The sequence below is a fragment of the Candidatus Dependentiae bacterium genome (assembly GCA_040878395.1).
Taxonomy (GTDB): Bacteria; Babelota; Babeliae; order Babelales; family Vermiphilaceae; genus JAKBEL01.
Genome location: JBBDMI010000010.1, coordinates 1 through 57,671, shown reverse-complemented (window position 1 = coordinate 57,671; position 57,671 = coordinate 1). Strand labels below are relative to the sequence as shown.

Annotated in this window: 48 protein-coding genes (1 of these 48 running past the window's edge); 21 read left to right on the top strand and 27 right to left on the bottom strand. The window is 37.1% G+C overall.

The genetic code is table 11. From position 1 onward, the window contains the following. Together WD055_04275 and WD055_04270 are read left to right on the top strand one after the other, a co-directional pair. A protein-coding gene (locus tag WD055_04275; GenBank protein ID MEX0849422.1) for a hypothetical protein crosses the window boundary here: on the top strand, positions 1–89 show its final stretch. It extends 754 nt beyond the left edge of the window; only the last 89 of its 843 coding nucleotides appear in the window; its start codon lies off the left edge, out of view; its stop codon occupies positions 87–89. A 26-nt stretch (positions 90–115) separates the two neighbouring features. Then, entirely contained in the window at positions 116–586 is a 471-nt protein-coding gene (locus WD055_04270) for a hypothetical protein (protein ID MEX0849421.1), read from the top strand. Positions 587–647: 61 nt separating this feature from the next. On the opposite strand, the gene alr is transcribed toward WD055_04270, so the two are convergent. Next, the gene (gene alr / locus WD055_04265; protein MEX0849420.1) at positions 648–1,838 is read right to left on the bottom strand and encodes an alanine racemase; all 1,191 of its coding nucleotides are present in this window, start codon (positions 1,836–1,838) and stop codon (positions 648–650) included. Between the two features lie 334 nt (positions 1,839–2,172). After that, a complete protein-coding gene (locus tag WD055_04260; GenBank protein ID MEX0849419.1) occupies positions 2,173–2,739 on the bottom strand; it encodes a hypothetical protein in 567 nt (188 codons plus the stop codon). A gap of 167 nt (positions 2,740–2,906) precedes the next feature. Here WD055_04260 and WD055_04255 point away from each other — a divergent pair, with 167 nt between their 5' ends. The 6 genes from WD055_04255 to ftsZ all read left to right on the top strand — a co-directional run bounded on the left by WD055_04255 (position 2,907) and on the right by ftsZ (position 7,596). Continuing rightward, the gene (locus WD055_04255; GenBank protein MEX0849418.1) at positions 2,907–3,641 is read left to right on the top strand and encodes an RNA methyltransferase; all 735 of its coding nucleotides are present in this window, start codon (positions 2,907–2,909) and stop codon (positions 3,639–3,641) included. Between the two features lie 80 nt (positions 3,642–3,721). Continuing rightward, on the top strand, positions 3,722–4,012 hold the full coding sequence (locus WD055_04250; GenBank protein MEX0849417.1) for a hypothetical protein: 291 nt from the start codon (positions 3,722–3,724) through the stop codon (positions 4,010–4,012). 5 nt (positions 4,013–4,017) lie between these two features. Continuing rightward, positions 4,018–4,194: a hypothetical protein gene (locus WD055_04245; protein ID MEX0849416.1), complete on the top strand. Its 177-nt coding sequence runs from the start codon at positions 4,018–4,020 to the stop codon at positions 4,192–4,194. A gap of 182 nt (positions 4,195–4,376) precedes the next feature. Next, complete coding sequence (locus tag WD055_04240; GenBank protein ID MEX0849415.1) at positions 4,377–5,120, top strand: hypothetical protein; 744 nt, start codon at positions 4,377–4,379, stop codon at positions 5,118–5,120. 11 nt (positions 5,121–5,131) lie between these two features. Then, complete coding sequence (gene ftsA / locus WD055_04235) at positions 5,132–6,361, top strand: cell division protein FtsA (protein MEX0849414.1); 1,230 nt, start codon at positions 5,132–5,134, stop codon at positions 6,359–6,361. A gap of 17 nt (positions 6,362–6,378) precedes the next feature. Continuing rightward, positions 6,379–7,596: a cell division protein FtsZ gene (gene ftsZ / locus WD055_04230; GenBank protein ID MEX0849413.1), complete on the top strand. Its 1,218-nt coding sequence runs from the start codon at positions 6,379–6,381 to the stop codon at positions 7,594–7,596. Between the two features lie 43 nt (positions 7,597–7,639). On the opposite strand, the gene WD055_04225 is transcribed toward ftsZ, so the two are convergent. Beyond that, positions 7,640–8,368 (bottom strand): hypothetical protein, encoded by a 729-nt coding sequence (locus tag WD055_04225; protein MEX0849412.1) that lies wholly within the window; start codon positions 8,366–8,368, stop codon positions 7,640–7,642. A gap of 119 nt (positions 8,369–8,487) precedes the next feature. Here WD055_04225 and WD055_04220 point away from each other — a divergent pair, with 119 nt between their 5' ends. The 3 genes from WD055_04220 to secA all read left to right on the top strand — a co-directional run bounded on the left by WD055_04220 (position 8,488) and on the right by secA (position 13,103). Beyond that, positions 8,488–9,594 carry a hypothetical protein gene (locus tag WD055_04220; GenBank protein MEX0849411.1) on the top strand — a complete coding sequence of 369 codons (1,107 nt, stop codon included), beginning with the start codon at positions 8,488–8,490 and terminating at the stop codon, positions 9,592–9,594. 111 nt (positions 9,595–9,705) lie between these two features. Next, the gene (locus WD055_04215) at positions 9,706–10,425 is read left to right on the top strand and encodes a polyphenol oxidase family protein (GenBank protein ID MEX0849410.1); all 720 of its coding nucleotides are present in this window, start codon (positions 9,706–9,708) and stop codon (positions 10,423–10,425) included. Positions 10,426–10,577: 152 nt separating this feature from the next. Continuing rightward, entirely contained in the window at positions 10,578–13,103 is a 2,526-nt protein-coding gene (secA, locus tag WD055_04210; protein ID MEX0849409.1) for a preprotein translocase subunit SecA, read from the top strand. Between the two features lie 736 nt (positions 13,104–13,839). On the opposite strand, the gene WD055_04205 is transcribed toward secA, so the two are convergent. After that, a complete protein-coding gene (locus WD055_04205) occupies positions 13,840–14,523 on the bottom strand; it encodes a hypothetical protein (GenBank protein MEX0849408.1) in 684 nt (227 codons plus the stop codon). 288 nt (positions 14,524–14,811) lie between these two features. On the opposite strand from WD055_04205, the gene WD055_04200 reads away from it, so the two are divergent. Continuing rightward, on the top strand, positions 14,812–17,373 hold the full coding sequence (locus WD055_04200; GenBank protein MEX0849407.1) for a hypothetical protein: 2,562 nt from the start codon (positions 14,812–14,814) through the stop codon (positions 17,371–17,373). Here the strand turns inward: WD055_04200 and galE are convergent. The 3 genes from galE to WD055_04185 form a co-directional block, all read right to left on the bottom strand. Further along, complete coding sequence (galE, locus tag WD055_04195; GenBank protein ID MEX0849406.1) at positions 17,370–18,377, bottom strand: UDP-glucose 4-epimerase GalE; 1,008 nt, start codon at positions 18,375–18,377, stop codon at positions 17,370–17,372. The two genes, WD055_04200 and galE, sit on opposite strands and share 4 nt — an antisense overlap. A gap of 85 nt (positions 18,378–18,462) precedes the next feature. Continuing rightward, a complete protein-coding gene (locus WD055_04190; GenBank protein ID MEX0849405.1) occupies positions 18,463–19,071 on the bottom strand; it encodes a hypothetical protein in 609 nt (202 codons plus the stop codon). A 130-nt stretch (positions 19,072–19,201) separates the two neighbouring features. Then, on the bottom strand, positions 19,202–20,848 hold the full coding sequence (locus WD055_04185) for a hypothetical protein (GenBank protein ID MEX0849404.1): 1,647 nt from the start codon (positions 20,846–20,848) through the stop codon (positions 19,202–19,204). Between the two features lie 130 nt (positions 20,849–20,978). Here WD055_04185 and hisS point away from each other — a divergent pair, with 130 nt between their 5' ends. Further along, on the top strand, positions 20,979–22,232 hold the full coding sequence (gene hisS, locus WD055_04180; GenBank protein MEX0849403.1) for a histidine--tRNA ligase: 1,254 nt from the start codon (positions 20,979–20,981) through the stop codon (positions 22,230–22,232). Between the two features lie 172 nt (positions 22,233–22,404). Then, entirely contained in the window at positions 22,405–22,596 is a 192-nt protein-coding gene (locus tag WD055_04175; protein MEX0849402.1) for a DUF5674 family protein, read from the top strand. A 22-nt stretch (positions 22,597–22,618) separates the two neighbouring features. Here WD055_04175 and WD055_04170 read toward each other — a convergent pair whose 3' ends face one another. Beyond that, positions 22,619–23,293 (bottom strand): phosphatidate cytidylyltransferase, encoded by a 675-nt coding sequence (locus WD055_04170; protein MEX0849401.1) that lies wholly within the window; start codon positions 23,291–23,293, stop codon positions 22,619–22,621. A 96-nt stretch (positions 23,294–23,389) separates the two neighbouring features. Here WD055_04170 and WD055_04165 point away from each other — a divergent pair, with 96 nt between their 5' ends. Further along, the gene (locus WD055_04165; GenBank protein MEX0849400.1) at positions 23,390–24,331 is read left to right on the top strand and encodes a hypothetical protein; all 942 of its coding nucleotides are present in this window, start codon (positions 23,390–23,392) and stop codon (positions 24,329–24,331) included. Between the two features lie 485 nt (positions 24,332–24,816). Here the strand turns inward: WD055_04165 and WD055_04160 are convergent, their stop codons facing one another. Beyond that, entirely contained in the window at positions 24,817–25,071 is a 255-nt protein-coding gene (locus tag WD055_04160; protein MEX0849399.1) for a hypothetical protein, read from the bottom strand. Further along, positions 25,072–26,499, bottom strand: coding sequence for a F0F1 ATP synthase subunit beta (atpD, locus tag WD055_04155; GenBank protein ID MEX0849398.1), 1,428 nt, complete (start codon positions 26,497–26,499; stop codon positions 25,072–25,074). It lies immediately after the preceding gene. A gap of 190 nt (positions 26,500–26,689) precedes the next feature. Between atpD and WD055_04150 the strand changes: the two genes are divergently transcribed. From WD055_04150 to WD055_04140, 3 genes are all read left to right on the top strand, one after another. Next, positions 26,690–27,535 carry an ankyrin repeat domain-containing protein gene (locus WD055_04150; GenBank protein MEX0849397.1) on the top strand — a complete coding sequence of 282 codons (846 nt, stop codon included), beginning with the start codon at positions 26,690–26,692 and terminating at the stop codon, positions 27,533–27,535. Beyond that, positions 27,519–28,259: an ankyrin repeat domain-containing protein gene (locus WD055_04145; GenBank protein MEX0849396.1), complete on the top strand. Its 741-nt coding sequence runs from the start codon at positions 27,519–27,521 to the stop codon at positions 28,257–28,259. The genes WD055_04150 and WD055_04145 overlap by 17 nt, the downstream gene beginning before the upstream one ends. Before the next feature lie 171 nt (positions 28,260–28,430). Continuing rightward, the gene (locus WD055_04140) at positions 28,431–30,065 is read left to right on the top strand and encodes a hypothetical protein (GenBank protein MEX0849395.1); all 1,635 of its coding nucleotides are present in this window, start codon (positions 28,431–28,433) and stop codon (positions 30,063–30,065) included. Between the two features lie 56 nt (positions 30,066–30,121). Here the strand turns inward: WD055_04140 and WD055_04135 are convergent, their stop codons facing one another. Further along, the gene (locus WD055_04135; GenBank protein ID MEX0849394.1) at positions 30,122–31,231 is read right to left on the bottom strand and encodes a carbohydrate kinase family protein; all 1,110 of its coding nucleotides are present in this window, start codon (positions 31,229–31,231) and stop codon (positions 30,122–30,124) included. After that, positions 31,228–33,588 carry an endopeptidase La gene (gene lon, locus WD055_04130; protein MEX0849393.1) on the bottom strand — a complete coding sequence of 787 codons (2,361 nt, stop codon included), beginning with the start codon at positions 33,586–33,588 and terminating at the stop codon, positions 31,228–31,230. Before lon ends, WD055_04135 begins: the two co-directional genes overlap by 4 nt. Before the next feature lie 250 nt (positions 33,589–33,838). On the opposite strand from lon, the gene WD055_04125 reads away from it, so the two are divergent. Next, complete coding sequence (locus WD055_04125) at positions 33,839–34,519, top strand: ABC transporter ATP-binding protein (protein MEX0849392.1); 681 nt, start codon at positions 33,839–33,841, stop codon at positions 34,517–34,519. Between the two features lie 696 nt (positions 34,520–35,215). On the opposite strand, the gene WD055_04120 is transcribed toward WD055_04125, so the two are convergent. After that, on the bottom strand, positions 35,216–35,551 hold the full coding sequence (locus WD055_04120; protein MEX0849391.1) for an RNA-binding protein: 336 nt from the start codon (positions 35,549–35,551) through the stop codon (positions 35,216–35,218). 461 nt (positions 35,552–36,012) lie between these two features. On the opposite strand from WD055_04120, the gene murJ reads away from it, so the two are divergent. Then, the gene (gene murJ / locus WD055_04115) at positions 36,013–37,581 is read left to right on the top strand and encodes a murein biosynthesis integral membrane protein MurJ (GenBank protein MEX0849390.1); all 1,569 of its coding nucleotides are present in this window, start codon (positions 36,013–36,015) and stop codon (positions 37,579–37,581) included. Between the two features lie 9 nt (positions 37,582–37,590). After that, positions 37,591–38,013 (top strand): NUDIX domain-containing protein, encoded by a 423-nt coding sequence (locus WD055_04110; protein MEX0849389.1) that lies wholly within the window; start codon positions 37,591–37,593, stop codon positions 38,011–38,013. Between the two features lie 160 nt (positions 38,014–38,173). On the opposite strand, the gene WD055_04105 is transcribed toward WD055_04110, so the two are convergent. The 14 genes from WD055_04105 to WD055_04040 all read right to left on the bottom strand — a co-directional run bounded on the left by WD055_04105 (position 38,174) and on the right by WD055_04040 (position 57,392). Further along, complete coding sequence (locus WD055_04105) at positions 38,174–39,577, bottom strand: right-handed parallel beta-helix repeat-containing protein (protein MEX0849388.1); 1,404 nt, start codon at positions 39,575–39,577, stop codon at positions 38,174–38,176. Between the two features lie 94 nt (positions 39,578–39,671). Next, entirely contained in the window at positions 39,672–39,854 is a 183-nt protein-coding gene (locus tag WD055_04100; protein ID MEX0849387.1) for a hypothetical protein, read from the bottom strand. Positions 39,855–39,973: 119 nt separating this feature from the next. Next, the gene (locus WD055_04095; protein MEX0849386.1) at positions 39,974–41,398 is read right to left on the bottom strand and encodes a right-handed parallel beta-helix repeat-containing protein; all 1,425 of its coding nucleotides are present in this window, start codon (positions 41,396–41,398) and stop codon (positions 39,974–39,976) included. A 48-nt stretch (positions 41,399–41,446) separates the two neighbouring features. Next, the gene (locus tag WD055_04090) at positions 41,447–42,847 is read right to left on the bottom strand and encodes a right-handed parallel beta-helix repeat-containing protein (GenBank protein MEX0849385.1); all 1,401 of its coding nucleotides are present in this window, start codon (positions 42,845–42,847) and stop codon (positions 41,447–41,449) included. Positions 42,848–42,911: 64 nt separating this feature from the next. Next, a complete protein-coding gene (locus WD055_04085; GenBank protein ID MEX0849384.1) occupies positions 42,912–44,270 on the bottom strand; it encodes a right-handed parallel beta-helix repeat-containing protein in 1,359 nt (452 codons plus the stop codon). Between the two features lie 178 nt (positions 44,271–44,448). Then, on the bottom strand, positions 44,449–47,055 hold the full coding sequence (gene alaS / locus WD055_04080; protein ID MEX0849383.1) for an alanine--tRNA ligase: 2,607 nt from the start codon (positions 47,053–47,055) through the stop codon (positions 44,449–44,451). A gap of 338 nt (positions 47,056–47,393) precedes the next feature. After that, positions 47,394–49,031 (bottom strand): right-handed parallel beta-helix repeat-containing protein, encoded by a 1,638-nt coding sequence (locus tag WD055_04075; protein ID MEX0849382.1) that lies wholly within the window; start codon positions 49,029–49,031, stop codon positions 47,394–47,396. 51 nt (positions 49,032–49,082) lie between these two features. Next, positions 49,083–50,732 (bottom strand): right-handed parallel beta-helix repeat-containing protein, encoded by a 1,650-nt coding sequence (locus WD055_04070; GenBank protein ID MEX0849381.1) that lies wholly within the window; start codon positions 50,730–50,732, stop codon positions 49,083–49,085. Between the two features lie 57 nt (positions 50,733–50,789). Further along, positions 50,790–52,385: a hypothetical protein gene (locus tag WD055_04065; protein ID MEX0849380.1), complete on the bottom strand. Its 1,596-nt coding sequence runs from the start codon at positions 52,383–52,385 to the stop codon at positions 50,790–50,792. A gap of 24 nt (positions 52,386–52,409) precedes the next feature. Then, a complete protein-coding gene (locus WD055_04060; GenBank protein MEX0849379.1) occupies positions 52,410–54,101 on the bottom strand; it encodes a right-handed parallel beta-helix repeat-containing protein in 1,692 nt (563 codons plus the stop codon). Between the two features lie 208 nt (positions 54,102–54,309). Beyond that, positions 54,310–54,705, bottom strand: a complete 396-nt coding sequence (locus WD055_04055) for a hypothetical protein (protein MEX0849378.1) — start codon at positions 54,703–54,705, stop codon at positions 54,310–54,312. A gap of 115 nt (positions 54,706–54,820) precedes the next feature. After that, positions 54,821–55,237, bottom strand: coding sequence for a hypothetical protein (locus WD055_04050; GenBank protein ID MEX0849377.1), 417 nt, complete (start codon positions 55,235–55,237; stop codon positions 54,821–54,823). An 88-nt stretch (positions 55,238–55,325) separates the two neighbouring features. Next, entirely contained in the window at positions 55,326–55,823 is a 498-nt protein-coding gene (locus WD055_04045) for an HIT domain-containing protein (GenBank protein ID MEX0849376.1), read from the bottom strand. Positions 55,824–55,934: 111 nt separating this feature from the next. Beyond that, positions 55,935–57,392 carry a hypothetical protein gene (locus WD055_04040; GenBank protein MEX0849375.1) on the bottom strand — a complete coding sequence of 486 codons (1,458 nt, stop codon included), beginning with the start codon at positions 57,390–57,392 and terminating at the stop codon, positions 55,935–55,937. Positions 57,393–57,671 lie beyond the last annotated feature (279 nt).

Sequence of the window (57,671 nt, the reverse complement as noted above, 5' to 3'; positions counted from 1 at the left end):
CTGAAGAGATAAGGAAAAAAGGTTGGGCAGCACATAGTTGGCTTCTTTTTAATAATGAGCAATATTGTAAAGAGCATGTGAAAAACTGACTATTTAAGTGAGTGTTACGAGAATTATGCATAGATTATTATTGATTTTTTGTTTGATGCCGGGTGTTGCATTATCTGCAGCTGATACTCTGCAAATGGTCAAGGTAATTCCGTGGGCCTATAAAAGTAAAAAAAATAATAAGCCTTTTTTTTTACTGCGTGTACAAACTGAAGGTGAAAGACAAATATTGCATCCATTTAATATACGCGTTGAAGATAAAAAAAAACCACAAGAAGTGGTGACGGATATTTTTGATGTTAAAAAAAACATAGCTCCATTTTTAGTTGATGGGGCAGTTTTGTTTTTACCCAGAGTTTCTTATACAGTTTATATGCGTAAAAAGTTAGTGAGTATTAATGATACGTGGATGAATGCTAAAAGGTTGTATGAGATGATCAATAAGGGTAAAAAAGCTTTTTCCCGGGATCATGTTCTATATCTTTTGAGTGATGATTTATTTGATCAATTAAAACGGTTTCAGTTGTATTTTGAATAGTTCGTGCTTCGACAAGCTTACATTTTCGCAAAGCTTCACCGTATACGGCAGTACAGGTTCCTCAACTTCGGTGAGCGCATTCGTGTATTCCAGCCGATGTTGAAATTATGGCTGACACGCAGGATGAATCAATTATGCGTGGAATGTGCGCACTCAAGCGGGTTGTGATTTCACGTGGATTGAAACTTTCCATTTGTTTAGCCAAATCATAGGCGGTAATTCCTTGATGATTTCCCATTAATATAACTTCAGTTCCTATTTTTGCTGATGGAATATCAGTAATATCAACAGTGATAACATTCATTGCTGTTCGACCAATAACCGGTGCATATCTATTTTCAATTAAAACATTGCCAACGTTTGACAGTCTTCGATGATAACCATCTGCATAGCCAATAGGTAAAAATGCTAGACGAGTTTTTCGAGCTGTTTTGTAGGTAAGGCCATAGCCAACTAATTTATCTTTTTCGATAGTGCGCGTGCTGCAAATGTGTGTTTTCCACGTTAGAATTTGCTTTAATGTGAGTTGATATTTTTTATATGCGTCATCTTTAACTACTTCTGATGGCCATAGGCCATACATGCCTGCTCCAATGCGCATAAAGTTGGTATACCCATTGCTTTGTTTGATGGTAGCTGAAGTTGCATGTGAATGTATGTATGGAATTTCTATTTGGTTCTTTTTTAACTGTTTAATTAAGTTTGCAAAGTGTGCAACCTGTATGTCGGTATATTGCTGATCAATATTTTCAGCGTTGGCAAAGTGAGTAAAAATACCGTTTAATGCAATGTGAGAATTGTGCTGAAACATTTGTATTATCGGTAATATTTCATTTGGTAGAAATCCAAAGCGAGATAAACCTGTATCAACTTTTAGATGAATACGTGCAATAGCTTTATGTTTTTGTGCTGCCTTGATTATCAGTTCAAGACTATGTGTATCGTAAACCACTAAATCAATTTGCTGTGCAATTGCCAGATAAGGATCTTGATCAATAGAGCACATAACTAAAATATTTTTTTTTGATCCTAATGTACGGATGTGTAAAGCCTCAGAAAGTGATGCAGTGCAATACCAGTCGATTAAAGGATGATTTTTAGTAAGTTCGATAATCTGATCAATGCCATGACCATATGCGTTTCCTTTGACCACAAATGCAAGATGCGCATTGCCAATGATACGTTTATATTCGGTAATATTATGTTCCAGTGAGTTGGCGTCAATTTCGAGCCATGAATTTTGCTTTTGCATGTTGTATTGCCTTATTTCTTATTTTTCAAAATAACTGATAGTATATCATGGACAAAATCAAGAGGCGATTTGAAAAAAAAAGTTGTCAAATCCGAAATGCAAACTCGGATTTGTAAGGTTTCAGAAGCGATGCAATGACAATCGATTAAAGGATTACCGTTAGTGAGTTTGAGGCTATGGTTATAAGCGTTTTTATTGACCACAAATATAAGATGGCAATTGCAAGTATGTTTGTACTAGGCAATGTTATGTTTAAGTAATGAGGCATTAGTTTCAAGTTATGAATTTCAAAAGGACTGCTTAATAAACAGTCCTTTTGAATTAGACGTGGTTATTATTTTTTTTGAATGGAAATTGGTATTTGTGTGCCTTCTTTATTGGAAAGTTGCACAAGTAGTTCTTTTGAGCTCTCGTTGTAAGTGATCTCGATTGAGTTTAAATCTATTTCATGTTCAAGAGGGATTGTTTGATTACTAGAGCTATAAAAAGCTTTAGAGAAGGATTGGTCGTCTTTTTCTTCATCACGATGTTCTTCAGCGCTGGTTTCCACTAAAAGTATGCTTCGTGCATAACGACTTTTTGATTGTGTGATGCGAGCTTTAAAGTCGGCATGATCGATAGTGATTACATTATCATTAATATGAGCATTAATGTCGCCGGATTCAATGCCGCTAAATGTTAAAGATACACCATTTTTCTTATTTTGGCTCGTTAATTGCGGCATTCGGCCAGATAAAGAGGGTTTATTTTTTGTAAAAGCTTGATCCATTGCTTTTTGCATGTGAATAAAACCTTCTTCCATTTCTCTCATAGCTTCTTGCATCCAATGTATAGAGCCAAAAGGTTGTATTGATAGAGGTGACAAAAGATAAATCAAGGGAAGATAAAAGCGTTTTTGCATGATAACTCCTTTAATTTAAAATATGTTATATATATTAAAACAATGAGCTATATATATAAATATCATAATATATTTTTTTTCAAAGTATTGTGAAAATAAATATAAAAACAGCTTTTAATATTTAAAAGCTGTTTTTATATTTATTAAAAAAGGGTATAATAGGTACTATGCAGAAAAATAAAAAAATAAAAACAAAAATCATGCAGGGTGAACCCGTTTATGGTGTTCATTCAATTGTTGAACTTTTAAAGGCAAAAAAGCGTAAGCTGCTTACATTATATACAACAGATCCAAAGCCGAAATCGTTTGTTCAGATAGAAGCGCTTTTGCCAAAGTATCCGGTTACTATTAAATATGTTTCACGCGAAACACTTACTAAATTAGCTGGTACGCCTGATCACCAATCAGTGCTTGGTCTAGCTGCACCATTTGGCTATCGAAAAGTTCCATTCGACCCACAAAAACAACCATTTTTATTGATGCTTGATGGGATTCAAGATGTACGCAATTTGGGTGCTATTTTACGTTCTGCATATTGTACCGGTGTCGATGGAGTAGTGATTACGCAAAAAAAATCTGCGCCATTACAAGCAGCTACAATTAAATCATCTGCAGGATTGGCAGAGCATTTGCAAATTTATTTGGCCCCTTCGGCACAAGCGGCAGCACAAGAACTTAAAGAGGCTGGATATAATCTTTATATTACTAATTTTAAAGGTGAAAATGCTGCTCAAATTACTTATAAAAAACCATTATGTTTGGTTATTGGCAGCGAAGGCAAGGGTGTGAGTCCTTCAATTTTCAAATATGGTACTCAAGTAACCATTCCACAACGTTCTGTTGATATTTCATATAATGCATCGGTAGCAGCCGGTATTATGTTGTTTCTTGCTTCTCAGTAGTAGTAACAAAACAGTATTCTATTACACTTTTAACATTTTTTATGCAGGATTAAAGAGAATGTTAAAGGGAGCTTATTGTCATGATACTATTTCTTTTTATGCTTTTATTTTTTAACACATCACTTTTTACTGCCGATTATAAGTTAACAAATCCTGTTTTACTAAAATATGTTTATGACGTATGGGAGCCTGAAGGTTTTACTTTAGGTCTCTATTTTGAAGGTAGATCCTATAAAGATGACAGGTTGATAGGGATTGCATTGTATGGATTGTTAAAGCCGGAATCTATAGCTATGTGTGACTATGATAGTTATATTATTAATATAGTTCCTCGAGCGGGAACATTACAAACTCGTTTTTTGATGCTCTAAGTGGCGTGCTAAAATATTTAATGCAGCTTGAGCAAAAGGAAGGTGCAGTTGAAGTGCAGATGGAAAATCATGTTGATCAACAACTGTATGATTATTGTGAATTTATTCCTTATGTTTTAGTAGGGTGTAATAGAAAAAAAAGATACTTATATACAAAAAACATAGAAAGGAGAGAAAGATGAGACGTCTCGTTCACAAATATAGGTGGTTTTTTATTGTGATTATTTTGATGATTGCATTCGGTTTAACTTTTTGGTGTGTTTCTTGTTGGGTGCATTAAACATAAATTAATTTTCTATACTCTTGACCTTTTATAGGCAAAACTTGTAATAACAATATAAGGGACTTATAAAAGGGGTGAGCAATGAAGCTCAAATTAGGGTATATAAAAAAAGCGCTCTATGTATGTAGTACGCTTGTTTTTCTTGTGAGTATACATATAGTATCAATTTATGTTTTTGCAGTGCATCGTTTTTCTGTTGCATATGATGTGCATTTGTCAAAAAAAGCACAAGATGAGATTAGTGCTTATATTCAATCTACACAGATGTATGTTGATGAAAAGCCATCAAAGATTGCGCAACTATTGCAAGAGGCATTTCCATTTATTAGTCATGTTGCATGTTGGTATAAACCCAGTTTTGTGCATATAGAAGTTGAAGCGCATTATCCTTGTTTACAACTGACTCATGAACAAATTCAATCACACGTGATAACAGCTCAGCAGGTAGTGACTCATAATAATTATTGTGTGTTGGCTGATTATTTTGAACCGTATTGCTATGAAGGAATGCCAAAATTATACATAGCTTTGGATAATCAAGATAATCGCTTACCTGCAGATGTATTTGCTTATCTGACTTCAATAGAACCTTCATTGATTAAAAAAAGTTCTATTATTTGGCGACATCGACATGAAATTGCATTTGATTTATATCAGCAACCTGCGCGTTTATTGTGCAATTATGATAACAACATAACACAGTCTTTACTTGATTCTTGTGATAGCATTGCACAAGAACTTATCAATAAAACGATTTATGCAAAAGGATTTTGTGCTGATGTGCGTTTTGAAGACCGTATAATTATTTCGAAATTAAAAAGTTAGGGGACGCAAGCATGGCAAAAGTATTAAAAGAACGTTTAATGACCTCTATCGATATTGGGACAACAAAAATCTGTGTATTGGTTGCGCAGCAAACAAGTAAAGATAATGTTGAAGTTTTAGGTATGGGTAAAGCGCCTTCAGAAGGTTTGCAAAAAGGTGTGGTTGTTAATGTTGCAAAAACAGTCCAATCAATTAAGCAAGCAATTAAAGAGGCTGAATTGGTGTCAGGTGTTTCTGTTGAATCTGCTTACATTGGCATATCCGGCGCACATATCCGTTCATTAAATTCACACGGAGTGGTGCCGATTAAAAAAGGTTCAGTTCGTGCTTCAGATGTTGAACATGCATTGGCCGCTGCACAAGCAATTCCGGTGCCGGAAGGATATCAAGTGCTGCATGTGTTGCCACAATATTTTATTATTGATGGGCAAGAACGATTACAAGATCCGATCGGTATGCATGGCATTCGGTTAGAGGTGCAAGCGCATATTATTTTAGGGGCAATTGCATCGGTACAAAACTTAGTCAGTTGTTGTGAAGCTGCCGGTGTTCAAGTTAGAGATATTATTTTAGAGCCATTAGCTTCAGCGCAATCAGTATTGAGTGAAGATGAGCGGCAACTTGGCGTTGCACTATTGGATATTGGTGGAGGCACGGCAGATTTGGCGATTTATCAACATGGGACGATTGTTCATACTATGGTATTGCCAATTGCGGGCAATCATTTTACCAGCGATATTGCTATTGGTTTGCGTACTTCAATAAAAGATGCAGAGCGAGTAAAAGTTGAACACGGCACGGTAAATTTACACGAAGATGATAAAGATATTCATGTTGAATTGGCCCAGGGTGGAAATTCGACAACTATTTCAAAAAATATACTCGGTATGATATTGCATGCACGAGCACAAGAGATGCTGCATTTTGTACGACAAGAAATTGATGATAAACATCTAAAGACATATTGTACATCCGGTTTAGTTATAACAGGTGGGGGTTCCCTGTTAAATGGCATTGATACTGTTGCAAAAACCATTTTTAATATGCCGGTGCGCATTGGAAATTTACATGTTTCTTATGCATTGCCGGGTACGTTAGAAACGCCGATTTATGCAACCGGTTATGGTTTATTGCTTCATGCATTAAAAATGAAACATTCGCCATTTAATTCTGATGTAGATGGTCCATTTGTTAAACGCGTAGCTACGCGCATGAAATCGTGGGTAATCGATTTCTTTTAAACTGGGGAGAATAGGGAATGATAGATTTGGTAAAGCAAGAGCATGAATCTCGTGCTGCTTCAATTAAAGTAATTGGTGTAGGGGGAGGTGGAGGTAATACTATTAATAGTATTATAGAGTCAGGTTATGAAGGGATAGAATTCGTTGCGGCAAACACTGACGCACAAGCTTTGAATTTATCAAAAGCTTCTGCGTGTTTGCAAATTGGTATTAAATCAACCAAAGGTTTGGGTACCGGTGCAAATCCTGAATTAGGCAAGCGTTCAGCCGAAGAGGATATGGATAAAATTCTTGAGGCAGTTGGTGATGCTGATATTGTTTTCTTAACTGCAGGTCTAGGCGGTGGCACCGGTTCTGGCGCATTGCCGGTTATTGCACATGCATTGCGTGAAAAAGGTACATTGTGTATTGCCGTGGTAACAAAACCATTTATGTTTGAGGGTAAGCGGCGAGCAAAAGTTGCCGAAGGAGCGCTTGAAGAACTTAAAAAACAGGTTGATACATTAATCGTAATCCCCAATCAAAAATTGTTATCGATCGTTGATAAACATGTTTCTATGATTGATGCATTTTCAATGATTAATGATGTACTTGGTCAATCGGTAAAAGGTATTTCTGATATTATTACTAAACCGGGGCATATCAATGTTGATTTTGCCGATGTGCGTGCCATTATGAAAGATGGTGGCCTTGCTATTATGGGTACCGGTAAAGCCGGCGGTGAAAATCGTGCTCAAGAAGCAGCATTGAATGCGGTGTCATCTCCATTACTTGAAAATATGGATATTGAAGGAGCGCATGGCTTGTTGCTCAATATTACCGGTGGCCCTTCACTTGGTTTGCATGAGATTTCTCAAGCAGCAGAGGTTATTTATGACCAAGCAGAAGAGGATGCAAATATTATTATCGGTTCTGTAATTGATGAATCTATGGATGAAGAGGTTTCAGTTACTGTTATTGCAACCGGTTTTCATGAGCGTAAAAACGTGGAACAAGCAAAAAAAATAGAAGAACAAATATTTGCCTCAGTTGAACCAAAACCAACAGCGCATGTAAAATGTGATTTGTCTCCTGAACAAAAAGCAACGGAGTGGCAAGCAAAGGAATCCAGTTCTGACCAAGCACCGGTTCAAGATCAAAAAAATGAGATAAGGCAGGAAACTTCATTGCTTGATATTAATGCTTTGGATATTCCTGCATTTATGCGTCAACAACAAAAAGAAAAAGAAGAGTAGAAATAAAAAGGGGCCGTATTGGCCCCTTTTGAAATTGATTGGATTATTGGTCAGATTTTGTACGTATTGCATCAATTATTTCTTTTAATTTTGGATTATCTGCAGCTAATTCATCTAACTGTTTTTTGCCCGCAGCTATAAGTGCTTGCTTTCGTTCTAAATTTTCTAATAATTCTTTTCTTTGTCTATCGAATTGCTTAGCAAGATATAGTTTTGCACATTCTATTGCTTTTTGCTTGTCTAATACTATTTTGTGCTCTCTGAGTGTTTTTTGAAAAACGCTATAAGCAGCGCAATCTTTTTTGAATTCAGATTCGTCAAATATCATGTTTTCATACTTGACTGTTAGTCCATATATAAATGCCGCTGCCTCTGTTGTTAGCAGGAGCTTTAGTTTTTCGGGGTTTTCTTTGGGATTTTGATGTTGCATAACTCTTGAGCCATGTTCTATAAATGATCTCAAAGAAATGCTTATATATAATTTTGCAACCAGTTCAACTTCTTCCTCTTTTTTACAAGATAAAAGAAACTTCGGTAAATTTTTAATTACATGTGTGTTGCCTTTTATGATTTCTTCCGACCATACTTCAATTTCTTTTTGATTTGATAGAAATAAAGATGCCTCATCGGGTTCAAATATTTCTTGAAAAAGGTTTGTTAATACTTCATTTTGTGTTGGAGCTTTTTCAAGAGCTTTATCCGGATCTGCACACTGGACAATAAAACAAGTCATTAATAATAGAGAGAGAGAAAACATTTTTGTGTTAATCACGTTAAACCTTTACTAGTTAAACTATTTATTTATTAATAATAATACCCTTTTTGTTTAGACGTGTAAATTATGTAATACTTAACAGTTCTATATGAAACTTTTTATTCAAAAGGCTTGTTGTGAAAGACAAAAAATATTACTCGCTATTATGTGTAGCATTAATTATAAGTTCAACTTGTGATGCACATAGGCATCGTGATTTTGCATCGAAGCATGTATATAAAGATGATATGCAAAATGCATTTTGGGGTGCATTGACTGTTGTCGGTGCCGTTACAGGGATCTATGCATTTGGGCGATGGTGCGGTCTGTGGGGAGCCCCTTCAAATGAAGTTTTAATTGAGCGATGTCGAAATGATTTATCCAAGATTGACGGTTATCAGTCTCTCATTCGTTTGGCTCATCGTATGCAAAAACAACATGGTAATATGGCGTATTATTTTGATGAAGAATTGCTTTATGAGCTTGCGATAGCAAAAGGAAGATCTCGCACAATTAACAGTTTAATTAAAGATATAAAGCTCACTATTACCGATTTAAAATCTAATCGCAGTGCGATTGAAAAACGTATGCTTGATCTTTCTCATAGTGAACAATGGCATGAAGTTAAGTATGTGTACAATCGTATGGATCATTTGGTCCGAAAGAGTAAAGAGGTCCTGTTTGAACTGGAATCTTTTTATGCATTGTTAGCTGAACATCGAAGTTATTTTCAGCTGTTTGAAGTTGAAGATTCTTTGGCGCGTGATTATCGTAGAGAATTTGAGCTATTACAGCGATATGCAAATGATCAATATGCGCTGGCAAAAGCGATGCGTTCATCTATTTTGAGTAAGCATTCAGGCGCTTTTGCATTAATCAGTTTTGTGAAGAAATTAAAGCAAGCTATTTATTCACTTGAGCAAGCGCTTGAACGTTCGGCATATAATTATGCAACGCGTATTTCTTATGCACGCAGTTTATTGGGTAGCTTGTATTACATACAAGAGATGGTTATTTCTGATAAAGAGTACATACGTTCACTCGCTGAGTATGAACGCGCGCAACGAGAGAAAGAACGTTTGCGTTTAGAGCGTGAACGTGTGCAAACCGAGCAACGCATTGCTGCTGCAAAAGAGCGTGAAGCATATGCAAAGGAGCGCGAAGCTCGTGCAAGAGAAAGACAAAATAGGTTAAAAGAACAAGAGATGTATGAGTACCGCATGCAAAGGCAATTGCACTGGTAAATTATCCATTTGCAACTTAAAAAATGAGCGCTATACTACTCAAATGTACCCCCTCACAATTGAGGGGGTTTTTTACTCATTAATATTGATCTAAAGGAGATTGACGATAATATGCTATTGCATAGTAACCCATTATTTGCTATTTATTTTGGTAGTGCTGAAGATGATCTTGAACCTGATCAGTATTTACATTATCCACCAGGTATACGTCTCCTTTCTATAGAGCCATACAAAAAATTAAAAAAAATGATGCAGCTAGAGCGTTTAAATTTTTTGCATCAAATACACTCAAATAAAGGAATTGTTGTTGCACAAGATAAAATTGAGCCGTTCAAAGTTGACGGTGATTTTTTAGTTACGCAAGAAAAAAAATATGGTATCGGTGTTATGACTGCCGATTGTTTGCCCATTATTTTTTATGATAATTTCCATCATGTAGTCGCAATTGTGCATGCAGGCTGGAAAAGTTCTGTCATGCAAATAGCGCCAAAGATGGTACAAAAAATGCAAGAACTTTATGGCACAAAAGTTGAGCATTTGCGTATTTTCTTTGGTCCTTCAGCAAAAAAATGCTGTTATCGTATAGGTGAAGATTTCTTAGTTCACCTTGAACCATTTGGCTTTGCAGATCAAGTTGTATACACAGATGATGATGGTTTACGTTTTGATTTGTCATTGTTTAATCGATTACAATTAGAGGGTGTAGGAGTGCCAAAAGAGGCTTTTAAGATGGAATATAATTTTTGCACTATTTGTGATACGCGCTATTGTTCTTATCGTCGTGATGGTAAAAATGCATGTCGTCAAATGACTGTTGTTGTATTAAAGTAAAAAAAGGTTGAAGTTGGTGGATTGATACCAGTTATGCTATACTTTGTTTGGCTTGAGTCTTTGAGTGATTTTATTTACTTTTAGTTTAAATATTCCATAGACTCTTGTGTATAATTTGAATTTTTTATAAAGATCTTTTTGGGGATTTTTCAATGATTGGAAAAATATTAGCTACTATTATGGGGACCAATAATGCGCGTCAATTGCGTAAATTGCAACCTATCGTGAAACAAATTAACAGTTTAGAACCTGAAGTCAGCGCATTAAGCGATGAACAGTTGGCTGCAAAAACCAATGAGTTTCGTAAGCGCTTTCAAAACAGTGAAACATTAGATCAATTATTGCCGGAAGCATTTGCTGTCGTGCGTGAAGCATCAAAACGTGTTTTGGGTCAACGTCATTACGATGTTCAACTTTTGGGTGGCATTGTTTTGCATCAAGGTAAAATCGCTGAAATGAAAACCGGTGAGGGTAAAACATTAACTGCAACATTGCCATTGTATTTGAATGCATTGAGTGGCAAAGGTGCTCATTTGGTTACTGTTAACGATTATTTAGCAACACGTGATGCAGATTGGATGAGGCCTGTTTATGAGTTTCTTGGTTTAACTGTTGCATCTTTACAAAATCAGATGGGAGATGTTGAGCGTAAAAAAGCATATGAATCAGACATTTTATATGCAACCAATAATGAATTAGGTTTTGACTACTTACGCGATAATATGAAATTTAGATTATCTGATTATGTTCAGCGTGAGCTAAATTATGCAATTGTTGATGAAGTTGATTCTATTTTAATTGATGAAGCGCGAACTCCCTTGATTATTTCCGGTTCTTCCGATGAGGTTGGACAACTTTATCAAGCAGCAGACACTGCAGTGCGTCGTCTAAAACGAGATGAAGATTATGAGGTTGACGAAAAAGAACGCAATGTGCAATTGGGTGAGTCCGGTGTTGATAAAATTGAAAAACTTTTTAAGATTGAAAATCTTTATGCGATTGAAAATTTGGGTCTGTTACATCATATAAATCAAGCGTTAAAAGCGAATGTGCTTTTCAAACGTGATGTTGAATATGTAGTAAAAGATGGTGAAGTATTAATTGTTGATGAATTTACCGGACGTATTTTACCCGGCAGACGTTATAGCGACGGTTTGCATCAAGCAATTGAGGCAAAAGAGGGCGTGACGATTGAAAAAGAAACACAAACTCTTGCATCTATTACATTGCAAAATTATTTTAGATTATACAATAAGTTAGCTGGTATGACCGGTACTGCGGTTACCGAATCAGAAGAATTTTATAAGATTTATAAACTTGATGTTCTTGCTATTCCAACCAATAAACCGTTAGTGCGTAAAGATGAAAATGATCTGATTTTCCTGAATAAAGATGCAAAAGCAAACATGATTGTGCAAGATATTCAAGAACGCTATAAAAAAGGTCAACCGGTATTGATCGGTACCGTGGCAATTGAAACATCCGAAGAATTAAGTAAAGCTCTCAAAAAACACAATGTTCCGCATGAAGTATTGAATGCAAAGCAACATTTGCGTGAAGCTGAAATTGTAGCACATGCGGGTGAACCGGGACGTATTACTATTGCAACCAATATGGCAGGGCGTGGTACTGATATCAAGTTAACCCCTGAGTCATTAGAGGCTGGCGGTCTTTATATTTTGGGTACTGAACGTCATGAAAGTCGTCGTATTGATAATCAATTGCGTGGACGTGCCGGACGTCAAGGTGATGTAGGTGAATCTCGTTTTTATATTTCATTGGAAGATGATTTAATTCGTCGTTTTGCCGGTGATACACTCAAAACAAATATGGAACGTTTTGGAATGGATGCAGATGAAGTTATCGAATCTAAATTTGTTTCCAGAACTATTGAAAATGCACAAGAAAAAGTTGAAAAACAAAACTTTGAAGTGCGTAAGCATTTACTTGAATATGATGATGTCCTCAATCAACAACGTACGGTTATTTATGATTACCGACGTGATATTTTAGATGGTGATGAACATGTTTATGAATTAGTTCGTGACATGATCACTAAAACAGTCCAAGATGTGGTTGAGCGCTTTGCTCCTAAACGGAACATGTCAAAAGATCAAGTTGAACAAGTGTTTATATTCTTGAGCAGATTGACGGGGCTGAAAACGGAAGATTTCTTTGGTGCTGGTATTGATCAAAGTAATAGTGATATTGCCAAAAAAGATATTATCAATTTCTTGCTTGAAAAATATGCGTTATTCCGAACACAACAAAACAGTGAAATGATTCAAGAGGCAGAAAAATGGTTAATGCTTGAAACTATTGATAAAGCATGGAAACAACATATGTATAATCTTGATCACCTCAAAGAGGGAATAGGGTTACGTGGTTGGGGCCAAAAAAATCCGCTTATTGAATATAAACGTGAAGCATTTGCGATGTTTAAAGACATGATGGAACATGTTCGATTTGATATTGTGCATCATATTTTTCATCTTAATCTTGAACGTTTCAATCAAGTTGAACTTGAACGTAAACGTGAGCGTGAACTTGAACAACTTAATATGGTCGGCGGTGATGATTCTGCACAACCAACTCAACGTATTGTTGAAAAGGTTGGACGCAATGAACCGTGCTCATGTGGTTCGGGGAGAAAATATAAAAAATGTTGCGGTAAATAAGGGGCTTATGCCCCTTTGACCCCTATTTGTTGTTTCATGATTTTATTTTTTCTCTTTTTTTAGATTTACTTTATTTTTTTATTACTTTCTTTTTGCATAGTAAACTTTGGCCCAAAGGTATCCTTGCCGATACCTCTGGACTCCAGGCACCAAGGCTATGCCTTTGGAATCCCTCATCGCGTATAAAATCGGCTGCCATTTGCTTCTTTTGATTGTAAATTATGCGATAACGAAGTGAGTTTCTTGATTTGCATTATCATTCAGCAACGGTATGTAAGGGCAAATGTGGCCTACAGGCCACCGCTCTCTCTAAGAGCTTGTGCCTGCATATACGCTAAAGGTACAACAAATTTACATTTTATGAATCCTTTAGCGGTTACGTGAAGCCAAAGATCGATTTTGTTCATCAAAGCTCAAAGAGCGAGGATGAATAAAATCGAGTGTGGGCTGAAAGTCAATTTGAGCTGCGCGAAAATGACGGCTTTAGCCGCGACGAATGGATTCTTAAGGCGAAGCCTAAGTGCCCGGATTCTTAAGGGGTTGGCCCGTCTTCGTTAAAACTACGCCGGGCACGGCAAAAACCTTCGAGGACTTCATCCTGAGTGCTCAACGTAGTTGAGTGTATCGAAGGGCCTTAAGGACGAATGTGATCTTGAAAATAAAAAAACTAAATAGACGCGCCAAAAGCTAAAGATGTAAATTTAGGGCGATCCGCCGAGGATGAGTAAAATATAATTTACTCCACCGCAGGCACCTTACATGACTCACATGATACGCCATCTTCGACTTCACCTTTTAATGAAGCATCATCATCATTTTCAGTCTGAACAGCTTCAGGGTGCAATTTTCGCTTATATTCAGATTCTTTTCTTAATTGTCGGCTCATTGTTTCTTGTATTTTTTGTGTTAAATCATCAATAAGGTTCAAAATGACCTGGTATTGATTTGTAATAGTAGTTAGGGCCTTAGTGTTAGTACTTTCGGCTTCGATTTCATGAGGTTCTTTTTTTAGGGTAAATTTATATACCGGTTTATAATCACCTGGTAAATCACGATTAAGCAGATCTGTCATGAGTAGATATTTATTTTCCGGTCCGCGTGGGCCGCAACGGGTTTGTTTGACAACTAATAATGCATGCCATCTTGTGTCAGGTAGGAATTGTTTATAGATAACGAAAGTTGGGACATAGTGACCGCCAAATGAAACTTCTTCGCCAGGTGTAATCGTATGTGCTTTTGTTTCATCTTCAAGATATTCTTCCGGGCAGAATATCATACTTTTTACATCTTTATTTTCGTTTTTAATTTCGACTATTTTATAAGTATTTTCAGTGTTATTGCTTATGGTATTCAAACATGCATGCATAATGTTACTTATTGCAAGTAAGCAAGCGAGACTAAGTGATATTCTTTTCTTCATAGTTTTCCCTAATTTTTAAAAATTGAACTTTTATCTTAATTTTATAATACTTGATTTAAAACTCAGTTTGCAATAAAAAATTTAGATATTATGATTTTTTATTATAAAGTATCTTGTTTATTAATTTGTTTTTTTATTATAAAAACCTTTTTCCTGTCCGCAAATATTCATTTTATTGGCTTTGAATCAGATCCACATCTATTGACAGGTTGAAATAAATTGTGCGTATAATGGTATTGAATACGTTAGAAGTAAAACAGCTGGCCATTTATTAGGGATACTAGGGAAATGAAAAATTTAGGTATAAGAATCAATTTATTTGTGTATTGCTTATTGTTTTTGAGCAATAGCGTTAGCTTTGCAGCCTTTACTCGAGCTTCTCGTTTGGCAGGTCCTGCAGCGCGTGCTGTCCGCTCAGTTACTCGTCCAACATTGCCATTACCGGGGGCTCAACCGGCGCGCATAAGGTACCCACAAACATTAAGAGTTCCATCAGTGCAACCACCTCTTTCAGGTCAATCAATACCTGGTAGATTACCAACTTCAGTCCCAACACAACGAATATCAATTTTACCTACACAATCAACGGTTACACCGTCTGTACCTCCTGTGCGTGTATCAAGAGTTGCTGCTCCAAAAAGAGAGATGCCCAAATTGACCTCTCAACAAAGATTGCAAAATGAACTTGCGCAAAAAGAGGCTGAATTAGCGCAAGCGAGAGAAGCTATGCGACTTCGGACAGAAGGAACAGCAACTCAGCGGATTTGGCAGGGTTTAAAAAATGCATTTGCTGAAAGTGCTTATGAACAGGTTAGACGCCTTGAGGCTGAAGTTAGTCGATTAAAACAAGAATTGACTCCATTTGTTAAGCAACAGGCAGAGATTCAGGCAGCGCAGAGAGCGCAGTATCTTCGCCAGTTGCCTGAGCAAATAAGACAAGAATTGCAAAAGTTGCTTGAATTAGCAAAAGATGAAATGAAGTTAGAAGAAATATTGTATGAAAATGCGCCAAAATCGCAATTGAATAATGCCTTACAAAAAGTATATGCAAATTTTCAACAGGCATTTCAGGGTTTATACAATCGATATAAAACAGATGATCCTATAACAAAAAGCATGTTTGTTGAAGTATGGAAAAAAATAAAAGGGCCTGATCAGGCAAAGATTTTGGGTGAAATTGCACAAGGTCGGCGTCAAATTACTGATGCAGTAAAGTCTGAGGTTAAAAAAGCGGCTGAGTTACCATCAAAGCAAGTTCCATCGCAAATGGTGCCCCGTTCACCATATGTTGTTGCACCGCGCCCGGCACAAACCGGTTTGCCGCGTTTTATTCCGCGTGGTCCCCGTGAACAAATTCAGCAACAAACATTCAGAGCATTAGAGCGTGCGCAAGTGCCAAAATCTGCACGCCCGGCAGAAAGAGCACGATTATATCAAAATATTGCTCGTAACTTAATTGAACAAGCACAAACGGGGGCTATACCTCGCTCGGTGACGCAACAATTTGTGCGTCAGCAGCAACCAAGACTTTTATTGCCTGCAAGAGCGGGTCAAGTTGTGCAACCAAGACCGTTGCCACCTCAACTTCCTCAAGTAATGCCAAAAAAAATAGTTGCGATGCCTGCGCGTAGAGTGACTGCAGCAATTGAGTTGCCACAGTCGCAATTAGTACAACAAACGCCGAGAATGGTAGATGTTTTTTCAGTTGGGACTCCGACTGATCAACTGTTTGTTGATGAGATTATGCAAGGGAAACAAGAACCTTTTATGTTGGTTCAATCTGTTCCGGCGCAGCTACAACAACCGGCACAAGTTTCTATTCAGACTAAAAACCGACAAGGTTTGATTGATACATTGATTATCGATCCGGCACAAGTTGCGCCTGAGATTCGTGAGTTTATTAAACCATTATTGCAAGATGAGCCGATTCAGATGGCATTTTATAGCCCAAAAAAATCTATCTTGCAATTTCTTGAATCGTCAGATGGAAATCCATTGCAACAGTTATCTAATGCATTGAATGATAGGCAAACGGTAGGGGTCACATTAAAGTCGCAACCCATTGCAGAACCTGCCGGAATTGAAACAGTTGTGCAACGGCCAATGATTACATTACCTGAAATTTCAGAGCAAATTCCGACGCCAATGCGAACAGCCGGTATTTTACCTGTTGGCATTGCTCGCCCACAAAGGGTTGCGCCTATAGCACCACAAAGAGTTGAGCGTAGCGTTTGGCAACCACCAACTTCTATAGCAGAGGTGATACCATCTACTGGTATTGCTCGCCCACAAAAAGTTATGCCTATAGTACCACAAAGAGTGCAACGAGATCGTTGGACATTGCCGGCTGCAGCAAGACAGACAGCGCAACAACGTGGTATTGCAACAACTACGATAGCTTCGGATGTTGCACAACCGCCGATACAAAAAGAGCCGGTTGCGTTGTCAAAAGAAGCTGCTCAAGGAGGAAAACCTATTGTGCCGCCAAAGCCTATAGCACCAATGCAAGAAGTTCCTTTGTCTCCAAAAGTTACGCAACCAGTGGAGCAAAAAATTGAGCCACTGGCAAAGCCGGTTAATCCATTGATTGCTTTATTGCAACAAGTCAGACAAATGTTAGCGCAAAATCGTGAGATTCCAACCGCAATAATTGGCATTTTAGAGCTGGATTTAAAAGGTTTGGCTCGTATGTTACGTGCTTACAATGATCAGTTGCGAATCATCTCTAATGTAATTCCAAAAATGGAACAAAATGGTCGTGAGCAAAGTTTATACACAAGTAATCAAACACTCGAGCGCATTAAGGCTGATATACTTCAAACAATTGATGCTATACTTAGTCGCCTTTAAACATGTGTTTGCAATATCTGTTTACGATGGTTTTGGTGTGTCATGTATTCATTTGCTGAATGCAGGATGTACTTAATATCTGAGTAATGAGGATACCAGTTTAAAATACGTTTTGCTTTGAGTGCATTTGCAACTAAAATTGCCGGATCGCCTGCTCTTCGTTTGTCGTATACGATATGTAGAGAGGTTTTGAATGTTTTTTGTGCTATATCAAGCAGTTCTTTAATAGAAACTCCTCGTCCGGTTCCTAAGTTAAAATAATCAGATGGATTGTTATGCATAAGATGTTCAAGAGCTAAAGAGTGAGCATGTGCAATATCTTTAACATGTAAAAAATCGCGAATGCATGTTCCGTCAGGTGTTTCATAATCGGTACCGAATATTTTGAATGGTGTGCGCTGTTTGAGTGCTTGCAAAAGTAGTGGGATTATATGTGTTTCAGGTTCATGTTGTTCACCCAAATTGTGATCAGGATCACCGCCTGCTGCATTAAAGTAGCGCAAACTTACATATTGCATATTATATGCTTGATTATAATCTTGTAATATTTGTTCCACCATATATTTGCTTGCACCATAGGGTGTTATAGGATTTTTTGTATGTTGTTCATCTATGGGCGTATATTGGGGATTGCCATATAATGCGCAACTTGAGGAGAAAATAAACTGTTTTATATTGTGTTCGAGCATAATTTGTAATAATTTGCAGGTCTTAATAACATTGTTTTCATAGTAATGACGGGGGTCTTTGATTGATGCATTAACTTCAATATATGCCGCAAAATGCATAACAGCTTGTACGTTGTACTGAGAAAAAATATGACGTAATGTAGCTTCATTTGCAAAATCATCATGAATACATGTAGCCCATCCAAAGGAAGCAGATTGTTTGTATATCAATGTGTCTATAATAATGACATGAAATCCTTGTTGTGCCATTAACCATGCCGTGTGTGACCCTATATAACCTGCACCCCCAGTGATAAGAATAGCTTTTTGCCGCATATAACTTCCTTACAATACAATTTTTTGTATAACATACCATTCCAATATGTATTACGCAAAAAATCTGTATGTGGCAAAAATAATGTTATCTTTGAATGAGTTGTTCCAGTTGTTCTTTGATTGCTTGTAGTTGATCAAACTGTGTTCCTACACTATCGATTGTTGCGCTCGCGCTTTCTGTATCATTAAGCCCTAAATAAACTTGTACTTGTCCGATATCACTATTTAATTTGTTGGTTGCATCAATTACTTGCAATGCTAAACGAATAACCTCATTTGATGCAGACTGTGCTTCGCTTACAGATGCATGCTGTTGTCTTAGTTGATTATTTTGTTGTTGTAATTGCTGAATTTGATTTCGCAACTGTTCGTTTTGTTGTTGCAGAGTAATTACACGAGGATGTACGGGAACCGCTCTTGTTGGTGGAGCAGATCTGCTTGGTTGTGGTGCTGTAGGGCGTAGACGTAATGATTCTAGTTGTTGGATTCTTAATCTTTTACCCATACCACGAAATCCACCGGTGTTGAGTTCATTTAATATTTCATCTGCACGTTGCTCATTGTAGTTACCAGGATTGCTGGGATTATAAATCCCAATTTGGTTAAATTCTGTTCTTAGTTGATTTGCTCTGCCGGGAGAGATCGCCTCTATGTGAGCATAAAATAGTATAAGAAATAGTATTATTTTTTTCATAACAACCTCCAATATGATCCATTTTTTTAAGTTCTAGACTTATTTTAGCAAAAAGGTTTGGTAATTCTCAATGAAAAAGAGCCGGGAACAGTCCCGACTCTTTTTTGATATACGAAAAATATGAGGTTCGTTAGAAAATCAAGGCAACTTTTGCCCATGCGCCCCATCGGTCAAGTCCTGTGTTGTCAGCGCTAAATTCATAACTGCCACCAAGACCAATTAATGTGCGTACTTCACAAATATCTATGCTATAACCAACTGCGCCATAAAAACGATTACTTAGCATACAAGGAGCTTCAGCTGATGAGAAATCAATATCATCTTCAGTAATGATGTTTTCCGCATAGTTTGCGATTGTTTGATCATTTTCGCCGTTGAAGTTATTGCCAATGGTTTGTACGCTGTTAGTGTCGCCACAACCGGTTAATGCTTTAAGTGCCGGGCCATCAATAGGTGTATAGGTCCCATCAGCTTGACGTTCGGTTTTAATGCCAACCAGTTCTTCCCAAGGGCATGCAAGTTTTACGCATTCGCCGTCACGTGTGAAGAAGTTATAACCACCTTCTAAAGTCCAATCTTTTAGATCAAGTGCAAATGCAGTGTTATATGTACGTTGGAAACGTGGGCGCACTTTAACTTCTTGTGTGAAGACATTGATACCTGGCGTGCCCAATAAAAGTCCGGCTTGTTGGTCAGCAGGATCAGCACTTGCGCATAAGTCAGCAGCTTCTTGTGCTTGTGCTTCGTTTGTATACACTTGCATGTAGCGGCTCCAAGGTTTACATTTCAGGTCGAATGAACGACATTGTCTGTTTTCAAAGAAGTAACGGCTATCAATTGCAAGTTCATACCATAAAGTGCGATCTTTACATTCATCTTTCCAAATTTGAATACCAAAACTACTTCCAAAATGGAATGCAGTATTGTGATTCCAGCCGATGATCGGTTCAAAAACTTTACGTCCATTGACTTTGTTGCCTGTTGGAACTAACACGCCGGCATATGAATGCATATGTGCTTGTTCGCGGCCCCAGCCATAACCCAATTGAATATCAAGTTCACTCACACCGACTTTAGTTGTATCACAATCATCATCGATGCGTCCTGCATTCCATGAGCATTGTTTAAATGCTTGGGCAACATTTGCAGGAGTATCAGGAGTAAGCGGACCACCGCCATTGTTGACAACTCGTTCTTGTAGGTTCATGGTATTTTTTACGTAGTAGACCGGTAAGGTGAGATCAAGAAAGAAACCTTTGTTTCTGTCTTCACATCCAAAGTGAGTGCGGTAGTTCAAACCTAAGCCGGCAAAAGTTTGCTCAGGACTTAAACAAAAGACAGATTCAAATGTTTCGTCAGCTTGTGTGTAGATTCCTAAGTTTGCAGCAATAATGTCAGGATTGCTTGCAGCATCAGATGAAACGGTTAGTACTCGTTTGCATGATGGACCAAAGTATTGTGCTAAACGATCAGATTTAAGGGTTTTGCCGCCAAATGGAACAGCTTGGAACATACTGCCATTATTAACATGCATTTCTTGCATTTCTTTGCGAACTAATGCAAGTTTCGCTGGTGATGCAGCCTCAAAAAATGGACGAACAGATAAAAAAGATTTTGCTGTAACTTGGCATTCACATGAATCGGCACTGCTACAGTCAAAACATTTATGTGCATCCTCGCATGACAGTTTTCCATCACTTGGAGTGCTACATTTTGCATCAATAAATGGTGCCGAACTTAGCATGCTGATGCACAGCAGGTATAAAAATTTCTTCATAAAAAAACTCCTTTTTGGGTTACTACTATAGGTATGTTTTTATCAGGTTTGCAAACTAAGTCAATTAATTTGAAATATGGTATACTTTTTGATAACTGCAAATTGATACTCATAAACTTAAGGTTTGTATATGATTCAACGTATAAAGGGCACACAAGATTGGCTTGATTTAAAATTGTTTAATTTTGTGCTCGATCAAATAAAAAAACATCTCACTTTTTATAATTTTACTGAAATTAAAACACCAATTTTGGAGCCAACAGAACTGTTTAAACGTTCGCTTGGTGTTGCAACTGATGTTGTCAGTAAAGAAATGTTTATCATTAAAACAGAAAAAAATGATGATGTAATGTGTCTTCGTCCTGAAGCAACAGCATCGACCGTGCGCGCGTTTATTGAAAATAGTGTCGTTGATGTGCCATGGAAAGTGTTTTCTTGGGGGTCAATGTTCCGTTATGAGCGGCCACAAAAAGGACGTTATCGTGAGTTTCATCAGATTAATATTGAAAATATTGGCGCATCTTCAATTGGTAACGATGCAGAACTGATAAAAATGCTTGATCGGTTTTTTCATGAAAAATTGAAATTGGAAAATTATGCATTGATGGTGAATTTTTTAGGTTCGTTCCAAGATCGTGCAAATTATAAAAACATTTTAAAAACATTTCTTGAATCAGATGCATGTGCTGGAATTTGCGAGACCTGTAAAGAGCGCAAAGATGCAAATACCTTGCGTGTATTTGATTGTAAAAATCCTGAGTGTCAAAAGTTGTATGAAAATGCTCCAAAGATGGTCGATCATTTATCAGTCGAAAGTCAAAAAGAATGGCAAGAGTTACAGCAACAGCTAGAATTACTTTCAGTCTCATTTATTATCAATCCAAAATTGGTACGTGGCTTGGATTATTACAACAAAACAGTATTTGAATTTTCAAGTAACGATCTTGGTGCTCAAAACACTTTTTGTGCCGGTGGTAGATATGATGCATTGGTTAAAGAACTTGGTGCAAAACAAGATCAACCTGCACTTGGTGCTGCAATTGGCATTGAGCGTTTATTGTTATTGTTAGAGCCAAATCAAGATAGATTGCCTATTGCCCAATCGTCAAAATTAACCGTAATTATACCGGTTGCAGAAGAACAAAGAATGCTTGCAATGTTAATTGCTGATGAATTGCATGCGCAAGAGTTGTGTGCTCAGGTTATGCTTGATGGCGGGAAAGTTAAAAAAATGATGCAAAAAGCGAATAAAATGGGTGCAACTTATGCGGTCATTGTCGGTGAAGATGAGCAGCATAATCATGAGGTTACGCTTAAAAATATGACAAGTGGCGCTGAGGATAGGGTAAAACAGGTTGATTTAGTTAATATATTGAAAGGATGAGGGTATTATATGATTGTTGAAGAACTGAAAACAATGTCAAAAAAATGTTTGAAGATTTAGTGAAAGCTGTTGTTGGTATTGAAAAACAGGTAATGGTTGTGGATGCTGATATGCATGCAGATCAGGAGTTTTTTTACCTGAAAACGAATCTAAACAAGAACATTTATGGGGCATTAATTTATTTCCAGATCATTATGGAACTGACGAGTTTATTGTATTCGATTCTATGATTAATTTAAGACCATCTGCTGGCAATAGAAGTAGAAATGTTGAAGATCCTGTAATACAAGAAAAAATAAAAAAAATTGTAGCAAATCTAAAGCCCGTTTACGGATTTTTTAGGTTAGGAAATAAGATTGGGTAAATACCGATTGGGTGATTGTTTGTTAACAGGTGATACTTGGAAAATAAGCCAATAACCAATCGCGAAAAAGATAAAAGAAAAATACGGTAAACATGATGCCGTCAAAGCGGTCTAAAAAACCACCATGTCCCGGTAAAATAGATCCTGAATTTTTTACATGTGCGCGTCGTTTGAGCCATGATTCAAATAGATCACCAATAAGTGAAGTTAAGCATACAATAAAGGTGAAAAGCATGATAAACCATAATGGTTTTGCATCACCAAGTTCCCACAACGCTAGCCATAAGCCTCCGCATGCAAAAAGATAGCCGCCGAAAAAACCTTCCCATGTTTTTCCCGGACTGATCATGCTTGCAATGTGACGTTTGCCAAATAGATTTCCAATTAAGTATGAGCCGGTGTCATGTGCTGATACTAAAATGAATAAAATAAAGAGTAGTGGACGATAGCATGAATGATTCATCCATAAAATTAATAAAAAGGGTAGTATAGGATAAAAAGGCATCACGAACCAAAACAGTGCTGTTTTTGGATCAAATAATCGAGTCCATTCAAATGCAATGATTTGTGCGAGTATTGCTATGATAACAATTGAGAAGCACCAAGGAGGTAGATAAATAAATGAAATCCAAAACAGTGCACCGAGTATAATGCCCGTAATAGTTCTCTTTGCGAGATTTTTGAATTTGTTGTGCATCTGAAATTCCTTGTTTTTTTGTGTATCTTCTTTAGTATAACCACAGTGTTTGTTGTTTACTATACTGTTTTTTTAAAATAACCAAAAGTGATAAAAATGCATCAATTATTAAGATTAGTTTCGTTTTTGATCTGTGTCCAAACTATATTTTGTGTAGATTCATTGTTGTTAACTCAAGATGGTAGAATTTCAAAACCGCTACAAATATTAATGCGGCAAACCGGTTTGGGTGTATGTGAACAGCTGGAGAGTTCCGTTCTTTTAACGCAAAAGCATTGGTTACGAAAACCGGGAGTTGAACGTGAAGCGTTAATTGATACTGCTGAAATGCATAAAAAAAGAAAGCAGTTGTTAAAATGTGTTGAATCGCTTGGAATGATAAAAGAAATTACACCACAAAAAATCGCCTACACGCATATGCTTATTATGGGAAATTATAATAAAGATGAAATGCGTACACGTTTATTATATGCAAAGCAATTATCCGAAGTCGGTCTTGGTGCAACTTATATTTCTATTTTGGCGGGATCACAGCTCATTGAAGATCATACGCAGTTGAATGGCATTAAAGTAAAGAAAACTGAACTGCAGATGATTGGCGATCTTTTACATGAACTGGAATTGGATACATTGTGGCAGATGCCATCCGGTTTTAGAGAAGTATTAAAAAAAGAATTTGTCGGTAGATTATATGATTTTAATTCAAACGTTTCATTTATTTCTGTACCACCAAAAATAGATTGTTTGGGTTCAATACAACGTCCAACCACACAAGATACATTACGTATGTGGTTGTATTTTAGTCCTAAACCGGGTAATTGTTTACTTGTTTCAAATCAACCGTTTGTGCGTTATCAAACTGCAGTTGCACGTGCAGTCTGTGCGCAAGGATTATGCCATGATTATGGTTATCGTTTTGAAGGTGCCGGGCCGGAAGCTAAAGCTTTACCTGTATGTGCTTATCTTGATACTATTGCACGGCAGTTGCATAATGAAAAAATAATGTATGAACGTGTAAAGAGACAAGCGAGGTTGTAAGTTTTTTAATTCTTTTTTATTTATTTCGAGATCGTTAGTTTTTCTTTTTTTTTAAATTATTTGTTGTCCTCGCCGGACAGGCCCAAAGGTTGTTTTGCCACAACCTCTGGACTCCAGGCACGAAGGCTTTGCCTTTCGAAACCTTTCGTCGCGGATAAAAACGTTCTCATTCACTACGTTCATTCTCACTGTCGGCCCGCGCTTTCGCAAAAGCTCAATCTTAGGCTTCCATATCCGCTAAAGGATATATTGAACATGCTTGATATCCAAAATGGATGATTGCCTTGTTTTTTTTAAGTTACTTTATATCAATACTGTGAACATTTTTAATGTTTTTGAATTTTACTTTATAATACTTTTTAAATAATGCACATCATTGACCAAGACTTTATTAAATGTAATAAAAAAAAGGACGACAAGTCATTTTAAAAAAGTAAAACTAACGATCTTGAAATAAAAAACAAAAAAAGGATTTAAAAAGGAATCTATTCCTTTTTTGCCACTTCCTGTATAACAACAGTAGCTGTTTCACGAGTTATTTCGGCAATACCTTTGGGCACAAAAACAGACTCTTGTTTGCCATTTTTTAAACGAAAAACTATTTCATCATTTTGTTTAAGTATAAGCAATGTTGGAGCATGTCCTTTTTGAATTACAAAATTACCAACGTCAGTATTAAGTTCAAGCCATGCAATCTCATAAGACATAGTGCGTAATGGAGTTATGACTTCAAGATTCATTTATTGAACCTCAGCTTTGAGTCTATCCGCTTTTTCTTTTGCTTCTTTTAAATCTCCAACCATATAAAATGCTTGCTCAGGCCAGTCATCACATTTGCCATCAATAATCTTTGCAAAATCATCTATTGCAACTTCAACCGGAACATATCGTCCGGGCAGACCACTTGCAAATTCAGCAACAAATAATGGTTGTGTTAAAAACTTCTGAATTTTTTTTGCGCGATTAACAATTAATTTATCTTCCGGTGATAATTCTTCCATACCCAGGATAGCAATGATATCTTGGAGCTCTTTGTATCGCTGTAAGATCTCTTGAATGTTGCGTGCAACGCGATAATGTTTTTCTCCAACAATGTCAGGTTGCAGTCCTTTAGAGCTTGATTGTAATGGGTCAATTGCAGGATACAGGCCAAGTTCTACCAACTTACGAGATAAAACCGTGCTTGCATCTAAATGTGCAAAAACAGCTGCAGGGGCCGGGTCGGTAATGTCATCAGCAGGAACATATACCGCTTGGATTGATGTTATTGAACCGTTTATTGTGTTGGTAATACGTTCTTGAAATTCACCCATTTCGGTCGCTAATGTTGGTTGATAACCAACAGCGGATGGTAAACGGCCAAGCAGGGTGGAAACTTCTGCGCCGGCTTGTACAAATCTAAAGATGTTGTCGATGAATAAAAGTACATCTTTTTTTTCTTTATCACGAAAATATTCAGCCATGGTCAAACCGGTTAATCCAACGCGTAAACGTGCGCCGGGCAGTTCACCCATTTGGCCAAAGACTAATGCTGTTTTGTCCAGTACGCCGGTCCGCTTCATTTCCAACCACAGTTCGTTCCCTTCACGGGTTCGTTCACCAATCCCGGTGAATACTGAAACGCCACCATGTTCAGTTGCAATGTTACGAATGAACTCTTGCACTAAAATTGTTTTTCCCACACCGGCGCCACCAAAAAGACCAATTTTGAAACCTTTAACATAGGGCACCATGATATCAATAACTTTAATGCCGGTTTCTTGCACTTGATCAGAGATTTTTTGCTCTATAAGTGCGGGAGTCTCGCGATAGATAGACCATTTTTTATCGGTTTTCAGTGGTGGTTTGTCATCAATTGTTTTGCCTAGAACATTAAAAATACGCCCCAGTACTTGATTGCCGACCGGAACTTCGATTGGGTGTCCGGTGTCGATAACTTCCATTCCACGAGAGATGTTATGAATATTTTCAATTGCAATGCAACGGACGATGCCGTCACCTAATTGTTGTTCAACTTCAATGCTGGCTTGACGATTATGTTTTGGGAAATTTATAATGAGCTCATTGTGAATGTTTGGCGTATGTTCGTGATCGAATTGTACATCAATGATAGTTCCACTTACACGCAAAACAGTACCTTGATGAGTTTGGGATTTTGAATTTGACATTTTGATACTCTTGATCAAGGGATTTAAGTTTTATTATTTATACTTTTAATCTTAAAAAAATACCGGTTGTTTGTAAACAGTAACATCTGTCTGTACTATATTTTATATATTTTAAAATTGCCTTTATCTTAAGTTTATGAAAAAATAGATGATATGTCTGTTTTATCTTTATAGAGTCTAGGAATCTGCAATGAAAAAATATTTTATAGCAAGTTTACTCCCAATTTTTAGTTTATATAGTGTCGATGGTCCGGTGCGTAAAAAAAGAGCTCCTGCATATGAGCGCAAACAACAAAAAAGGGTGAGAGACCAACAAGAACAACAAAGGAAGAATCAGCTTGCGCTTATGAAATATACGCATACTGATATTAATAAAAATATGCCGCTGATTAGAGGACTTTTTGAGTTTGGAAATAATACTGATCCAAATATTGGGATGTTAAATGAAAAACAAAGGAAAGAGTTTGGCGGTTCCCCTTTGCATAATGCAGCTCGCGCAGGAAATCTTGAAGTTGTACAATTATTACTTGGTAAAGGCGCGATTGTAATACAAGCATTACCAACAAAGCGGAACAAAAAAAACAACAACTATGAATATAATACGCCATTGCATGAAGCTGTCAGAGGTCATCAAAAAGACGGTGATTATCTTGCTGTAATCAAGGCTTTACGTGATGCCGGTGCAAATGTTAATTGTGGTGGAGTACGTAACAAATACATTCCCTTGACCCCTTTAATGGTTTGTGTTTTGCAAATAAAACCAAGTATGGAAGTTTTAGAAGAACTGCTTTCATTTGAAAGTATTGATCTTAATAGACAGTCAAAGGATAAAGGGCAAACAGCATTGCATATTGCAGTGGTAAAAGATTACACTAAAATTATTCACCGATTGATCGATGAGGGAGCTGACTCAACTGTTCAAGATAAATTCCACAGAACAGCTAAAGATTTGATTGAAAAAAGAAAATTAGATATACAAAATAAAACATCAAAAAAAAGAGATAAAGATAGGAAAAAACGTGGAAAAAAGGTTTAATAACTTTATTCATATTTTAATAGCATTGTTTTCAACTTGTTTACATGCAGCAGATGAATGCTTGATAAAGGCAGATAAAGAGCTGCACTTACTCGCACGGTGCAGGGAGGCAAAATCAACATTGTTGCCCCCTGAGATTGAAGCATTACTTAAAGAGGGTGTTGATCCAAATATGCCCAATGCGCGTGTATGCAGAAAGAAATTTTTAGGTAGTCCATTGTGTGAAGCTGCATATTTTGGTAATGCGAAGTTGGCTAATTTGCTTTTGCAATACGCAGCTCGTCCTAATTTAATATTCAAGACCGAAAAACACTGGAAAACTCCTATACATTTAGCCGCACGTGCACGATGTAAAAATGGGCGATATGGCCAGGTTGTGCATGCTTTATTAGCTTGCAAAGCGAATTTGAATGCGGGAGGGACAAGGAGGCTGAGGTATACTCCTTTACAATTAGCCTTAATGCAAAAGCAGATGCATAAAAAGCATAGAAAAACTATAATTGATCTACTGTCTTCCGGGTCGGCTGAGTTGAATAAAGCTGTAGGACGGAATAAAACTACAGCATTGCATATTGCCGTTAGATTAAATGATGTTCAATCAGTTAAGCTGTTACTTGCAAAAGAAGCTGATCGCGAGATTAAAAATGCAGCAGGCAAAACGGCAGAGGATTTAGCTATAGATTCGAACAATATTCATCTCGCTACCGCAGTGGTTTTTAGTTAATTGTTGGCTGTCTTTTAAGCTATAAACAGAAAAACTCTTCTATTCGCATTCCGGGTAAATTTCAATCTGAAATACATATTTGACAATATGTAATAAATAAGTATATTATTAGAGATATAAGATATGCTATAAAAAGTTATGATTGATATCCATTGTATGGAGGAAATGGGGATGAATTTCAAAAAAATACAAAAAATTACGTTATTTGTCGTTTTGATAGGTGTTTCAATGCCGGCTCAAGCTTTTTGGGGGCAAGAAACTCTCTCAAGATGGACAGCTAATGTGATTTCATATGTACAAGATCTGTATGGTCAGCCGGCTGACCATAAAACAGCTTTAACGGTGGGTGGTACTACTGCCGCTGTAATAGCAGCTGTTTTAGCTTATAATTATTGGCCAAAGAAAGATGAAGAGTCTGCTGTTCCTGCTATAATAGCACGAAGGGCATCAGTTACTTCGCCAGCGATTCAACCGGCTTTATTAGATGAACCGGTAAGCGATTCCGATTCGGAAACAGAAGAGGAGAGCTTTCAAGATACTGGTGTAGGTGCATTCACTCCCAAAGAAGAAGAATTCTTGCAAGGACAAGTTGATGAAATTCCTGCAGCAGCTCAACCGGGTACGCGTAGAGTTTCTGCTCAAATACCTGTACCGGCGGCAGCTGAAGTTAAAGTTGAAGATGTTCAAGAAGCTATAAACATTGATGCTTTAAAAGCACAAGTTGCTCAATATAGCTTTACTCAGGAGCAACAAGAATCTGTTGTGGTTGGTGCATATGTACAATATGTATTAACTCATCAAGCAGAATGGCAATCGGTTGTTGAACGTTTAAATCAGTCTCCAAACAGAAAAATATTTGTTCGTGATTTAATTTGGTATTGGGACGCTCTAGCGCGTATGCGTAATCAGAGATTTACTGAAGGTACATACCAAATTTTTGATCCATCGGGTAACGTATTTGATTTTATTAAAAATACGCCGGGAGCGTATTCACGTATTTCATCACATTTTACAGCATATTCAACATATAATAAAATGAAAAAAGAGCATTATGGTCTGAATATTGATGGGCTTCCGAATGGAATGACGACATTACTTTTTGGTACATTAACTTCAGATAAACAGCGTTTCTTTGTAAAACCGGAAAGTCATGGCATTGAAGATGTAACTCAGGCAGCTGCACATGGTGTGAGTTTTGCTCAAGCACAAGCGCGTAAATTTGCAGATGTTCGTTTACCGCAGGGTCTGAGATCTACAGCAGAATATTATGTTGGCGGTTATGATGATCAATCTAATTGGCGCAAAGAACGTATTCCAAGTGTAATTACACAGAAGTTTAATGCATTAGTTAAAAGATACGTATGTGATGACCTTGCCAAGCAGGAAGATTTAATTAAGCAAGGAGCTGCTTTTGGTATTTCACGTATAGCGCAACTTATACATGATAATACTCTGTTTTTTGATCAGGCTGATAAAGATGTCACAGCGTTGCAAAGTATGCTTTATGGTTATGATAATTTAACGTTACGTTTTGGTCGTGAAATTATTATAGATACCTCAGATAATGCTGAAAAACGTGCACAAATTAATAATCGCATTGCAGAATTGTTGCAACAAAAACGAGCTCAAGATACAAATTCACTAAGATGGTTGTTTGCTCGTGGCTCTGAAGCTGATTTGAACAATGCTTTGAGTCATTCATGGTTTAGTAACTTAAAAGATGCTTCAGCATTTAAAAATCTTTTTGATAATGTGCAAGATGCTCAACAAGTATTTAAGTATCTTTATGAGCATAAGTTGCTATAACATATATACAGATATACAGAATTTGGAAAAAAGTCGGTTTTTATAGCCGACTTTTTTTATACATTTAAATCAAATTCTTGAAAAGAATCTTTGTCGACATGTTCAAAGCGTTTTTCCAGTTCATGATTGGTAAGCAGCCCGCTTTTTGCATCCAAATGGCTGATTACTGATGATGCATTGATAATGCCATAAAGCATGGCCTCTTTAATGTTTGCACCTTCAATATATTTGGCAACAAAGCATGAACCGAATGCATCACCTGCACCAAGTGTGTTGACGATTTTTGTTGGCAAGCTCGGATGAAATATAATGCCATCTTGTGTTGCAACATATACTCCTTCGGCGCCATTGGTTACCACCACAATTTTTGGCCCGCGAGAAAGAACTTGTTCAAAAAAAAGGCGAATATCAAAGTAGACCGTTTGATATGAAATTGGTGCTTGTAAGAGTTCAGGTAACGTTTCATCACGTTGAGTGACTTTTGTATTTAATATTTTTTGATGTAACTCGATGTCTTGTTCAATCATTGAAAGCATAAAACTACATGCCTCATCACTATTTAAGATAAAAATATCAATGTTAGGCAATGATTCATACATTGTTTGTGTGCCTGAAGTTAATTGACTTGTGCCCGGATTTGTAGCAACCAAACCGCTATGCATTTTTGCCAAGCGTGTAATTGGTAATAACATATGAGCCGAATCGCCTGAAAGTGATGTGATATAGACATTGCCAAATTGTTTAATTACTTGTGGGATTTCACTTTCATGCAGATGTGCATTTGCACCTCTATAAGATAAGACGGTACGGTCACCACTTTTTGATGGGAATATAAACGAATGTCCGGTTATATATTCATCAGACTGTTTGATGTATTGTGTATTGATACCTATATCTGCGAGACGTTGCATAATGAATTCAGAAGGTTTATCATCACCAACTTTAAAAAATGTAGTGACATCAAAATCTAATTTCTTAAATGAAACAGCGCTATTGGTTGCACCGCCACCGGTGTGAAAGTGCAATGTGTTGGCATCTATTTTAGATCCTTCCTCAAACAAGAGGAAGGATCTTTGTTCATAAGATGTTGCAAAGTTAAGTTCTGAGGTGTGCTTGGTTTGTATAAATATATCAGTCGTTGCACCGCCAATAGTTATTATTTTCATGCAGCTCGTGGAACCTTCTCATTTATATTCAACAATACGGTGCTTAATACTTCATTTGCATGGCGGACCCAAATAACGTCAATGTCTTGTGCAATATCTTCGATACCGACAAGGTCATTTTTGTTTTGATAGGGTAAAATAACACGTGAAACTTTATTGCGCTTTGCAGCCAATATTTTTTCTTTCACGCCGCCAATTGGCATGATGTCACCACACAAATTCAGCTCGCCGGTCATTGCACAATTAGCGTCAATGAATCGGTTAGTGAGTACGGATAAAATTGAAGTGAGCATAGTAATGCCTGCAGAAGGGCCATCTTTTGGCACTGCACCGGCAGGGACATGAATATGTAAATCGTAATCGGTAAATATCTTTTTATCGATATCGAATTCACTAGCATGCACACGTGCATAGGTCATAGCCGCTTGTGCTGATTCTTTCATCACATTGCCTAGCTGACCGGTTAACATCAATTTACCTTTTCCCGGCATCAATACAGCTTCAATTTTGAGCATTTCTCCGCCATACATTGTCCATGCAAGTCCATTGGTGATACCAACTTGATTTACACGACAAATGTCGTCATCAAGGAATATACGTGGCCCCAAGTAGGTATCTACGTTTGTACAATCGACTAATGGTATAGTTTTGTTTTCAACAAACGAACGAGTCAGTTTTGAACATAATTTACGTATGGTACGCTCTAATTGACGAACGCCGGATTCACGGGTGTAGTTTTGTGTAATATGCTCGATAATCTTGTCATCCAGTTTTATATCTTTATCTGCAAGTCCTGTATCTTCAATTGCTTTTCGAACTAAATGACGTTGTGCAATGTTTACTTTTTCGGGCAAGGTGTATCCGGAAAGTTCAATAATTTCCATACGATCACGTAAAGGAGCGGAAATGGTATCGATTGAGTTTGCGGTTGCGATAAACATAATGTTTGATAAATCAAATGGAATGCCTAGATAGTTATCATAAAATGTTTTATTTTGTTGTGGATCAAGCACTTCAAGCATAGCTGCTGAAGGATCTCCGCGAAAATCTGCACCAATTTTATCAAGTTCATCAATTATTATAACCGGATTCATCGATTTTGATTTACGTAATGCTTGTATAAAGCGTCCCGGCATTGCACCAACATAGGTGCGCCTGTGCCCACGAATTTCAGCTTCATCACGAACGCCACCTAATGAAATCCGCATGTAATTTTTATTTAAACTGCGTGCAATTGATTTGCCAAGCGATGTTTTGCCGGTACCGGGAGGACCAACAAAGCATAAAATAGGTGCATAGCCATCTTTCTTTAAGTTACGTATCGATATGAAGTCTAATATTCTATCTTTGATTTCTTTTAGTCCAAAGTGATCCTCATCCAGCACTTTTTTTGCATGTTCAAGATCTAAATTGTCCTCGGTACATGTGTTCCATGGTAATGCAAAAATCCATTCCAAATAGGTGCGAATAACTGCTGCTTCCATCGAATCGGGTGCTGTGCGTTCAAGTCGATTAACTTGACGTTTTACTTCAGATTTAACCTCTTCAGATGCTTTTAGCTGTGCCAATTTCATGTGCATTGCATCTATTTCTTCAGCATCATCTTCGCCGAGCTCTTCTTTTATTGCACGAAGTTGTTCACGCAGATAAAACTCTTTCTGTGATTTATTCATAGATTCGCGTGCGTTATTGCGTACACGTTCTTGAATTTCTGCTGCTTCAAGTTCATTTTCCAGTTGCAGATAAATGCCTTCTAGAAAGTTAGACAACTGTTCTTGTTCAAGCAAATGTTGCGCATCTTCAACTTTTAAGTTGAGATGAGATAATACAAAGTCAGCAATTTTTTCCGGGTCATTCATTTTTGATAGAATGATATGAAAATCCGGACTGAATCCTTGACCGGTAGAGGCCATTTTTTCGGTGAGCATTTTTATGTTTTTAACATGTGCGTCGATAATATGATCACTATCATGAACCATTGAGACCGATTCTACTTGTGCATGCAGGCCATCATCTTCGGTCATTAAATCTTGTGCTTGCGCTTTGCAAATACCTTGTACCAGTATTTTTATGCCACCCTCAGGAAGTTTTATGAGTCGCATTATTGATGCAATGGTGCCAGTTTGATAAAGGTCATCGGTGCCGATGGCCGCTTGATTATCAACCTGTTTTTTTGAAGCTAACAAGAATACCATTTTGGATTCATTCATTGTTTGATTAATGCCTTTGATGATTTTTTCATCAAGGACTAATAGTGGAACAATCATTTGAGGAAATACAACAACATCCATTGTTGGAATTACTGGGAGTATTTCCGGAATTGTTTCACGTATTTTCTGGTTTAAGACTGTTTTCATCACACTCCCCCTATTTTCAATTAGCGCCCTGTTGTTTTTCAGGTGCTTAGCCATAGTGGCTTTTTTTATCCCTATAAAAAAGTTTAGGCAGGAATAGTTTTTAAAAACAATAATTCCCGTTAAAGTAATAAAAAACGCCTTTGTGCAGCAGGAGTATTCATAGTATAATTAAAAAAATGAAATCGATTTTTAATTTTCACTTTGTAAATTAACAGAAAAGCTATTTACAAACATAGCCATTGAGGCATATATGAATAATATGTTATTGCGAGCAGACGATATAAAAAAAATATTCAGAACGCATCAGGGAACATTAGATGTACTTTGTGGAGTGAATTATACATTTCGATCGGGGCATTCCTATGCAATTACGGGTGCTTCAGGTACGGGGAAATCTACTCTGTTGCATATTCTAGCCGGTTTAACTGAACCAACACAGGGTACAATTTTTATTAATGAACAAAATATTGCGTTATTTGATGTTTTTGCGCGTGAACAGTTTTTAAATTCTACGATAGGACTGTTGTTTCAGATGCCTTATTTGATAAAAGAGCTTACGGTGCTTGAGAATGTGATGACAAAAGGATTAATTGCAGGCCAAGAGGTTGAGCAATGTAAAAAAGAAGCATTGCTGTTACTGGAAAAAATGGGATTGCCGGATAAAGCATACGAAAAACCACCGGTTTTATCCGGAGGTCAGCAGCAACGTGTCGCATTAGCGCGTGCATTATTTGCAAAACCTTCTTTTTTATTGGCGGATGAACCTACCGGTAATTTGGATACCAAAACGGGTCGGGTGATTATGGATTTATTATTAGAGAGTCAAAAAGCATGGGGTATGGGTATTATTATTAGTACACATGACCAATCTGTTGCACAGCGTGTGGAGCAGCAATTAAAGCTTGAGAGTGGCGAATTAAAAAAGGTATAGGAAAGAATATTATAAAGTACAATTTAAAAACAAATGGTTGTGCCATGCTTATTTTGCATATATTTAATTGTAAACCGATCATTTTCTAAATGAACAAACTTTTTTAGCTCGGTTTTTGTCGAGATTATACCCGTTACCACTGGATCCCCTTCAGGGATGACAAAATAGGTAAATTGCTTTTGTGTTTTGCACCTGGATTATTACATTATATTTAAGAATTAAACCTCTTGTAGAAACTATAATTGCACTTTTAATTTGCTAAAAATGCCTCCCTTGTCGTCCTTCCAGCAGTCGCTAACCGTACTTCGCATAAAGCTTCGTAGGTCTGTCCTCTGACTTGTGCGCAGAAGCTTCAGCGAAGGAGTAAGTTTCAACGTAAGATGGAAGCTAAGGCGGGCAGGCTGCGAATGCCTATGCATTACCCACATTTTATCCTTTAAAAAACATGTTTTTTTGTTGACATCTAACATAGTATCTTCGCAAGCGACGGCTGGGAATGACAGGGGGGGTGAGAAACTTTGTTATTTTGTGTGATAATTATTTTGAAAGTAATTTTTTCTAAAACAAGGCGGTTAGTTAAAAAATTATTTCTCTATTCACGATAAAAAAATTAGATAGCGAAAAAGGGAATCACAAAATGTGATTCCCTTTTTTGTTTTTCAGAGTGTGGTGTAGTTTTTTTTTAGTTAAAAACTACTAAAATCTGCGGCCACCATCGTTGTTGCCGTATCCGCCACGGCTTCCACCGAAGCCACCACGGTTTCCGCCACCTGTGCGAGGACGATCTTCGCGTGGACGAGCTTCGTTTACACGTAAGCTTTTACCGTTAAAATCAGAATCGTTCAAAGTTGAAATTGCTTGATCTGCATCGCTGTCGCTAGCCATTTGAACAAAAGCGAAACCGCGTGAACGGCCAGTTTCTCTGTCCATGATAATGCGAGCTGATTGAACTTCGCCATATTGAGCAAAAAGTTCTTCTAATTGGTCTTGAGTTGTAGCAAATGGAAGGTTTCCAACATAAATATTTTTCATAATTAATTAAATCTCAAAAAAAGGTTAACTTATAATATACGTACTTTAAAAAAACACACTATCTATTTACAATCACACATCCTCAAACATATAAATTTCACTTATTTATCTACAAAAATTTTATCTTCTAGGGTCTTTCTAGCAACGAAACAAAGAGTTTAGGATTGTGAATTGCGTATTGTAACAGAAAGCCATTTATAAGCTATAAAAATTGCGAAAATATCAAACCATAAAACCAGTATAGGCTAATAAGGCATGATTTGCAAGCAGAAGTGTTCTTTTTGGAAGGAAACGAATAAAAAAACTTGAATGTATAACATTTTCTATGTGAAGAGATGGTTTTATATGCCTAAAAAACAGTCAGCGGTTTACTTGAGCTTTTCCCTTTTTTTTAATTTTAGGTATGCTACAAAGGCTAAAATATGGTCTTAACTGCATATTAATCTCTTGTGAGGCTTGCCATGAAAAATGCACTTTCAAAACAATCTATTATAAAAAAAACAATTCAAGTCGGTGGTTCTACCCTGGGCAGTAGGTTTTTGGGGATAATACGTGAAGTGTTAATGGTGCGCTATTTGGGCGCAGGAGCAGGAGCAGATGCTTTTATCACGGCTTGGAAGATTCCTAATTCATTGCGTAAAATATTTGCTGAAGGGGCGCTTTCTGCCGCATTTATCCCAACTTTGGTTAAATTGGTCAAAGATGGAAAAAAAGAAGATGCAAATGGCCTTATGTCGATGGCATTCTTAGTGTTTGAAGGTATTGTTTTAGCATTGTGTGCATTGATAATTGTAAAAGCACCTTTAGTGGTTTGGTTTATGGCGCCGGGATTTTCATCTGAACAAATTGCTAGTACGGTGCCTTATTTGCGTATTTTGATGCCATTTATATTTTTTATTTCCAGTAGTGCGTTATTGGCTGGGGCATTGCAGGCGGTGAATCATTTTTTTGTGCCGGCTTTTTCTCCTATTTTATTAAATATTGTTTTTATCAGTTCATTGATCATTTGTTTGTCGAATCAGTTTCCGGTTGAATATCTCTGCTTTTTTATTTTATGCGGCGGATTACTACAGTTTTTATGGCATGTGGTCACTTTTTTAAAATTGCATTTTTCATTTGGGGCCATTACAGAAAGTGTTAAATCTATCTTTGGGGGTGTTTTCCTAAAGTTTTGTAATTGTCTTGTGAGCATGAGTGTTATGGAGGTGAGTTTGATCATTGATACACAGTTTGCATCTTTGTTGCCTGCAGGTTCGGTTGCGATGCTTTATTATGCAAATCGATTCATGGGGATTCCTCTGGGTGTGTTTGTGACCGCATTTTCTACCATTTTATTGCCTCATTTTTCTCGCGTGGTTACCTATGCGCCAAAACGATTAAGTTTTTATTTATTGGAAGCTGCAAAGTTGATTTTTTGGGTAACAGTACCGGTGACTTTTTTGATGATATTTTTTGCAGAAGATATTTTTGCTACTATATTTTTGTCTGACAAGTTTCCTATCGAGAAGGTGCAACAGGCGAGTATTGTGTTGATAGCATTTATTAGTGGTCTTTTTTTCTTCTCATTGAATCGTATTTTATTGAATCTCTATTATGCCCTGCATAATACGCGTGTGCCTGCAGTAGTTTCAGTTATTGCGACATTAGTTAATGTTGGGCTAAACTTTCTCTTTATTCATACACTCAAAGCGCCGGGTCTTGCATTGGCTACTGTTGTTTCTGCTATGATACAAACAGGGCTTTATGCATTATATTTATATAAATATATGCATTTCACCTTTTATTGTGCAGAATTCGCGAAATTTATAGGGCGATATAGTATGCAGTTATTGATTACGGGTTCATTGTTTTTAATAACATATTATACATTGCATAAGGCTATATTAATCATGTTGCCATCTTCTGTTGCATATTTCTTTTTGCACAAAATCGGTTTTTGGTTGTGGGTTGGTCCACTATGTCTTGTGGCATTTGCTGCATTATATAGTTTTAGGAAGTTTTTTAGGGTTAGGGTCTATTTTTTGGATTAAGGATAGGTAATGATAAGGCAATTTTCTGCAGGACTTGTATTATATTATGATTGTGATGGGAAACCGGAAAATCGTGAGTTTTTACTTTTACATTATGCAACAGGACATTGGGATTTTGCCAAAGGTAAAATTGAAAAAGGGGAAACAAAGCATCAAGCGGCATTGCGTGAACTTGATGAAGAAACGGGATTAACGGCCGATGTTTTTCCCGGTTTTGAAGAACAGTTTTCTTATTGGTTTCGTGATCAAGATGGTCAATTAATCAATAAAACGGTTTACTTTTTTGTTGCATGTACCAATCAAAAAGATGTTGCTCTTTCACATGAGCATATCGGATTTGATTGGTTGCCATATGAAGCAGCACTGGAACGATTAACCTATAAAAATGCACAAGATATGCTTAGAAAAGTAAAGATGTTTTTAGAGGAATAGGATGATAAAAGCCTAACGCTTTTTATTTCGCGATCTTATATAAAAAATGTGTTAAATTTTCATTATAAACAATCCCGTTTATTTACATTTTTGACAAAAAAAATAGGCTCCCGTATACGAGAGCCTATGGTATCTTTAAAAAATATTGAATTTATAAAGGTTAAGTTCTTACACTCATATTTTTCCATGAAGTTGGTGCCGGAGATGGAAATGCTCCCGATTGGTCGAACTCATCAAAATTGAATGTGGTATTTCCGCTTAGTGTAACGTAATTATCTGCAAATGCATTTGCTAGTGCGTAATTACCTAGCACTGAATTAGGTCCAGCGGTTGATGCTTCTAAGAGGTTTACGCTCGTAGACAATACCATACAATTAGCAAAAACATAACAATTTTGTGTCGTCCCATCCAAAAAGATATTTTGCGACGTATTCTCACTTAAGTAATTTTCTATCACTTTGATACGGTCACTATCGCCTATTTCTATGCCTTCACTATTATTTTGCCCAATAAAGCAGTTGGTAATTAGAACATCATCGGCTGCATCTATGACGCGAATGCCTCCAGTCCCATTATCTACAACAGTACAACTATCGATTCTTGTACTTGCGCTTGGTCCGTCGACAATAAGGCCTGCAAAGTTATTGTTATTTACTATGCAGTTGAATAGAGATACGTTGTTTGACTCGTTTAAGCGGATACCGGCGGCTGAGCTGTCGCTAACATTACAATTATTCATTTGCATATCGGTAACATTAAATGTTCGCAGACCGATATTGCCAGCATTGAGAATATTAACAGTGTCAATATTCACACCAACAATGCCACTTCTGAGCTCAATACCTGGCGAGCTACCATTATCTAAGCAATTCATATGAGTGATGCTTATGCCATTTGATGTACTGTTTACATCAATTAATTCTGCAGTAAAATTTCTGATGGTACCTCCAGTGATTTGAACATTGGTGTGACCGGCTGCAATTTCAACACCAACCGTAGTTCCCATACTGTTTGTTTGTCTGATAGTACGCCCATTCAAATCAAGGGTAATGTTATCCCCATCGATTGTAATAGCAGCAGTTCCCGTTCCGCTCGGAGCATAATTAATATGTTCGGCCAAGAAATAAGTACCGGGATCAGTTATGGTTAATCCTGTGGTGCCGACATCGGAGTTACGAATCGCAATACCAAATGCACCTTCAATATTAAAAATACTCGTATCAAGTACATCGGTTTTGCTTTGCACAGTGTCAATTTTTTCATTTAATGCATCAAGTGAGGTAAAGACACCAGAAAAATCCGATAGTACAGTATCGGCTTCACTAATAGCGACGTCAAGTTGACTTTCAATGGTGGATGCTTTTAATTGTGCTTCATTTAAAGAAGTAAAAATACCGGAAAAATCAACTGAAAATTCACTCAATTTACTTTCTGTTATCACCTCGATAGATTGTGTACTTGCAACAATATTCCAGAGCGGTGTACCAGGTTTTGGCCTTGAAGTTGCATTAAGAAAATTCATACATATGAATGATGCTAAAAATAGTATATTACTTTTTTTCATTTGAAGATCCTTTTTTTTATACTCTTTTTCTAAACTGGCAAAAATTTAAATAAAATTCAATAAAAAGAATTAAGAAGTTAAACTCTTGAAAAAGCTATGTTCTCACATTCATATTTTTCCATGAAGTTGGTACTGGAGATGGAAACGTTCCTACCTGATCAAATTCATCTAGATTAAAATTGGTACTTCCACTTAGTGTAATATAATTATCTGCAAATGCATTAGCCAAAGTATAATTACCCAGCACTGAATTAGGTCCAGCGGTGTTTTCCCACATTCTTGGTCCTGTGGGTGTGATGTTAGATGCAACCGAGGCCACGTAGAATAAACTTAGCAGGAGACTTAGTTTTATGCGTTGCATTAAAAGCCTTTTTTTAAATACTATGATAATACGTTCTAAGTTATCATGTTAATATTGTTCCAAAAAGTTGGTTCGGTTGCTGGAAATGATCCGCTTTGATTAACGGTGGCTTGATTAAAAAAACTGCCTCCACCGATGGAAACATAATTTTTATCAGTAGAAGTTGCTAATGCATAGTTACCAAAAACACCATTTTGAGAACTACCAGATTCTTCGCGCAGGTTAACACTTGAAGTGAGCACCAACGAATTTTGGCCGATATAACAATTTTGTGTACCGGTTGATTCTGTTGCCAAACGAATATTATCACGTCCATTGTTTTCGCAACAGTTGTTGGTGATAGAGATACGCAGTGCATCTTCAAGGTGTATACCATCCAGCGTGTTGCCTTTGCTAAATACACCACTGATAAGTGAATTGGAAATATGGGAAAATAAAATGCCATACCCATCATTATCCCAAGTGGTGCATTCAAAAAGCGTAATATTTTCCGATGTTGTACTGCTTGAAAATTCTAAGCCATTATCAGTATTATTACTTGCGATACAGTTATGCAAGGTAATCTCCGAGCAGTCGGTGAATAACATACCATTTCCAATGCCGTTACCATTATCACTACACACGCAATTTCGCAACACCATACTTGAAGATGCATTTGTTAAAATACCGTGTTCATTACAATTGGTAACGATAACATTGGTAAAGAAAATATCGGTACCTGTGCTTACTACTTCAATACCTGATTCATTTGCAACATCGTTGATAAGCATATTGTCTACTACTACGTCGGCAGAAAGTTCATTAATTAAAATTGCTTGTGCATCAGTATTTGTGATTACCCCATTGCTTATTTGAACATTGGTATGTGTACCTAGCAGTTCTACTCCAACAGTGCCACTTGTGCCATCAGTTGAGAGTGTTTTTAATTTAAAATCGATGAATGTGTTATCAGCATCAATGGTTATTGCTGCCAGATCGGTAGAACTTGGATTAAATACAATATCTTCAGCTAAGTAGTATTCCCCACCTTCGGTGATGGTGAATCCTGAAGTGCCCACCAGTTCATTGGTAATAGGAAAACCAAATGCTTCCTGTATGACCTCAATTAGTGAGAGTGATGCATCCAGCTCTGAACTTATGGTGCATGCAAGAAGAAGAACTTCTTCAATTGCTGTGTAGGTACCATCAAAATCAAAGGTAAAATTTTCAAGTTCACTTTGAATAACATCAATTTGTGATGACATCGAACATTCTTTTTTGATAATGTCATCAATTATAGTAAAAGTTTCAGAAAAATCTTCAAAATCCAGTGCGCATACTTTACTTTCAATAGTGCAGGCTAAAACTTCGACATTTGCTGCAATATCCCAAGCACGGTCTCCTGGAGATGCGGGAGAAACTGCTAAAGCTAATCCGTAAAAAAACAGTGTACCACTTAATAATAAATGTTTTTGCTTCATAATAATCAATCCTTAAAACTGAGTCGGTAGTATTAAAAAAATAAAAAATTATGGCGATGCATCAATATTGCGCCAAAATGCCGGTTGCGTTGAAAATGCAGAAGAGGTGGTTACTGCGGTGCTATTTATGACGGAGCCGCCCGCAGTAGTATAATTAGCGCCAGTTGAACTAAATGCATAGTTGCCCAAGTAACTATTATCTGCACCTGCATTAGTTTCATCAATATTGTCAGCACCATTTTCAATCAATGTATTGCGAAAAATGAATTTATTATCGTTATTTCCTGTGATTCTTATGCCATTTCTTCCATTGCCGATGCATAAGTTTTTCGTAATAACTTGATCGGAGCTGTTAGATAGTATGCCATCATCTCCATTTCCATTCGCCACTGAATGCAGTATAACTGCACGGGGACAGGCACTAACATCAAAACCTGTAATGTCGTTTGTGAGTGCTTGGCAGTTTAAATATACATTGCTCGGATTATTACCGGGGCCACTACGGGCAAAGCCACTCCCCTTGTTGGCTATCGCTATGCAATCTGTTATAAGTATATGCTGAGCACCGTCATCAACTTGTAAGCCTCCTCCTGTTGTCCCTCGGCAGTTGCTAAAACTACTATCCATAACTATTCCATTATCCCTTGTAGTTAGATCCAAGCCTTCATCTTGGCAGGTATCACAAATAATATTGTCAACGATAAGATTAGTGCCGGCTAGGCACTCAATGCCATCGGCTGAATTACCCGATGCTCCTGGGCCAATACCGGCGTTCAGTATCGTCAGATTACGTAGAATAAGGTTTGAAACATCACCACTATTCGTGAGAATGCCGCCGCCAAGCATATTGCGTATGGTGCCATTTGTGATAACAATATTTCTATGCGGGCTCTGTACTACAATCCCTATAGCGCCTAGTTGCGTATTGCCTTGCGTGATGGTGAACCCACCTAGATCAAAGAACACTTCATCTGCGTCGATATCGATCACGGGAATATCTGATGCGGGGCTAAAGGTGATGTTTTCCGCCAAAAAGTATCTGCCGGGTGTTGTGATTGAAAAACCGGTGGTACCAACATTCTCTTGAGTGATTGCGGTTCCAATACAATCATCTAAACTATCAATTGAACTTTCAATTGGGGCAATGAGGCTTTGTGTTATTTCCAACTTTGATAACATCGCTGTTGTAAAGATGAATGGATCGAATGTCGCGATAGAAATTTCATCAAGTTTAGAAACATCTTGGGTGACTCGATTGTCAATCTCTTGCAAGGCGGTAAATACGCCGGTAAAATCTAATGTAATGGTATCAAATTTGCTATCTGTTGTGATGGCGATATCTTCAGTTTGAGCAAGAATGTTCCAAATGCGTTCGCCGGATGTCGGCGTGGTGGCAATCATGGTTAAGCCAACAAGACTAAGCATTAAACTTATTTTCGTGTACTTCATTTTTATCATCCCGATTATCCGGCCTAAGTTTCTATAAGGCCGGAAGTGAAATTATTTTTTCTAACTAAAATCTCATATCGATATTTTGCCACTTGGTGGGTTGCGAAGAAGAGCTAATGCCTTGATTTATAGTAACCCTATTTATAGTTGAAGTGGTTGAAATATAATTGCTTGAAGACGAGTTGCCGAGTGCCCAATTTGATAAAAACGTATTCGGGCCCCCAGCAGACTCGTTAATATTGGTATTGCTGTTGCCTAACGCAATATTTTCAAACACATAACAGTTGGTTACCTCATTAAGTCTAATTCCTTCTGATAAGGATACGCTGCCACTGCAAATGTTGCCTATCAGTTTTATTTGCGTGCCATTTGTGAGCAAATGAATGCCTTGAGTATCATTGTCAATGCAAAAGTTTTCTCTAAGCAGTCCATTGCTGCAAGTAGTTAGCCTTATACCTTCGAGGGAGTTAGCTGAGCACATGCAATTGAATATTTCAAATGTGTCGCAGTTGCTGAATTCTATTCCCCGGCCAAGATTATTGCTCATGTTACATTTTTGTATGGTAATACGAGATGAGCTTGAGCAAGCAATACCTGCTGCCGTACCAGAAGCTGCTCGATCACCAAATAAACATTTTTGGATGAGAATATTATCTGATGAGGAAATATTTACTTGATTCGTAATACACCTGGCTGCTAGACAACTTCTAATGGTAACATTTGAGCAGGTGTCAATATTAAAACCATTTGATGAACTGTTATCTATCCAAATATTTTCAAAGGTTACAGATGATGCGGTGTCAACATCAATGCTGTTTCCGGTGGTATCAACAACAAAGCCATTTTTAACGGTTATATTAGAAAATCCAGAATTTATGCCTATTGCAATTGCCGCATTTCTGATGGCAAAGCCATTAAAATTAAGTTCAACATCATCTGATGCGATGGTTATTGCAACAGCTGCTGAGGTATCAATCTCTTCGCATAAAATATATTTGCCTGGTAATCCAATGGTTGTGCCGGTCAGGCCGACATCTGCATCGGTGATAACCTGGCCAATTGCATCGTTGGCATCAATCACATTATCAGCGGCCGACTGTATTTCAGACTCAAGCAAACACACGTTAGAGAGTGCCTGTTCAAAGTCGGTACGTACTTCATTTATACTATCAACTAATGAATCGAGCGTATCAACGTTGCTATCATTAACGCTTGTTTTTTGATTAAGTTCTTCAATTACTGTAAAAACGGTGTTCAGATCTGTATCGGCTAATACACATACTTTACTTTCGATAGTGTTGAAAATAATTTCATTTTCTGCTGCAATATCCCACATGCGCTTGCCCGGTTGGGGCGATGTTGCAGATATATAGATAGGTAACAAGCACAGTGCACCTGTTATTAATTTAGTTTGTTTCATCATTTTTACTCTCTCTTTTTTTTTAGCTTTTTTTACACTGTGGCAAAATTTAAAAAAAATTTCAACAAAAATAGAGAGAACGTGTTGATATTAAAAAAAAGTTATATTTCGTTGCTCATTTCTCGTTTAAGTAGGAAAAAATGTCTTTTAAATTAAGATTTAAATGCATCTGCCCAAGTTTTTAATTATTATCTATAATCCATTGTATGATATTTTTCTTTAAGTTTGCATCAAATGTGGCGCCTCCACCTTGCAAGATATTCTTGCTTCCGCCACCACGCAAGTTGGCATTTTTTTTGAGCCATGTACTGAATTTCTTAATATCAAGGTGATCAGCAAGTTCATCGCTCATCGTTGCAACAAAAGTTACTCGATCAGTGCCTTCACTGCCAAAAAAATAAAATCCGGATTTTTTGTTTGCCAATTGCAGCATGCTTTCTTTGAGTGTATCTATTGGCATATCTTTGAAGATAGTAAATAAGAATGGTACATTATTGATCATTTCTATTTGATCAATGAGCGATGACATTTGTGTTTGCAATAATTGTTGTTGTGTTTTTTTCAGCTCTTTTTGCAACTCTTTGTGTTGTGTATTCAGTTTTTCAACGGTTTGCAATACTTGTTCATGTTTAACTTTAAACAGTTGGCTTAAGTTTTTGACCGTATTGAATGTTTCTTGATATAAATTTATTGCTTTCGGTCCGGTTATTGCAAAAATGCGTCTATGGCCGGCTGCAAGTGCTATCTCTTGGGTAATCTTAAAGGTGCCAATGTCACCGGTGCGAGGCACATGGGTTCCGCCGCACAGTTCAACTGAAAAATCAGGAACATTAACGACACGTACATTTTCAGGATTATATTTATCACCAAAGAATGCTAATGCGCCCATTTTAATTGCATCACGATAGGTCATTTGTGTAATATCAACAGGAATATTTGCTCTAATTTTTTCATTGACTATATCTTCAACTTTTTTAATTTGAGCTTCAGTTAATGTGGTATGGTAGGTAAAATCAAATCGTAAATAGTCAGGATGAACCAATGAACCGGATTGTTTAATTTGATTGCCAAAAAGTTGCATAAGCGCTGCTTGCAATAAGTGCGTTGCAGTATGGTTTTTCATTGCATCGATGCGTTTTTTTTCATGCACGGTTGAAATAACTGCATCACCAACTTTGATATCAACTGGCGTTTCAATTTCAGCTGCAATACCTTTTTTGATATACCGCACTGATTTAATAGGTATTTTTTTATCACCAATAGTGAGCCAGCCATTGTCAGGAACTTGGCCTCCACCGACAATAAAGAAGGGGGATTTTTTGGCAATAACAAACGCCGTGTTTCCTGCAGCAACATGTTCAACCGATTCAAAATCATGGACAAGAGCAATTATGTTGGATGTTGTTTCAAGTTCATTATAACCGGTAAATTCAGATGAAATATGTTCATCTAAATTTTTAATATGCGCAAAAGGATCAGTTGTTTTTTTGCCTGATTGTGCTTTTTGTTGTGCCATGTGAGTTGCAAATTCTTCCATGTCGACCGTAAAATCATGCTCGTTTGCAATCAGTTCGGTTAGCTCGGTAGGAAACCCATAGGTGTCATACATTTTGAATGCTTGCTCGCCTGAAATCAGTTTGCTGTCTTGATGTTCATCCATATACTTTTGCAAGATTTGTTTGCCGCGTACCAAGTTTGTTGCAAATTTATCTATTTCGCTTTTCAAAACTTCTTTGATCAGTTTTTGTTTGGTTTTTAATGTGGGATATACCTCACCAAGTTCTTGAATCACAATTGTGCTTAAGTTTGGAAATAGTTGTTGATCATCAGATAATTTTTGTGCAAATAATGCTGCACGGCGAATAATTTTACGTAACACATAACCGCGACCATCATTGGATGGTGCACAGCCATCGGCAATCAATAACGATGAACTTCTAATGTGATCTGCTAAAACTTGAAATGCTGCTTTTAGCTCACCCGTTTGTTTGGTGTAATCAATGCCGGTAACTTTAGATATGTGATTGATAATTGGCATGAAAATATCGGTTTCATAGACTGAATCTTTGCCTTGCAGGACTGCGGCGACTCGCTCTAATCCCATACCGGTATCAACGCCGGTTTGCGTTAAGTTTTTATCAGTGCCATTTGGTTGGCGATCATATTGCATAAAGACCAAATTCCAAAGTTCTAGAAATCTATCGCAATCACATCCAGGGGCACAATCAGCATTGCCGCAGCCATTTTCAGGACCACGATCAATATAAATTTCAGTACAAGGGCCACATGGACCGGTATCGCCCATTTGCCAAAAATTATCTGCAGCACCAAGGCGATGAATATGCTTTGGATCGACACCCATTTCATCTTTCCAGATATTATAAGCATCATCATCAGTCTCAAACACTGAAACATGAAGTTTTTCAATAGGTAGATCTAATTCTTTGGTTAAAAATTCCCAGGCGTATCTGATCGCATCTTTTTTGAAGTAATCACCAAATGAAAAATTCCCCATCATTTCAAAGAAGGTTAAATGCCGTTTAGTGAATCCAACATTATCAAGATCATTGTGCTTGCCACCTGCTCGTACACACTTTTGAATAGTAACTGCTTTATTGTAACTCCGTTTTTCTTTGCCCAAAAAGAGGTCTTTAAACTGATTCATTCCTGCATTGGCAAAAAGGAGTGTTGGATCTTGCGCGGGAATTAAAGATGAACTTGAAACCTGTTCATGACCATGTTTTTTAAAAAAATCGAAAAATTTGTGGCGGAGTTCTTTCGTTTTCATTGGTAAAACCTTTTGCAAGAGGCATGTTATATCTTGTCATCCTCGCGCAGGCGGGGATCCAGGCAAAGATAATTTACAGTTATTATTCAATAGGCGCGTCGTGCATAACTTATTTCTGAGTATGATTCATTGCCAAAGCATAAAACAGTGGCCTGGATCCCCGCCTGCGCGAGGATGACAAAATGTAAAAATTCAATTAGTTGTCTTATATACACTTTCTAATGTCTGCGCATTCTCTATATCATTCAAAAGATACTGTTTATTTATATTTTTGGCAAAAAAAACAGGCTCTCATATTCGAGAGCCTGTGGCGTGTGATTAACTGTTTGAGTTGTTGTTTAAATGGTCATACTGATATTATTCCATCGTGTTGGCAATATTGTGCTCGTTGTTGTAAAATCAACTCCCTGTACTTGATTTGAAAAGGTGGTCGTGCTTGTGTTGTTGAGTGTTCGATTGCCGGCTGTTGTGGTATTGAGCGTGAAGTTACCAAGTAATGAAACATTTCCCGTACCGGTTTGATTAATATTTGTGCTATTAAAAAGGCATATATTATCTTTAACGAGTTCGCTTGATGGGCTATTTGCACTTGAGGTGAGATTAATTCCTGCTGAACTGTTTGCCGAACTGATATTGTTTTGTAGGGTTTTTGTTATGCCGGCAGCAGCTCGCGACAGATTAAATCCGTTAGGACTGTTTAGTTTTGAAATGCAATTTACAATATTGGAGCTTTGTCTGATAGAAAAGCCATCGCTAGAAGAGCAATTGGTTGCTTTACAGTTTTGTGCACTGGAGGCGTTGACGTTCCTGAAAAAGAATCCTCGACCACTGTTTTTTGCTATACAGTTTTCAAGCCGTAATGCGGTTGCAAAAGCTGTCCCAATAGTAGCTGTTATAAAACAGTTGCGAGCAATCATTTCTTGGCCCACGGTGTCATTGTTTGTGTTGATACCGCTAAAGTTTGCTTTAATAATAACATTTTCAAATAAAAATGCGTTGGAGAGACTTCCTAAACGGATTGTATCAACGCCTCCGGTATTGATTATGTGTAGGTCTCTAATAATGACATTAGCAAATGCTGAAGGGTTAAAGAAGTCGATTATGATGTCATCCTCACTGTATTTTATACGTCCATTTTGAATTATGAGGCCCTCTACACCTCCTGAGCTGGAAGAAAAAATTCTGCCGGTTAAAGTGAAACCATTTAGGTCTAAAACAACATTACGTACACCGGAAGTATCAAATTCTATATTGCCCGAAAGATCTTCTGTTGCATAATAAAATCCGGATGAGGAAATACTAAGGGGTAAGTCAGCATCTGATATTGGAATTCCTATGATATTAGCTGCTGCATCAATTACACTTAAGCTATCATTGATACTTTGTACTTTTTCTTCAATGGCATCGATAAGAGTAAAGGTTCCGCTTAAGTCTCCACTGATATCGATATCAATGTTTTCAAGCTGATTATTAATTGTTTCAACTTTGCTGTTAATCGTGCATGCTTTTTGTTGTGATGCTTCTATTGCAGTAAATATGCCGGAAAAATCTAATGCAACGGTAATGTCTGCATTATCAATGTTTGATTCAGCATTTTCCAGTGAGGTACAGATCTGTTTTGCTTTTAGGTTTAAAGCTGCTAAAATGGTCCATGTTTCATCAAAATCTTGAGCTAAATCATCAAGTTTTTTGTCAATTGCCCCGGTAGTTGCTCCGGCATCAATGACTAATGTGTCGAAAACATCAACTAAGCTATCTACGGTGCACACTTCTTTTTGTAATGCATCTAATGCGGTAAATACACCTGAAAAATCAACTTCATTGACAGAAATTGTTTCAAGTTTACTTTCAATAGTCACAAACTGTGGACCTATGCTTGCTGTGATATCCCATAGTCGAGTCCCGGCAGGAGATGCAAGCATGGTGATTGAATAAGTTATAAAAAATAGTGTAAGAAAATAGGCTTTTTGTTTCATAGAAATTATCCTTTTATTAACAGTGTTCGGATTCATATTTGACCGTTTCTATTAGGTCATACTAATATTATTCCATCGAGATGGCGTGGTTCCGGCAAAAGCAACTCCTTGTGTTTCGCTTGAAAATGAACTGTCGCTTGTTGTTGCTAGAGTGCGATTTTTTTCATCGGTTGTATTGAGTGTGAAATTACTGAGCATTGAGTTTCCGCCTGATCCTGCAATTTCTTCTATATTTATATTGTCGTTGAATAGTAAGTAATTACCTTCTATCAAGCAGCGTCTTGTGCCACCGGTAAGGGTCAATCCATTGTTACGATTTCGGGAACTGATATTTTCAATAAGTTCAATGCGTTCACAGTTATCTAAATGTATGCCGTTTGTTCCATTCTCTTTTGCAACACATTGTGAAAATACTGAGTTTTGAACGTTCGTGCATAGAAAGCCATGTTGACCATTTGCAAATGCTTTACACTCTTTGAGTGTGTAATTACTGTTGCCTGACATGCTGATACCATCATCATTATTGTTATTTGTGATGCAGTTTGTAAAGCATACTTGTGCATCAGTGATACGTATGCCGCTGCCGGTTCCACCTTGACCATTTTCATTGCACATACATTCGGCAATGAGCATTTCAGTACAGCCGGATGCGATGCTGATGCCATCAGTTTGGCATTCACCGATTAATGTTTCTTGAATGGTAATTTCTTTGCAATTGCTTGCGATATCAATACCATTAGCTGTTGCTGATGCTATAATAATTACATCAGAAATAAGTAAGTCACTGCATCCATTATTAATACTTATGCCTGCATCTTGTACATCTCGAATGGTTCCGTTGCGTATTTGAATATTTGAAAGATTTGTTATGACTTCAACGCCATGAGTACCAACGGCTGAGTTACCTTGATCGATAGTGTGTCCATTCAAGTCAAGATTTACATTATTGCTTGCGATGGTAATTGCTGCAGTATTGGTGCTATCCGGATTGTATGTTATATGATCAATTAAAATATAATTGCCCGGTGCGTCAATTGAAAAGCCGGATGTGGTTATATCGCTCTCTTTAATTTCAATTGGGAAGCAATTAGGTGTATCAATTATGCTGTGGATGGTTAATGCTTTTTCGTTAATTGCATCGATGATGGTAAATGTTCCGCTCAAATCGATTTGAATGGATAGATTTTCAAGTTTACTATTTATGGTATCAACAGCGCTATCAGCAGAGCATGATTCTTGTAGTACTGCATTCAGTGCTGTAAATAGTTCTGTGAAATCTACAGATATTTCAGCATCTATAGTGTTGAGCTTGCTTTCGACTGTAATTAAGATATCTTCCAAAGATTCTGATTTCGTCTCAATTGCTGCCAGAATGGTCCATGTTTGATCAAAATCATTTGCTAGATCATCAAGGCGCATATCAATGAGTCCGACGCCAGGTCCTGCAACATCAATGGCAGAATCAAGAATGTCAGTTAAGGTGAGTGCAACGCATGCTTTTGATTCTACTGCATTGAGTAATGTTATAGTTTTTGAGTAATCAATTTCTTGGTTGCTTATTGCTTCAAGTTTGGTTTGTGTGGTGTTGATAATATTTCCAGATTGTGCTGCTAAATCCCAAAGCCGTGTTCCGGGAGGGGCAGCTTCTATTGAAAAACATACTGTAAGTATCAAAAGAAAAATATGTGGAGTTAGTTTCATTATTCATATCCAAAGTTAAATTTTTTTTAACATTTCATCACTAAATAAGTCTTTGAGTTAATGTGATGCTGCCAAGTTATTCCAATATTCCGGTGCAGGAGAAGGGAAGGATCCTCCTTCGCTGAATGACACAGCATTGGCATCACCTGATCCACCTGCAACATAAGCTCCAAAGTTGTAGTTACCTAATGTTGCATCTTGTGGAAGATCAATGAGCGACCCTTTCATGTTGTTAAATGCAATGAAGCAGTCTGTCATGGAGAAATCAATATGACCAACCATATTGTTAGATGTTATTTCATGTTTTCCTGATGTGCCTCCTGATGCCTGCATTGATTGCGTGTCCCCGCGCAAATCATTGTGCCATATGGTGCAATTAGTTGAAGTACTTGATAGCGTTACTGTGTCATCAAAGAGATCTGATGCACAGTTTTCCACTACAATGTTTGATCCTTCAATTAATTTCTGAGCATTGAAATTATAAAAGAAAATCTGTTTGCTGTCAGCAGGAATGAAAGCTGATGAAGGAATGCCTGAAATTATTGAGTTGACATTCCTTATTATTTGTTGGTTTGATCCGCCAATATTTGCTAAGGATTCAGCGCAACGAAAAAAAGAATTATCTTTATAAATGGCATTAGTCAGATCTGTACTCTCAAATCCTACAGTGAGCCTTTGAAAGAATAAGTTTTTAAAAATGCAATAGGTACAGTTTGATCCGATACTAATAGCTGTAGTTGGGGGATTGAAAGCTGAATTGCTAAGAGTCCCACTAGTAATTACGACATTTGATGCATTATCTTCAATATTTATTGCTGTTGTAGAACTCGCCGTAGAGTCGAATCGTACTATCAACTTATTGTTCAGATCAAGATAGACGTCACTGGAAGAGATGGTTATTTTTGGAGATGACGCTGGTTCATATGTTAGGTCCTCTATAAGATAGTAGCGTCCGGGAGAGCTGATAGTTATTTGTGTTAATGAACTGCCATTGGATAATGGGGTGCCTAAGGTTGTTTCATAATTTTCCAATGTGTCGGCATCAGAGCATTGCAGATCAAGGATTGATTGCAGCGCTGTGAAGGTACCGGTTATATCACTGACTATTTGATTGTCTATGTTGTTAACTAAATTTTGTGTGATATCAACTTTTGAGTCAACAGTGCACAGTTTGTTTTCAATTGCATCAAGAAGGGTAAATGTATCGGTGAAATCTACACTGGATTCGGCTTGTATTTCAATGTTTTCAATAGCACTTGCCAATGCTAAACTGTTGCATACTTGTTGAGTAATCGTTGCCAGGATTGTCCAGGTTGATTGAAAATCTTGGCCGAGTTGATTGACCTCTTGATTGATTACATCAAGACCTGAGTTGAGCTGTTCAGCTTTTGGAATTACCCCCATTAATTCAGGGGGCAAAAGTGAAACCTTACTTTGCACTTCATCGATAGTTGTAAACAGTTCGGTGAAATCGGCTGTAATATCTAATGTGCTTATAGTGTCCAAAATACTGCAGACGGTCACATCGGTTAATTGCGTTTGATTCATGATGTCCCACACTCGTGTACCGGGTGTTGTATTAACTAATGCATGCAGGCCAATCGGCATACATATGAGGCTCAAAAGAATCAGCTTCATTTTTATTCTTTTCATGTAGCTCCTTTTTTTTATTTTTTATTATGAATTCATATTGATATTTTGCCATGCCGAAGGTGGTGTCGGTGGAAAGACACCCGTTTGACTGACCGTAACGGTATTGACCACATCTGTGTAGGCTGATGCGCTTTCTTTAAACGCATAATTTCCAACAATAGAATTGGTGTTACTTGAAAAATTTGAGATGCCCACATTTCCACTATTTTCGATATTATTAAAGGCAATATAATTATTAGCTGCAGAGCCTGCAACGCTAATGCCATCAGATTGATGATCAGAGATGGCGTTATATACAACTTCATTTAACCCACTCGATCCGGCAATCTCTATACCGGTTGTGGTAGAGACAAGATCAGAAGTATTACTGAGTATCATAGAGTACCAAATGGTTGATGTACCGGTATCAACAAATTGTACGCCGCCTAATTCATTTTGAATTATTTTGCAATTTTCAACGGTGACAGCACGTGAGTTGCTGGCTGTAATGGCTCGTCCATTGGTGGTGCTTACGATTTCTGCGTTGATGATATATACCACTTCAGAGTTATCGATATGCAATGCGGCGGCAGCAGCAGCACTTTCGTTATTTGTGTAAAGAGTATTATCATTTAGGATTATGTCGTTACTTGCGTGGATCATGATGGCTTCATCATAGTTTTGTGAATAATTAACGTTTAGTGAGTAGATATCGGTGCAACTTGTACAGTTAAAGCCGGCTTGTGTTGATGCTCCTCGACCACATTGGTTAATTGATATATTTTGCAAAATTATCTCAGAAGAAGAAAGAAGATCGACTCCTTGTGCTGACCAATCTGAAATGGTTCCATTTTTAATGGTTACATTTTCTTGATTATTCATGTTTATTGCTTTTACTCCGGCAACGGTATCACTGTTTGCTTGTGACAATGTGTTACCACATAAATCAAGCGTTACATCGTCTGCTGCAATAGTAATGGCGGTAGCAGCGCTTAAAGGTGAAAAGTTAATATTTTCAGTTAATATATATTTTCCCGAAGAGCCTATAGTAAATCCGGCTGTGCCTATATCGGCAGCGGTGATTGCTGTGCCGAAAGAGTTAGTTATGATTTCAAGTGATGTTGCTACTGCTAAAAGATAATCTAGTGTGCTACATTCAAGTTCCAGTAATGCATCAAGTGCGGTGTATGTTTGTATGACTTCAATTTCTTGTGGTATGACATCGACTAATGAGTCGGTAGTTTCAAGGCTATTGTTAATTGAAGACACTTTTTCTTGTAATGCATTGACGGCAGTAAAGACTGTTGAAAAATCTACCGCTACAACCGAAAGTGTATCAACTAAACTATTAACGGTGAGCGCTTTATCAATATCGCTGCAGAGTGTTTCTTCAAGTTCATCCAGGATGGTCCATGTTTGTAAAAAATCCTTTTCAAGTTCAGTAACTTTGCCGTCAAAGATTGGGAGTAATGAGTTAATACCATCGACTATACCAATATCTTGTGAAAGCGCATCAACATCACTGCATATTTTTGCAAGCATTGCCTCAACAACGGTTTGTGTGCCGATAAGGTCATTTTCTACTTGAGTAATGACCTCAACTTGGCTTTCAATAATTTCAGCGAATGATAAGTTTTCATTAGCAATATTCCAAACGCGCGTTCCGGGTTCAGGACTAGCTGCAGACAACGTTTTTATAGATAGAATAAGGTATAAACACACCTTTTTTTTATTCACGAATGCTCCTTTTTTTTTTTATATTTCTGTTCGTGGATTTTTTTTAAGCTAGAATATAAACCAAAAAAAGACAATAATATGTATAATAAAAAAAATGATGTCGAAATTGTTCGTTTCAAAAGTTACTTATGATTGTACAGATCTGTATGGTAAAAAAAGAAAAAAGACAATGAAATTGAGTTTGTCCATTTGAAATGTTTAAAAAGTATTAGTGTTGCAGGTTATCAAGGCTTATAAATATCATATTGCTTTGTTCTGGAGTGAGTGCATTAAAATTTTTTATAAAATCTTGATAGAGCCATTCAATTAATTGCTTTTTCTTTTCTTCGTTAGGTAAACAAGTTTTTTTGTTATGTTTATGTTTAGCTACTTTTTTAATAGATTTTGTTTTTTCGGTCTCTTTCCTTATTGCTGGAGTTATTTTTATTTGAGGAGTTTTTTTTGGTAAGAGCGGCAAACAGGGTGATTTTTTTGGTTGCATGAGTTCGGTATGCTCTTTGAGGAATGTCGAATCTAAAGTAATATCTGCAAAGATATTATTGTCTGCGCAATATATTGTTTGTAAAGATACCGTTAAAAATATCCATAGGGTTGGCATATGCATATTTGTCCTGTCAGGGTGATTGCAAATATATTAATCTTTTCATATTGTACAGTAAAAAAGGCTTAATGGGCAAATGATAAACTTATCTAGAGCAAACGGGATTATTTAGTTGTGTTTAATTTTGACTTTGATTTTTTTTGCATGAAGTAGATCTATCTATATTATTTTGCTTGCGCTTTCTTTTCCTGGGAAGGTTTTTTTGTGTTGGCTCGATGGTTTTTTCAATTATTACATCTTGAGTGTCATAGCGATCTAAAATAGCTCGCAATAGAAGTTCTATTCTTTCAGTTTGTTGATGGATTGCATTGAATTCTTGCTTAATGTATTCAAGTTCATGTTCAGGTATCGGGGGAGTTGGTGATTTAATTACTTTGAATTCTGGTAATGGCTTTATGAATTGAAATATATCACAGGGGTTTTCATCTTTTATTGATTGGAGTGCTGTGATATCAAATATATCTTCAGAAGTCTCTGCACAATTTGTTTTCATGTATAAAAATGCAATTAAAATATATGCTAAACTTTTATTCATATTATTCCAGTAAGTTTATGCTTTGTTTATAGCATTTTACAGCAAAAAGTGATGTATAGGCAAATGGTCAGTATTGTTGATGCATTAATTAAAAATAGGTTTTTAGTTTTTTCAATATTTCTTGTAAATCAAAAGAGATGTTTTTTGTTTGTCCAATAGTGGTTAAAAAATTAGTATCACCGGCATAACGTGGTACTATATGCATATGCAAATGTGATGGAATTCCGCCACCTGCAATTTTTCCAACATTCATACCAATATTAACTCCTTGTGCATGAACTGCTTTGCGCAAGATGTTGGTTCCTTGATGGATAAGTTCCATCATTTCATTGCGTGCTTCAGACGACATATTGTTCAGGTCAGAAACATGATTTTTTGGCAATATCAAGATGTGTCCTGCATTATAGGGAAATTTATTGAGCATGACAATGTTGTGTTCAAAGCGCTTGATGATCAGATTGTTTTCATCATTAGTTTGTTTAAATTGTTGGCAAAAAACACATTCATCTTGAGTGGTATCACTTTGTTTGCTTCGACTGTCATCTTCTGAATATGCACTGCGCCATGGGCAATAAAGCTGTTTCATATTTGCCTTTATTAACAAAGATTATTTTTACTTTAATTATAGTAAATAAATCTGATTTATAGCAAAACTTCATTGTGGTTTATAAGTTAAAGTTGTATAGATACATGTTATTTATTGAATCTTTTTTTTGAAAATATAGTGCCAAAAGGTGAGCGATAAAATAATCATTAACGGTTCAATTGGTAATCGCAGACGAGCATAGCCAAATCCGCCCGTCATAAACAAAATGCTCGCAATCATAGGGCTGATTTTTAGCCATAAGCCAAAATGTTGTTTTATAATATTGGGAACTTTGAATTTGTGTATCAATGGCATAAGCATAAATAACCATAACCCACCAAATAGGCCGATCCAAAGTAATAATGCATATATAAGTTCAAGATATACATTGAAGCGCATAAACCAAGGCATTGGTGTTTTGTATAGGCAGTCTTGCAATTTTTCGCCCAAATATTCAATGATGGGATCATAAAAGAAACAGCCCTTAACAAATGCATCTAATTGGCTTGAGTATAGATCAAATGTCGTTTTGAATACTTCGCGCATCCAATCATATAATGCGAGCCATGGATGACCCAAGAATATGGGCCATGCAATGTCGCCACATATAAACTCTTTGGGTAAGGCAATACCCATGCGTTTATAGCGTGGAGCTTGTTGTCGATACTTTAGCTCTGCTTGCATGCCAAGTTCTTTCCAAGCATCTAATAGTTCAATGTTTTCTACTTCAGCTTTTATGCGCGGTGCGCAAAATGAATTAAGATATGCGCCAAACATAGGGCAAAAGAACCATTTACCGGTCAATTGATAATTGCGTATATACCAAGGACTTATACATGCAAAGAAAATGAATAAAAATAGTGCAATTTTTTTTCCTTTTAGCTTCCAGCTGTCTTGGGCAAAAAGGAAGATGGTAAGCGCGCCAATTATTGCTACAAATTGTCCCATAGGCCTGAACCAGGCATAAAGTGCAAGCATAAGTGCGGCAATAATGAGATTTTTGATCCAATGATGTTTTTGTGGCTGTTCAAATAGTGCTGAAAAACTGCGATAAAAATATAAAAGAAAAAGGTAAAAAGGAATTATTGATGTTGCTTCGGTTAACAAATAGGTGCTTGCAAGTACAAGCCCTAAGTGAAAAACAGAAATCCATGCGGTGATATGTGCAATAAGCAATGAGTTGGTTAAATATAAGGCAAGTAAAAGTAATATGAGCGGAACGAGTGCGCTCAAAAAAATTTGGAACCATATTGATGCTTGTTGAGCTGCTGATGCGCCTTCGAATGTAAAATCATCGGTACCAAATATGTTATAAAATAACATTAAGTAAACCGGATAGCCGGGTGTGCGCCAAAAAATAGGTGCGCCGGTGTCAGGACGATGCATACCATAACCATATTTGATACAAAGTGCGCCATTGTGATAATCAACACTATCAGCTTGTTTGTACCGTTCATTATGGCGAACATAACCATAAAATGTTAATGCACGGACTGCAAATGCAATGGCAAATAATATAAACAGATATTGCTTGGTAATTGGTTGATTAAGATTCAGTGATGCTATCATAGTTCTTCTTTTTTTTTAAGTTAATTTTTGCCTGACAGCATACGATGTTTTTTTTGTTTTGTCATCTTAAAAGGGGGTCCAGCAGTGAACGGCGTAGTATTGATAAAGACTGAGCCAATGATGTGCATATCGATAAAATGTATTGTCATTTTTTTTGTTTACAATGCTAATGAAAAATATGAAAATTGAAAGTTTTCTTTGCCTGGATCCCCTTCAGGGATGAAAAAATAGGCAAAAAAATGCTTTGTTTTTCGTCCTTGGATATTACATCCTATGTGA

Excerpts from the sequence above, each read along its gene's own strand:
- atpD (MEX0849398.1), bottom strand. The coding sequence starts at position 26,499 with ATGTCAAATTCAAAATCCCAAACTCATCAAGGTACTGTTTTGCGTGTA.
- WD055_04070 (MEX0849381.1), bottom strand. The coding sequence starts at position 50,732 with ATGAAACTAACTCCACATATTTTTCTTTTGATACTTACAGTATGTTTT.
- hisS (MEX0849403.1), top strand. The coding sequence starts at position 20,979 with ATGATTCAACGTATAAAGGGCACACAAGATTGGCTTGATTTAAAATTG.
- galE (MEX0849406.1), bottom strand. The coding sequence starts at position 18,377 with ATGCGGCAAAAAGCTATTCTTATCACTGGGGGTGCAGGTTATATAGGG.
- WD055_04185 (MEX0849404.1), bottom strand. The coding sequence starts at position 20,848 with ATGAAGAAATTTTTATACCTGCTGTGCATCAGCATGCTAAGTTCGGCA.
- WD055_04065 (MEX0849380.1), bottom strand. The coding sequence starts at position 52,385 with ATGAAAAGAATAAAAATGAAGCTGATTCTTTTGAGCCTCATATGTATG.
- WD055_04040 (MEX0849375.1), bottom strand. The coding sequence starts at position 57,392 with ATGATAGCATCACTGAATCTTAATCAACCAATTACCAAGCAATATCTG.
- WD055_04250 (MEX0849417.1), top strand. The coding sequence starts at position 3,722 with ATGATACTATTTCTTTTTATGCTTTTATTTTTTAACACATCACTTTTT.
- WD055_04165 (MEX0849400.1), top strand. The coding sequence starts at position 23,390 with ATGCATCAATTATTAAGATTAGTTTCGTTTTTGATCTGTGTCCAAACT.
- WD055_04200 (MEX0849407.1), top strand. The coding sequence starts at position 14,812 with ATGAAAAATTTAGGTATAAGAATCAATTTATTTGTGTATTGCTTATTG.
- ftsA (MEX0849414.1), top strand. The coding sequence starts at position 5,132 with ATGGCAAAAGTATTAAAAGAACGTTTAATGACCTCTATCGATATTGGG.
- WD055_04150 (MEX0849397.1), top strand. The coding sequence starts at position 26,690 with ATGAAAAAATATTTTATAGCAAGTTTACTCCCAATTTTTAGTTTATAT.
- lon (MEX0849393.1), bottom strand. The coding sequence starts at position 33,588 with ATGAAAACAGTCTTAAACCAGAAAATACGTGAAACAATTCCGGAAATA.
- secA (MEX0849409.1), top strand. The coding sequence starts at position 10,578 with ATGATTGGAAAAATATTAGCTACTATTATGGGGACCAATAATGCGCGT.
- WD055_04170 (MEX0849401.1), bottom strand. The coding sequence starts at position 23,293 with ATGCACAACAAATTCAAAAATCTCGCAAAGAGAACTATTACGGGCATT.
- WD055_04085 (MEX0849384.1), bottom strand. The coding sequence starts at position 44,270 with ATGATGAAACAAACTAAATTAATAACAGGTGCACTGTGCTTGTTACCT.
- WD055_04100 (MEX0849387.1), bottom strand. The coding sequence starts at position 39,854 with ATGTGGGAAAACACCGCTGGACCTAATTCAGTGCTGGGTAATTATACT.
- alaS (MEX0849383.1), bottom strand. The coding sequence starts at position 47,055 with ATGAAAACGAAAGAACTCCGCCACAAATTTTTCGATTTTTTTAAAAAA.
- WD055_04240 (MEX0849415.1), top strand. The coding sequence starts at position 4,377 with ATGAAGCTCAAATTAGGGTATATAAAAAAAGCGCTCTATGTATGTAGT.
- WD055_04050 (MEX0849377.1), bottom strand. The coding sequence starts at position 55,237 with ATGAATAAAAGTTTAGCATATATTTTAATTGCATTTTTATACATGAAA.
- WD055_04160 (MEX0849399.1), bottom strand. The coding sequence starts at position 25,071 with ATGAATCTTGAAGTCATAACTCCATTACGCACTATGTCTTATGAGATT.
- ftsZ (MEX0849413.1), top strand. The coding sequence starts at position 6,379 with ATGATAGATTTGGTAAAGCAAGAGCATGAATCTCGTGCTGCTTCAATT.
- murJ (MEX0849390.1), top strand. The coding sequence starts at position 36,013 with ATGAAAAATGCACTTTCAAAACAATCTATTATAAAAAAAACAATTCAA.
- WD055_04215 (MEX0849410.1), top strand. The coding sequence starts at position 9,706 with ATGCTATTGCATAGTAACCCATTATTTGCTATTTATTTTGGTAGTGCT.
- WD055_04205 (MEX0849408.1), bottom strand. The coding sequence starts at position 14,523 with ATGAAGAAAAGAATATCACTTAGTCTCGCTTGCTTACTTGCAATAAGT.
- WD055_04255 (MEX0849418.1), top strand. The coding sequence starts at position 2,907 with ATGCAGAAAAATAAAAAAATAAAAACAAAAATCATGCAGGGTGAACCC.
- WD055_04260 (MEX0849419.1), bottom strand. The coding sequence starts at position 2,739 with ATGCAAAAACGCTTTTATCTTCCCTTGATTTATCTTTTGTCACCTCTA.
- WD055_04140 (MEX0849395.1), top strand. The coding sequence starts at position 28,431 with ATGAATTTCAAAAAAATACAAAAAATTACGTTATTTGTCGTTTTGATA.
- WD055_04190 (MEX0849405.1), bottom strand. The coding sequence starts at position 19,071 with ATGAAAAAAATAATACTATTTCTTATACTATTTTATGCTCACATAGAG.
- WD055_04075 (MEX0849382.1), bottom strand. The coding sequence starts at position 49,031 with ATGAAACAAAAAGCCTATTTTCTTACACTATTTTTTATAACTTATTCA.
- WD055_04090 (MEX0849385.1), bottom strand. The coding sequence starts at position 42,847 with ATGAAGTACACGAAAATAAGTTTAATGCTTAGTCTTGTTGGCTTAACC.
- WD055_04105 (MEX0849388.1), bottom strand. The coding sequence starts at position 39,577 with ATGAAAAAAAGTAATATACTATTTTTAGCATCATTCATATGTATGAAT.
- WD055_04135 (MEX0849394.1), bottom strand. The coding sequence starts at position 31,231 with ATGAAAATAATAACTATTGGCGGTGCAACGACTGATATATTTATACAA.
- WD055_04055 (MEX0849378.1), bottom strand. The coding sequence starts at position 54,705 with ATGCATATGCCAACCCTATGGATATTTTTAACGGTATCTTTACAAACA.
- WD055_04045 (MEX0849376.1), bottom strand. The coding sequence starts at position 55,823 with ATGAAACAGCTTTATTGCCCATGGCGCAGTGCATATTCAGAAGATGAC.
- WD055_04120 (MEX0849391.1), bottom strand. The coding sequence starts at position 35,551 with ATGAAAAATATTTATGTTGGAAACCTTCCATTTGCTACAACTCAAGAC.
- alr (MEX0849420.1), bottom strand. The coding sequence starts at position 1,838 with ATGCAAAAGCAAAATTCATGGCTCGAAATTGACGCCAACTCACTGGAA.
- WD055_04125 (MEX0849392.1), top strand. The coding sequence starts at position 33,839 with ATGAATAATATGTTATTGCGAGCAGACGATATAAAAAAAATATTCAGA.
- WD055_04095 (MEX0849386.1), bottom strand. The coding sequence starts at position 41,398 with ATGAAGCAAAAACATTTATTATTAAGTGGTACACTGTTTTTTTACGGA.
- WD055_04270 (MEX0849421.1), top strand. The coding sequence starts at position 116 with ATGCATAGATTATTATTGATTTTTTGTTTGATGCCGGGTGTTGCATTA.
- WD055_04110 (MEX0849389.1), top strand. The coding sequence starts at position 37,591 with ATGATAAGGCAATTTTCTGCAGGACTTGTATTATATTATGATTGTGAT.